This window comes from Verrucomicrobiia bacterium (assembly GCA_035495615.1).
Classification (GTDB): Bacteria; Omnitrophota; Omnitrophia; order Omnitrophales; family Aquincolibacteriaceae; genus DATJFP01.
The window spans coordinates 1-44,451 of record DATJFP010000038.1 but is presented as its reverse complement, the minus strand read 5'-3'; the positions used below and the strand labels follow the sequence as shown (position 1 = coordinate 44,451).

The window sequence follows — 44,451 nt, the reverse complement described above, 5'->3', positions numbered from 1 at the left end:
CGCGAATGACCTGGACGGCCTCCTCAAATTCGCCAAGAAGGAAAAAATCGATCTCACGGTGGTCGGCCCGGAAGTCCCGCTGGTCGCCGGCATCACGAACCGTTTCCAGGACGAAGGGCTCAAAGTCTTCGGCCCGTCGCGCGATGCGGCCAAGCTCGAAGGCAGCAAGGCCTTTTCCAAAGACCGCATGCACAAGTTCGGCATTCCCACCGCGAATTACGAAGTCTTCTCCAACGAAAATGAAGCCAAGCATTATGCTGTCGAAGCGGAGATGCCGGTGGTCGTGAAAGCGGACGGTCTCGCGGCGGGGAAGGGCGTCATCATCTGCCACTCGTCCCAGGAAGCGGTCGATGCCATCACGCAGATGATGTCACAGAACGTATTCGGCGACGCGGGCAAGAAAGTCGTGATCGAAGAGCTAATCGAAGGCGAAGAGCTTTCGGTGCTGGCCCTGACCGACGGCGACAAGATCATCCCGCTGGCCAGCGCGCAGGACCACAAGCGCGCCTATGACAACGACCGCGGCCCCAATACGGGCGGTATGGGCGCTTATTCGCCGTGTCCGCAGGTGAGTCAGGAGAAGTTGACCGAGATCCTCGAGCAGACGATCCGCCCGATGGTCCAGGGTATGGCGCGCGAAGGCACGCCTTACCGCGGCGTCATTTACGCGGGGCTCATGCTCACCGACAAAGGGCCGTATGTCCTGGAATACAATTGCCGCTTCGGCGATCCCGAAACCGAAGTCATTCTGCCGCGCATGAAGTCCGACCTTTTGCCGCTCATGCTGCAGATCGCGGACGGGAAGCTCGAGACCGAGTTCATCGAATGGCATGCGAAAGCCTGCATGACCATCGTCGTGGCTTCGGGCGGTTATCCAGGCCATTACGAGAAAGGCCTGAAGATCACGGGGCTGGAAGCCCTTCAGCAGATTCCGGACCTTCATGTTTTTCATGCGGGCACCACGCGCAATGCCGGCGGCGATATCGTCTCCGACGGCGGACGCGTGCTCGCGGTCACGGCGCTCGGCGAAACGCTCCGGGAAGCGCGCGACAAGGCGTATCAGTTCGTAGGCAAAATCCATTTCGATCATTCCTTTTACCGGCGTGACATCGGCCGCAGAGCCATGGAGGTTTTGAGATGAGTTCCAAAGTCGGCATTTTAATGGGCAGTGACAGCGATCTTGAAATCATGAACGAGGCCGGCGCGGCCTTGAAAGAGTTCGGCATTTCTTACGAAATGCACGTCCTTTCCGCGCACCGCACACCGCATCTGGTGGCGGAGTTTGCCACGCACGCGCGCGACAAGGGCTTCCGCGTTTTCATCTGCGGCGCCGGCGGCGCGGCGCACCTGGCCGGCGTGGTCGCGGCGCACACGACGCTTCCTGTCATCGGCGTTCCGGTCAATTCCACGCCTCTCAACGGCTTTGACGCGCTTCTTGCCACGGTCCAGATGCCCGCCGGAATTCCGGTGGCCACGGTGGCCGTCGGAAAAGCCGGCGCGCGCAATGCCGGAATTCTTGCGGCGCAGATCCTCGGTGTCGCGGACGAAGCCTTCAAAAAGAAACTGGACCAGTTCAAGAAAGACATGGCGGACAAGGTCCAGGCCAAGAACAAGAAGCTCCAAGAGCAGCTCGTAAAAGGATGACCACCACCGTTCTCCTCAAGATGGACCCCCGCGACCCCGACCTGGCGCGGCTGCGCGATGTGGCGCGTGCTTCCAGAGAAGGGAAGATCGTTGCGTTTCCCACGGAAACGGTCTACGGCATCGGCGCGCCCATGAGCATCGCCGGGCTGTCCCGGAAACTCTGCGCGATCAAGAAGCGCGACGACGCCAAACAGTTTTCCTTTCACATCGGCGAGTGGGACATGATCGACCAGCTGCGGATCAAACGCACGCCGGCCTTCCGGTATCTCACGCGTCTTTTCTGGCCCGGGCCCGTCACGCTGATCGTCGAGAGCCAGGAAGGCGCGAAAGTCGGCATCCGCTACCCGCGGCATCTTGTCGCCACGGCGCTGATCAATTCCACGGGCGAACCTTTCATTGCGACAAGCGCGAACATGAGCGGCAGCCCTTCGCCGCGCTCGGCTGACGATGTCATGAGCCAGCTCGGCGGGCAGATCGATTATGTGGTCGATGCGGGGGCCTGCGAATTGGGACAGGACTCGACGGTGGTGGACGTTTCCAACGACAAAGAGCCCGTGATCCTGCGTGAAGGCGCCCTCGGCGCGGAAGTGCGCGCGGCCGTCGACAAGATCAAGCGCGGTGCTTTTCCGCGCAAGCGCATCCTGATCGTGTGCACCGGCAATTCCTGCCGCTCGCCCATGGCCGAAGGCTGGCTCAAGGAAGAATTGAACCGCCGCGGCTTCGGAGAAGAGATCGAAGTCATGTCCTGCGGCGTGGGCACGCGCAACGGCATGCCGGCCACCTCCGAAGCCGTCTATGTCATGAAAAACCGCGAGGTCGACATTTCCGAGCACCGCTCGCGCATGTGCCGCCGCGAAGACGTCGTGAACGCGGACATGATCATCGTGATGGGCCAGCAGCACCACGTGTTCATCACGGGCATGGTGCCGTCATCGCGGGAAAAGACGCGCGTTCTCAATATCATGGACCCGATCGGCCTGAGCATGGGCGTCTATGAAGACGTCATGAACATGATCGAGAAAAAAATGGAAGCCTTGTGGGAAGACATCGTCGGCTGAGGACTTATGCCTAAAATCGCGTTTGCCTGTGATCACCGTGGATTTGATCTGAAGCAAGAGGTCTTTGCCCTTCTCAAGCGCCTGGGCTATGATGTGGCCGACTGCGGCACGAATTCGGCCGAGTCCTGCGATTATCCGGACCCCATGTTCTGCGCGGGGGAGAAGGTGGCGAGCGGGGAGTGTGTGAAGGCCATCGGCATCTGCCACAGCGGTATCGGCAGTACGATCGCGGCCAATAAAGTGAAAGGCGTGCGCGCGGCGCTCTGCCACACCGAAGAGCAGGCCCGGCTCTCGCGCCAGCACAACGACGCGAACATGCTGGTGCTCGGCTCGGGCATCGCGAAAAAAGAAGACATCGAAGGCATTATTACAACGTGGCTTAATACATCGTTCGAGGGAGGCAGACATGAGCGCCGTGTTCACAAAATCCGAGAATATGAAAACCGACACTAAGACCCATTCCTACCTGCGGGAGCAGGACCCGGAAATCTACAAGGCCGTGGCCGAAGAGGTTCGCCGGCAGAACGAGAATATCGAGCTGATCGCGAGCGAGAACTTCACGTCGCTGGCCGTCATGGAAGCCGCGGGCACGCTGCTGACCAATAAGTACGCCGAAGGATATCCGGCCAAGCGCTGGTACGGCGGCTGTGAGAACGTGGACACCGTGGAAACGCTGGCCATCGAGCGCGCCAAGAAACTCTTCGGCGCCGAGCACGCGAATGTCCAGCCGCATTCCGGCACCTCTGCCAACATCGCCGTCTTCATGGCCGTCCTCGAAACCGGCTCCAAAATCCTGGCCATGGACCTTTCGCACGGCGGACATTTGTCGCACGGCCACAAGATGAATTTTTCGGGCAAGTTCTACGACATCGTCTCCTATGGCGTCAGCGAAAAAGACGAGCGCATCGACTACGATAATCTCGAAAAGCTCGCGCTCGAGCACAAGCCCAAGATGATCCTGCTCGGCGCTTCGGCGTATCCGCGCATCATCGATTTCAAAAGGGGACGCGAGATTGCGGACAAATGCGGCGCGCTGCTCATGGCCGACATCGCGCATTTCGCGGGCCTTGTGGTCAGCGGCCATCATCCGAATCCCATGCCGTACTGCGACATCGTCACGACCACGACGCACAAAACGCTGCGCGGTCCGCGCTCGGGCCTGATCCTTTGCCGCGAGGCGTATGCCAAGGCCATCGACTCCGCCGTTTTTCCCGGCATTCAGGGCGGCCCGCTCATGCACATCATCGCGGCCAAGGCGGTTGCTTTTAAAGAAGCGCTGCAGCCCGAATACAAACAATACTGCGGCCAGATCGTGAAAAACGCGAAGGCGCTTGCCGAAGCCATGGCCGCGCGCGGCTACCGGCTTGTTTCCGGCGGCACGGACAATCACCTCATGCTCGTCGACGTCACGGTGAAGGGCATGAACGGCAAAGAAGTGCAGGACCTGCTCGACCGCGTGAAGATCACGGTCAACAAAAACATGATTCCCTTCGACAAGCAGTCGCCCTTCAAAGGCTCGGGCGTGCGCCTGGGAACGCCGGCCGTCACCACGCGCGGCATGAAGGAACCCGAAATGAAGGAAATCGCGGGCCTGATCGACGAGGCCATCACCGGCCGTGAAAGCGAAGCCAAGCTGGCCGATATCCGCACCCGCGTCGAAAAACTGACGGCGCGCTTTCCTTTGTATCCGGACCTTGGAGAGAAGTACCGCTAAATCATGCGCTGCCCCTTTTGCAAGCACGAGAACGATAAGGTTATCGATTCCCGCACCGCAGACGAGGGGCTTGCCATTCGCCGGCGCCGGGAATGCGTGAACTGCAACCGCCGGTATACGACCTACGAACGCCTGGAGGAAATCTCCCTCTACCTCATCAAGAAAGACCAGCGCCGCGAACCGTACGACCGGAAGAAGGCGCTCGACGGCGTCATGAAGGCCTGCGGCAAGCGTCCCGTATCCCTGGCTGACCAGGAAAAGATCATCGATGACATGGAGAAATTTCTTCACGAGAAGTACGAAAAGGAAGTCCCGTCTTCGGCCGTAGGGGAGTTCATCATGAAGCGGCTGGCCAAAGTGGACCAGGTCGCTTACGTGCGGTTTGCGAGCGTTTACCGCGAGTTTCAGGACGTCAGCCACTTCATGAAGGAATTGAAGTCGCTTCTGGCCAAAGGCGAGAGGCAGCCGGTCTGACGCCCGTAAGTCATGGTTTGCGATGAAGTTAAGGCAGCGTAGAGCCGCCCGCTGAAAAAAAAAGAAAAAAATCTTGTAGAAAAAGCAGGAAAAAGGCAGACTAACCCAACGTTTTACGAACTCAAACTATCAAGTTATTCAACTCAAAACTTCGCTCAACACCGAAGTCAACCATAGAAGGAGAAACATCCATGGCAAAAGGGTCAGCGCTTTCCAAGCCCCTGAGTCTCAGTCCCGAACTTGAAGCGGTTGTGGGGAAGGGCCCCATGGCTCGCAGCGAAGTGGTGAAGAAGCTTTGGGAATACATCAAGTCCAAGAAACTCCAGGATTCGAAGAACAAGCGGAACATCAACGCGGATGATAAGCTGAAGGTCGTCTTCGGCGGCAAGGGCGTTGTGAACATGTTCGAAATGACGAAGCTTGTCTCGAAGCACCTGAAGTAATCTCCGGATAATGATCCGGCTGAAAGACCTCAATTTGCCATCGGTGGTTGTCCAATCACCGATGGCAAATTGTACCGACCTCCCCTTCCGCCTCATCGCCCGCCGCCGCGGGATGAAACTCGCTTACCTCGAAATGGTTTCCGCGCACGCCCTCGTCAACGAAAGCCGTAAAACTTTTGAACTCATGAAAACGCTTCCGGAAGACCGTCCCGTGGGCTGCCAGCTTGTTGGGTGCGACCCTGAAATCATGGGAAGAGCCGCGCGCATGGTCGAGGACATGGGCTGCTATGACCTGGTCGACATCAACCTCGGTTGTCCCGTTCCCAAGATCACCGGCCACGGCGGGGGATCCGCGCTCCTCAAAGAGCCTGAAAAGGCCCGCCTTATTTTCCGCGAGATGGTGAAAAATCTCCGCCATCTGCCGCTCACCGTGAAGATGCGGCTCGGATTTTCGGATGAGACGGGCAAAGAAGCCTGCGAAATCGCGAAGATCGCGGAGCAGGAAGGGCTCGACGGCATTGCCGTGCACGGAAGGACGCGCGCGCAGCAGTATACCGGCAAGGCCAACTACGAGGCCGTGGGCCGCGTGCGCGACGCCGTGAAGATCCCCGTCTTCGGCAACGGCGACGTGTTCGACGGCGCAAGCGCTTTGCATCTCAAAAAAACCTCCGGTGTCGACGGCATCATGATCGGCCGCGGCGCGCTCGGTAATCCGTGGATTTACAGGGAAGTGGAAGCCGCGCTTGAGGGGCGTCCGCTTCCGCCGCCGCCCACGTTCGAAGAAAAAAAACAGACGCTCGTCGAACACATGGAGCTGGAGCTTGCCCATAATCCGCGCTCGGCCCACCTTCAGATGCGGCGCGTGGCGTGCTGGTATTTCAAGGACATGCCCGGCGCGGCCCGTTTCCGCGAACGGGTGAACCGCTGCACGTCGGTCGAGGAGCTGCGGGAAATCATCCAGGGCTTTGACCCTTCCCGCTCCGGAGAAGCTCCCAATCCCGAGAATTTGTTGCACTAAAGCGGCGGAAAAGCCGATCTATTTGATCAAGACGGATGGCCCGTTGCATTCCCCTAAGCGCTATGCTACGATAACGCATCCTGAACGAGAAGGAGCGCCCGATGTCCTCCATTTACGAGCATCTTGCCAAAGCGCATTTAAAGACGACCGAAAAAGAAAAGCCCGAACTCGATCTTCCCATTCCTCCGCGCAATTCTTCGCAGCTGCCTAAGCCGCCGCGTTTCATTCTGATCAAGGTGCTGGCCGTTCTCTCTCTTGCTGCCTCCGTGGCCGCGGCTGCGTCCAGCGCGTATCTCTTTCGCGCCTTGAAAGCGGAACAGTCCAAGCGCGCCGGCCTGGAAGGTTTCTACAATCAGCTTTTGGCAGGCAGCGAGGCCTTGAAGTCCCGCGACCAGGCTTTTCAGGACGAATTCGAGCGCGTCAAATACCAGATGAACACCGCCTCGCAGGAAACCCAAGGCGTGAAAAGCGAGCTGGAACGGGCCCGCATTGATTTTTCCAACGTCGAAAAAAAATTGCTGGAACTGGAAGACAAGAACGGAGAAGTGGCGCGCAAGCTCGAAGCTTTGAGCGCTCCGGCTCCGGCCGCGCCCGCGGAAGCGGCGGCATCGCCTGCAGCGGCCAATGGCGCCGAATCCCCGGAATCCGCCTCGAGCTCTTTTGCCGCCGGCCTCGACGCGCTGACGAGCGACATGGAAAACGTGGCGCCGTCTTCCGCGCCCGCTGCCGCGCCTGCCGCTACGGCTCCGGCCGAAGAGCCCAAAGCCAAAGCCGGCCCGCAGGTGATGACGGTCAACCGCAATTTTAATTTCGTGGTCCTGAATATCGGGATAAGGGATAGTGTAAAGCTCGGCGAGCGCATGGCCGTCCAGCAAAAAGGCAAGGACGTGGCCACGGTCGAGGTCGAGAAGCTCTACGATAATTTTTCCGCCGCGACCATCGTGGAAGAGCGCGCCAAGGCGCAGATCCAGGAAGGGGACGCCGTTGTCCGCTCGTGATTTTAAAATAACCGCGCTGCTTCTCGCGGTTCTCGCATTTCTCGCGCTGCCCGTTCTTCCCGCCTTTGCGGAAGAAAAAACGGCGACCGAAAGGCTGGGCGACATCGAGAAACGCCTCAAAGACCTCGAAGACGGCCAGAAAAAGATCCTGGAAAACCAGGAAAAAATGTTCGAAGACCTGAAGAATCTCCGCGTCTGGGTCCGGCGCACCTGAGCGCCATTTCCGCCATGCCTTCTCCACTCACGCTGCAAGCTCAACCGTCCTGCTTCAAGGGAATTTACACGCCGCCGGGCGATAAATCCGTTTCGCACCGCTGCGTCATGCTCGGCGCGCTTGCGTCCGGCCGCAGCTTTTTCACGCATTTTCTTCAGGCCGAAGACTGCCTGCATACGGCTCATGCTTTTCAGGCCATGGGCGTCGGCGTCAAGGTGGACGAGCGCAAGGGGACGGTGGAAGTCCAGGGCGCGGGCCTTCGCGGCTTGAAAGCCCCGGCCTCCGAACTTTATCTCGGCAATTCCGGCACGTCCATGCGCCTCATTATGGGCGTTCTGTCGGGCCAGCGCTTTGAGGCCGTGCTCAGTGGCGATCCGTCGCTTTCGTCACGCCCGATGAAACGCGTGACCGAACCCCTCAAAAAAATGGGCGCCCAGATCAAAGGCAAGGACAACGGCAATTACGCGCCGCTCACGATCCGCGGCGGCGCTTTGAAAGGCATCGAGTACGACAATCATCTGGGCAGCGCGCAGGTCAAATCCGCCCTGCTTCTCGCGGGGCTTTACGCCGACGGCAAGACGCGCATCCATGAAGCTGTGGCATCGCGCGATCACACCGAACGCTTTCTCGTTTCCATGGGCGCGCGCTTCTCCAAGTCCGGGGAATGGATGGAGGTGGAAAAGACCGACACGCTGAAGCCTCTGGAAGGCCAGGTCCCGGGCGACATTTCGTCCGCGGCTTTTTTCATTACCGGCGCGGCCATGACTCCGGGTTCCGAATTAACCGTGGAAGGCGTTTGCCTGAATCCCACGCGCACGGGCCTTCTGGACGTGCTGAAACGCATGGGCGCGGACCTGGAAATCCGGCAAACCCATCAAGAGCCGGAACCCCTTGGCATCCTCCACATTCGGGGAAAAAAGCTCAAAGGAACGCGCATTTCCAAGCCGGAAATCCCCAGCCTGATCGACGAACTGCCCATCCTCATGACCGCCATGGCGCTGGCCGAAGGGGAAAGCCTGGTCTCCGGCGCCGAAGAGCTGCGGGTCAAAGAAACCGACCGGATTGTGTCCATGACCGAAAACCTGAACCTGCTGGGCGCCCAAGTTCAGGAACTGCCGGACGGCTGCGTGATCAAAGGCGTCGAAAGCCTGAAGCCGGCGAAGGTTAGAAGCTTCGGGGACCACCGCACGGTCATGAGCATGTGCATCGCTTCCCTGGGCATGAAAGGGGCGTTGGAGGTGGACGACACGTCCAGTGTGGCCACGTCCTACCCGGGTTTTTTCAGCGATTTTCAGCGGCTCAAAACGGGAGCTTAGTGTAAGTATTGTAAGCCTTTCCGAACAGCCGGAAGGCCTTATTTTGTTTGACACCCCGGGGGGCTTTCGTTATACTGGCCGCACTTCGTTCCCGGATGCAGTACGAAGATTCATCCCGTTACACAGCCTCACGTAACAAGCAATGATGTCTTGTGTCAAAAACGTCTCAAGGGATGCATCATCTGCTTCGATAATTTGGGAAACGAAAATTTCCCTCACAAAGGACCTGGCCACCTATGGTATTGCTGGATCGCGCTCTCGGATTTTTTTCTAGTGACATTGGAATCGACCTCGGTACCGCAAATACCCTGGTTTACGTGAAAGGCCAGGGCGTCGTTCTCTGCGAACCTTCTGTCGTCGCAATCGATAAAACCACGCATACCGTTCTCGCCGTCGGCGAAGAGGCCAAGCGCATGCTGGGCCGCACGCCGGGCAACATCGTCGCGATCCGTCCCATGAAGGACGGCGTTATCGCGGACTTCGACATCACCGAAGCCATGCTTCGCTACTTCATCCGCAAAGTGCATCGTCCCAGCAATCTCGTGAGCCCCCGCGTCGTCATCGCGGTTCCGAGCGGCATCACGGAAGTTGAAAAGCGCGCCGTGAAAGATTCGGCCGAACGCGCGGGCGCGCGCAATCCCGTTTATCTCGTCGAAGAACCTATCGCGGCGGCGATCGGCGTCGGGCTTCCGATTCAGGAGCCGGCGGGCAACATGATCGTGGACATCGGCGGCGGCACCACGGAAATCGCAGTGATCTCGCTCTCAGGCATCGTCTTCTCGAAGTCGATCCGCATCGGCGGCGACGAATTCGATGAAGCCATCATGAGCCATCTCAAGAAGACTTACAACCTGATGATCGGCGAGCGCACGGCCGAAGAAATCAAGATCCGCATCGGGTCCGCTTACCCTCTGGAAGAAGAAACGACGCTCGACGTCAAAGGCCGCGACATCCTGGCGGGCCTTCCCAAAACCGTGACCATTACCAGCGAAGAAATCCGCGAGGCGCTTTCCGAGCCGCTGTCGTCCATTCTCGAGGCCATCCGTATTGCCCTTGAACGGACGCCGCCGGAACTTTCCGCCGACCTGATCGACCGCGGGCTGATCCTTGCCGGAGGCGGCGCTCTCCTGCGCGGCCTGGACAAGCTGATCAGCGAGGAAACTGGCCTCCCGGTCCACATTGCCGACGATCCGCTGACCGCCATCGCGCTGGGAACCGGGCGTTACTTGAACGAGTTCCATCTGCTCAAGCGCCTGGCCGTAAACAATAATCAGACCAAGGAATATTAACCCCTAGCTTCCTGCCGTCTCCGGGTGGACAGTAATCGCGGCGTGAGCGATAATGTGTCCCTAGTTGCTTCATCACCTTTAGAACACCCGGGCCCAGCAGTTCATGCAGATTAAAAGACGGTATTATTTTCTCGCGTTTTCTTTTTTGCCGCTGATCCTCTTCAGCCGCATCCCCGGCCTGACGCAAGACGTCCAAATGACCTCCCAAAGCCTCCTGCGCCCCTTTCTTTCCGTGGGAAGCTCCGTTTCCAACAATGTCTCCGGCTTTTTTAACTACTTCTTTCTTTTCTGGAAGACGATCGAAGAGCTCGAGCAGGACAGGGCGCAGATCGCCCAGCTCGAGTCGCATCTCGAGCAGTACAAAGAGGTGGAGCGTGAAAACGAAAGGCTGCGCAAGCTGCTGGAGTTCCGCGACCAGTTCAAGGGCAAGACCATTGCCGCGCGCGTGATCGGGTGGGACCTTTCTCCCTGGAAAAAGACGATCATCCTGGACAAGGGAAGTAAGCAGGGGCTGCGCAAAGACATGCCGGTCATCGTTTCCGAGGGCCTGGTGGGACGCATCCTCGAAGCCGGCCGTTCCACGGCGCAAGTCATTCTTCTGGTGGATCCGGAGGCGCGGGTGAGCGCGCTCGCAGCCGACAGCCGCAGCCAGGGCCTGGCTTCGGGCAACGGTTCTCAGACGCTGACCCTGGATTATTTGAGCCTGGATTCCCAAGCCGCGGTCGAAGAAACCGTGCTGACTTCCGGGGCTACCGGCCTTTTCCCCAAGGGACTTCGCATCGGAAAGATTACCGCCATCGAGAAGAGCAAAGACGGCCTGCATTTGTCCGCAACCGTGCAGCCGTTCGCGGCATTTACCAAAATCGAGGAGGTCCTGTGTATCGTGTCTTCTCAAGCCGGCTGATGGTCCTGCTTCTCGTGCTGCTGTGCCTGGACCTTACGGTGGCGCCTCTCATCCAGGTGCTGGGGGCCCAGCCTCTTTTCCTGTATCTGGTGATCCTGTACGTGGCGTTTTACTGGCCCGGCGCGAAACTTCTACCGCTGGCGGGACTGGTGGGCGCGCTGCGCGACCTCACGACGAGCCCGGTGGCCGGCATCGAGACCGCGGCAGTCGTGCTCATGACATTTTTCCTCCACTGGGCCGTCCAGAAAATGGATCGCCAGTCGCTTCTGGTCAAGGAGACCGCGGCGTTTCTTTTCGTGCTGGGCATCGAATCCATTATCGCGACGGGCGCCGCGCAGTTCGACGGCCACCCGGTTTTCACGATGACGTGGCGCTCGGTCCTTATTTCTTCGGTTTACACGGCGTTGATTTCACCTCTTTTCTTTTTCCTGATGTCGATCCTGTTCGACGACCGCGAGCGGAGCTACCGGCAGCAGTACGAGCTTTTCCGCTGAAGGCGAATTCATGCGTTTTCTGATTCTCAAAATTGCGATGTTCACCGGGCTTCTGGTCCTGGCGCTTGCGCTTTTTATCGTGCAGGTCTGGAACGGGAGCTATTACCGCACGCTCGGCGACAAGAACCGCATCCGTCTCATCCCCATGGAAGCGCCGCGCGGCCGGGTCTTTGACCGGAACCACCGGGCCCTTGCCACCAACCGCCCCTCCTATGACGTCGTGGCCACGCCCGAAGACGTCCACCGCGACGAATACCCGCGGCTTTCCAAGCTTCTCGGGCTGACCGAAGCCGCGATCAAGCAGCGCATGAGCGCTTCCCGGGAATACCCTTTTGCTCCGGCCGTCATCGAAGAGGACGTGAGCCAGGAAATTGCTTTTAAGATCGAAGAAAGACGTCCGGAACTTCCCGGCGTCAGCATCCGGGTCTCGGGCCGTCGCTTTTATCCCTATCAGCAGACGGCGTCGCATCTCATCGGTTTCATCGGAAAGATCAACAGCGCGGAATACGAAAAGCTCCACGAGAACCAGCTCCTTTACGGCATGAATTCCCTTGTCGGCCGCATGGGCCTCGAAAAGGTCTACGACGAAAAGCTGCGCGGCGAGCGGGGCGGGCGTCAGATCGAGGTGAATGCCCGCGGCAACATGGTCCGGCTCCTTTCCGAGAAGACGCCGGTGCCGGGCGAGGATCTGACCATGACCATCGACCTTGAATTCCAGAAAAAGATCATGGATCTGATCCAGGGCCAGCACGCGGCTGTGGCCGTCCTGGACCTCGACACGGACGAATTGCTGGCGCTGGCCAGTTCGCCTTCCTACGATCCGAACGTTTTCGTGTCGCCGGGCGCCAGCAAAGAGCGCCTGGCCTTTCTCAAAGACGAAGCTTCGCCGCTTGTGGACCGCGGCGTGAGCTCCGCGTACCCGCCGGGCTCGGTGTTCAAGCTCGTGACTGCGCTCGCGGGGCTCGAGACGGGCAAGATCACGCCCAGCACGACCTTTCACTGTACCGGGCTTTTCCACCTCACGCCCAATTCTGTTCCACGCAAATGCTGGTTTGCGCGCGGCCATGGCGACATGAACGTTTATGAGGCTCTGGAAAGGTCCTGCAACGTGTTCTTCTACTCCGTGGGGAAAAGGCTGTCGCCGGATGACATCGCCGAATACGCGCGCATGCTCGGGCTGGGGGAGGCCATGCGGCTCGAAACTTCCAATATCGCGCCGGGTCTCGTTCCTGATTCGGCCTGGAAGAAAAAGCGGCTGAAGGAAAAATGGTACCAGGGAGAAACGCTCAGTTTTGCCATTGGCCAGGGCTATTTGCTGACCTCCCCGGTCCAGATCCTGCGCATGACGTCCATCATCGCCAAGGACGGAGAGATCGTTGAGCCGCATCTCATCCGCTGGCCCGAAGGGGAGGGCGAAGCGCCGCATGAGCACAAACGCCTCTCGATCAAGAAAGCCAATTTCGAGATCGTCAAACAAGGCATGTTCCAGGTCGTGCAATCCGATTATGGCACGGGCCAGCTCGGGCGTGTGGATTTCGGCCACATGGCGGCCAAGACTGGAACGGCGCAGGCGCCGCCTCTGAATTCCCATGCCTGGATGACGGGCTTTTTTCCGTATGAACATCCGAAGCTCGCCTTTGCGGTCTTCGTCGAGCACGGCGGTTCCGGCGGCATCGCGGGCGCGCGGATCGTGAAGGGCATGCTGGAAACCTGGAGAGACATGTATGGTCAGAAAGTGGCTTAAGGACACGAACTGGTCGCTCGTTGTGGCCATGACCGCGCTCAGTATCATCGGCATCATCTTCATTCGCAGCGCTTCCTACCGCGACCCGGCCGAATACGATGTGAAGCAGATGGTATGGGCTTCCGCGGGCCTGGTGGTTTTCTTTCTCGTGCCTTTCGTGGGCTACCGCCGGCTGCTCAGCGTTTCCTATCTGCTTTATGTAATTTCTCTCGTCCTGCTGGTCTGGGTCATGGTGGCCGGGCACACGCGCTTAGGCGCGCAGCGCTGGATCGGAATCGGGCCGATTATCATCCAGCCTTCGGAGTTTGCCAAGATCGCCACGATCATGACGCTTGCCAATTTTCTAGGCTCGCATCATTCATGGGAAAAAAAGAACAGCATCATCCTCATCGCCCTTGTGCTGGCGTTCGTCCCGCAGATCCTCATCATGCGTCAGCCGGACCTGGGCAGCTCGCTCCTTTTTGTGCCCATGGTGATCGTGCTTCTTTTTCTGTGGGGGATTCCGTACCGCTACATGATTGGCGCCGCGGTGCTGGGGCTCTCCGCCGTGCCGATTTTGTGGAGCATCCTCAAGGAATATCAGAAAAAGCGCATCCTTGTTTTTTTGAATCCGAATCTGGACCCCCTTGGCGCGGGGTACACGGCACTACAGTCCAAGATCGCAGTCGGTTCGGGCGGACTTTTCGGCAAAGGGCTTTTGCACGGCACGCAAAGCCAGCTCCAATTCGTTCCCGAGCATCACACGGACTTTATTTTTTGCGTGCTGGGCGAAGAGTGGGGGTATTTGGGTGCGGCGCTCCTTCTTTTCTGCTATGCCGCGCTTTTTAATGCGATCTTCGAAGTGATCGGCCAAACAACAGACCAGCGCGCCAAGCTGCTGGCTGCGGGCATCCTGACCGTCCTGTTTTCCCAGGTTATGATCAACGTGGGCATGAGCATCGGCCTTCTCCCCATTACCGGATTGACGCTCCCGCTCATCAGTTACGGTGGTTCGTCCTTCATTATGACGGCACTTGCCCTGGGCCTGGTGCTCAGCATCCATAAGGAACGCTCGATTTTCTAGCGCCAAATTCCTGGATGCCAAATTCAATCTTTCGTGATAAATTATTGTCCTGTCCAGATTTACGGGGCGTAGCTCAGCTTGGCTAGAGCGCTAGCTTTGGGAGCTAGATGTCGCAGGTTCGAATCCTGCCGCCCCGAAAAAATCGAGGCGGCAGGATTCGAAGCAAGTGAGCGCCGCCCTCATGGGCGGAAAAGCCGTGAGCCGAAGGCCGGCGTCAGCGAAGGCGGGGAGGTTACGCAGCGAGGCTCCGTCCGAGCGTAGTAACCAAATCCTGGCGCAGTTGCAGTCGAAGACCAAGTATTGCCGCAATTATTTTTAGAACGTCAACGAAAGCGAAGGAGTCGTTATGAGCATGCCAGGTCCCCTGGAAATCGTCGTCATTCTGCTGGTTGTCCTGCTTCTGTTCGGTGCAAAACGCCTGCCTGAAATCGGGCGCGCGCTCGGCGAAGGCATCCGCGAATTCAAAAAGGCCATTAAAGGCGCGGACGACGACATTAACGGAAAAAAAAGCTAAGCCTCCAAGGCCTCTTAAGGATGGCCCATGAGGACCTCTTTGCCGCGCTCTGACCAGATCCGGCATAACATCAAGACCTTTTACGATACCTACGGCTGGCGGCGGGACCCTGCCACCGGCCGTTACTGCGCGGAAATCCTCCACGAAGATCTTTCCTCCGACGTCCAGCGCTATATGCGTGACAACGAATTGCGCTACCGGAAATACTTTCAAGACGGCGGCGCTTATTTCCTCGACGCGGGATGCGGCGGCGAGCCTCGGCTGGAAATGGGGAAAGCCTTCCGTACGCATGTGTGCGCGGACCTCTCTTTCCAGGGCCTTCACGAGGCGCGGAAGCTGATCGGCGCGCGCGGACGCTACGTCGTGGCCGACCTCGCGCACCTGCCATTTAAGGACGGCGTCTTTGGCGGCGTGCTGGCGTCTCACTCGCTTTATCACATGCCGCCGGAAGATCAGCCTGCCGCGATCGGAGAATTCCGGCGCACGGCCGTTGAGGACGCTCCCGTCGTCATTTTTTATACCTCCGCGCACAATTTCCTTTCCTGGATTCACCGCGTGGTGCTCAAGATTGCGCCCGCCGCACGCCGCCTGACGGAACGGGGCAGGCAGAATGCCACGGACGCGCCGGAACTGTTTTCCTTTTCATGGCCCCCGCAGGAATTGGCTTCCCGTTTTCCCGGCGCGGAAGTCACGTGCCTGAGGACGCTGACGCTGACGGAAACGCGCCTTTTTCATCGCTGCGGCCTTTTGAAACCCCTCTTGTGGTTTTTTTCGGGACTGGAAAAAAAATTTTCCCGTATCATGGTGCGGATCGGCAAGTACACGGCCATCCGCACCGCCGGGACCGCAAAGGAGGAGAAATGAAAGCGATTTTGGCCATGGACCTGGGAACCACGGGGAACCGCGTGGTCGCGTATTCCGCGGACGGCCGTATTCTCGCCAAAGCCTATTACGAATTCCCGCAGATTTTTCCCAAGCCGGGATGGGTCGAGCATGACCCCATGCAGATCTGGGAAACGGCGCTGAAGGCGCTGAAAGAAGTAGCTTCCCTGGTGGGGGTGGAGAACATTACGGCTCTCGGCATCACGAACCAGCGCGAGACCACGATTCTCTGGGACCGGAAAACCGGAAAGCCCGTTTTTAATGCCATTGTCTGGCAATGCCGCCGCACGACTCCAATGTGTGAGAAACTGCGCAGCGAGTCCGCCTCAATCAAAGAGAAGACCGGCCTTTTCCTCGACCCTTATTTTTCCGCGACCAAGATCCGCTGGATCCTGGACGAAGTTCCGGGAGTCCGGCAAAAAGCGGAAAAGGGAGAAATCGTTTTCGGCACGGTGGACACGTGGATCCTCTGGAACCTGACCTGCGGCAAGGTTCATGCGACTGAAGTCAGCAATGCTTCCCGAACACTCTGTTTCAACATCCTCACGCTGCAATACGACGCTTCACTGCTGAAACTTTTCGGTGTTCCCGAATCCCTGCTGCCGGAAGTCAAAGACAGCGGCACGGTCTTCGGCCAGGTCGATAAGAAAATTCTGGGAAAGGAAATTCCCATCACGGGAATCCTCGGCGACCAGCAGGCTTCGTTGTTCGCGCAGGGCGGGTGGAAGCCTGGGGTGATCAAGAATACTTACGGCACAGGACTTTTCGTCATGACGTGCACGGGAAAAGAGATCCCCAAATCCGGCCGCCTGGTTAATACCGTGGCTTGGAAAATCGGGAACGAGACCGAATATGCCTTGGAGGGCAGCATCTTCGTGGGCGGTTCGTGCATCCAATGGCTGCGCGACGGCCTCAAGATCATCCGGTCCGCGGATGAGACCGAAGCCCTGGCCAAGTCGCTTCCTTCCAACGAAGGCGTCTATCTGGTGCCGGCCTTTGTGGGGCTCGGCGCGCCGTTCTGGGACCCGGACGCCCGCGGGCTTTTGATCGGGATCACGCGCGGCACGCAGCCCGCACACTTGGTCCGCGCCGCGCTGGAATCGCTGTGCTACCAGACCCGCGACGTCGTCGAGGAAATGAAGCCGCTTGTGCCCGGCCATGTTTTTAAGACGCTGCGTGTGGACGGCGGTGCGGTGCGCAACGAATTCCTGATGCAATTCCAGGCCGACGTGCTGGGTTTCAGCGTGGAAAGGCCCGTGCATACGGAGACCACGGTTTTCGGCGCCGCGGGTCTTGCCGGCATCGTGGCAGGGTTCTGGAAGCGCTCGGATTTTGCCGGGCTTCAGGCACTGGAAAAAAGTTTTTCTCCCAAGATGCCGGACAAAGACCGGCAAGGTTTTTATGCCTCATGGAAAAAAGCCGCTGAAAAATCTCTCGGCTGGGCCAAAGACGCGCAAAGTCATTAAATTAAAACCGGCACGCGTCTGGGAAATTCATGCCTTCACCGGCGAGGGCATGTCCGGCAATCCGGCAGGGGTCTGCATTCTCGAAGAAAAACGCGACAGCACGTGGATGCAGGAGATTGCCCGGCGCCTAGGCCTGTCCGAAACCGCATTTCTCGTGCGGTCGGGAAATGTCTGGAATATCCGGTGGTTCACGCCGGTCTGCGAAGTCGACCTTTGCGGCCATGCGACGCTTGCAAGCGCGCATCTGTTGCGTGAGCAGGGGCTTTGCCGCCCCGAGTCTCTCCATTTCCGATCGCGCAGCGGTCCGCTGCCGGTCCGGTTCACCGCACGCGGTATCGAGCTGAATTTTCCCGCCGACCCTCCTCTTGAACTCACGCCTCCGCCGCTTTTGCTTCGCGCCCTTGGCCTGAAACAAAGCGCAGCCGCGGCCAAAGGTCTCACGGATTATCTCGTCCTGCTCGAAGACGAGCGGAGCGTCGCAGCCTTGCTTCCGGATTTCGAAGCTTTGGCGAAGATTGACATGCGCGGCGTCACGGTGACTGCTCCGGCCAGGCCTCCCTATGATTTTGTGTCGCGTTTCTTCGCGCCTCGCGCCGGCATTCCCGAGGATCCGGTTACGGGCTCGGCGCATTGCCTCTTGGGGCCCTTTTGGGGCAGGCGGCTCGGAAAAAGAAAATTAGAGGCCAGGCAGATTTCTTCGCGCGGAGGAAAGGTGAAGGTGACGCTGGCGGGCGAACGGGTCTACTTGGAAGGGCAGGCCTTGACGGTCAAATGGAATGACCTGGAATAAGACGGGGAAAAATTTCGAGAGAAGAAAATGAACGGAATAAGTTCTAGGCTTTGACGAACAGGAAATAAGCCAGGACCAGCATGAACGCGCCCGTAATATGCAGCAGCCAACCTTCGATATCCATGAAATCTCCTTTTTCGGATGTGCTGCATTTATCGGACGGACCGGAAAATTTCTTCAGCGGAAAGTTGCTCAAGCCGGGGGAAGAGGGGGCTCGGAGCCTGTTTCTAGGAGCTTGGCGCGACGGGACCAGGTGAAGATGAGCGCCCCGATGCCGGAAAGGACGGTTCCGGTAACGCCCAGGAGCAGCAGAATTCCCGCCTTGACTGCCTTGCTGGAAGGTGAGGAAGGGTCCCCGAAGCAGACGGCGCAGGCCATGGCAAAAGGGGCTTTTGCCAGCACTCCGAGGATACCGGTGAGAATAAAGACGGATTTCTTCATAGTCCCGCTTTCCTGAGTTTGTGCACGAACCAGAAGAGATAATAGATCAGCCCCGCCGAAGCCGCAAGGGACGCGCAGGCAAGCCCAAGGTTGATTCGGCTGCCGCTTCCGTGCAGGAAGTCCTGATAGCCCCAGGCGGCAAAGCTGAGCGTCAGGATCACAGACATCACCATGATCGCGATATGGATGATCTTAAGAGACATGCGCCACCAGGCCGCTTCCCACGGTCCAGAGCGGCAGGTAAAAGAGGAAAAGCGTGAAGACGACCGTGAGGATGAGGATCGCGTAAATGATCTTCTTTTCGGAAACAAGGTGCATGAAGTAAGCCGCGACAAGCGATCCTTTGATCGTGGCGACGAACAGCGCGACGGCAAGCGCCTGATGGAAAGGCAGATGGAGGTAAGAAACGGCGACCGTGACGACGGTCAGCGTGCCCAGGGCCGCGAACACGGCAATGTAGACTCGCACCTGTTTTTTGATTGCTTCCGCGCCATGTTCCATGAGTCGTTCTCCTAAACCAAGTATAAAAGGGGAAAGAGGAAAATCCAGACCAGGTCGACGAAGTGCCAGTAAAGGCCGGCGGCCTCGATCCGTCCCGTGAACTGTTCGGGATGCTCGTCCCACATGCGTTTACCGAACAAAAGGAAGTAGCTGTTCACCACAATCCCACCCAGCACGTGAAGGCCGTGAAGGCCGGTCATCGTGAAATAAATGGCGAAGAAGATGCTTTCCTTCGGAAAGTGATGATGTTCGAACTTGTGGCCGTACTCGATTCCCTTGATGACCAGGAACGCCAGCGCGAGCAGCACCGTGAGGCCGAGGTACATCCGGAACTTGTTGTAATCACGGAGCGCCGAAGACGCCCAGGCCATGACCATGGTAACGCTCGACGTGATGAGGATGAGGGTGTTCAAGGTGGCAAGAGGCACGTTCAGGACAGTCGCCGCGTGCGGCCAGGTCGTGCTGCCGGACCGGAGAAGCACGTAAGCGGAAAAGAGCCCGCCGAAGAGCATGATTTCCGAGGCGATGAAGCACCAGATGCCGAGCTTGGAATTAGTGACTCCTGTCACCGGATGAGGTTTGTCGATGTACTTGATCAAAGCGGACATGGTCAGTTCTCCCTCATGTTTTGAGGCAGGAAATCTTTTTTCTGGCCCGGGACGCTGTATTCATACGGACCGTGAAGGACGACAGGTTCATGCTCGAAATTTTCATGCGGCGGCGGCGACGTGGTCTGCCATTCGAGCGTCGTGGATTCCCACGGGTTGCTGTCCACTTTCTTTCCCGCGAACAGGCTGATCACGAAGTTCAGGATGAACGGGATCTGGGCAAGACCAAGCCCCCAGGCGCAGTAAGAAATGAACACGTTGAGGGGCTGCACGGCCTGCGCATGCGCGTATTCGGGCGAATAAAGGCGGCGGGAAACGCCGGCCAGGCCGAGGATGAACATCGGCATGAAGATGCCATTGATGAAAATGAAAGAGGGCCAGAAATGCAGCTTGCCGAGGAACTCCGAGAGCTTGCGGCCCGTGACTTTCGGGAACCAGAAGTAGATGCCCGCGAAAAGCGCGAAGATCGTTCCCGGCGCCACAACATAATGGAAGTGGCCGATGACGTAGTAAGTGTCATGCAGGTGGATGTCGCTTGCCGTCAGGCCGAGCGGCAGGCCCGTGAGCCCGCCGATGCCGAACATGGGCAGGAAGGCGACCGCGAAAAGCATGGGCGTGTTGAAGCGGATGGAGCCGCCCCACAGGCTCAAGATGAGCGCCGTCAGAATGACGACCGAGGGAATGGAAATGATCATGGTCGTGATTTGGAAAAACGAGCTCATGCTCGTGCCCATGTTCGTTAGGAACATATGATGGGCCCACACCACGAACGACATGAAGCCGAGAAAGATCGTGGCGAAGACCATGACTTTGTAGCCGTAGATGGGCTTGCGCGTATTGTTGGCGATGATTTCCGCCACGATGCCCAGCGCCGGCAGGATGAGGACGTACACTTCCGGATGCGCGAGAAACCAGAACAGGTGCTGCCACAGAAGCGGATTGCCGCCGCCCGTATGCGCAAGCGGCTGCCCGCCGACGACAAGTCCCGAAGGAAGAAAAAAGCTCGTGCCGGCAAGACGGTCCATCAGCTGCATGACGGAAGCGGCTTCCAGCGGAGGAAAGGCGAGCAGTAGCAGGAAGCTCGTCACGAACTGAGCCCACACGAAAAAGGGCATCTTGAAGAACGTGAGTCCCTGAGCGCGCAGCTGCACGATCGTCACGATGAAATTGACTGAGCCGAGAAGCGACGACGTGATCAGGAAAACCATGCCGATCAGCCACACCGTCTGCCCGAGCGGGGCCACGTCCGAAAGCGGAGGATAAGAAGTCCAGCCGGATTGCGCCGCGCCCGCGGGAACGAAGAAGCTGCACAGCATCACGATGCCGCCGATGAAATAAACCCAGTAGCTCATCATGTTCAGCTTGGGAAAGGCCATGTCCGGCGCGCCGACCTGCAGGGGTACGAGATAATTGCCGAAGCCGCCGACCGCCAGCGGAACCACGCCGAGGAACACCATGATAGTCCCGTGCATGGCTCCGAGCTGATTATAAAATTCTGGCAGCATGATACCGCCCACCATCTGGGTATCGTTGAAAAACTGGCCGATGAAGGGCACAGGCTGGCTCGGAAAGGCAAGCTGCCAGCGGAGCAGCGAGATCAGGCCGAAGCCGAAGAAAAGGAAGAGCAGACTGGTGACCGCGTACTGGACGCCGATAACCTTGTGGTCCATCGAGAAAATGTATTTCCGCCAGAAAGGCAGAGGATGGGCATGGGATGCATGGTTCATATAAAACGTCCTCACAGGTTAAGGAACTAAACTGCCGGGGCAACAGGCGCAGCCGCAGGAGCGGGCGCATTGTCTTTTAGCCACTTGTCAAAATCTTCCTGGGTATGGATCGAAAAAAAACCGCGCATGCGATAATGGCCCAGGCCGCAAAGCTGGGCGCAAGCGATCTCGAAGTCGCCGGTTTTATTGGCTTCCATCCACAGCGGGATCAGGTCGCCGGGAATCGCGTCCTGCTTGACGCGCATGACCGGAAGAAAAAAACTATGAATGACGTCTTTGGACGTCAAATTAATAATGATGGGCTTATTGACCGGGATGTGGAGCTGGTTGATCGTGACAATGTCGTCGGCCGCGTGCGGGTCAGAAGGGTCGAGTCCCACGGGATTGTCCGAGCCCATGAGGTCCTGGCGCGTCTTACCGAAGACGCCGTCGGCGCCGGGATAGTGGATATTCCACGCAAACTGCTCGGCCACGACGTGGATCTTCAGGGCACCAGCCTCGTTCGGGAACTGATTTTTGACGTGATTCATGATCGGAAACGAAAAACCCACGAGCAGGAGCACTTCGATGAGGGCCACCGAGACTTCGAGATAAGTCGGAGCTTTGAAATGATGGACCTTATAAGCGGCCTGGTGACCGGGACGCGCGCGGAAGCGGATCAGAGTATAGACAAGGAAGGTAAGCCAGCCAATGAAGAGGACAAACATGATGCCGTGGATGCCGTAGATCAGGCGATCGATCGCGGCGCCATTCGCGGATGCGTTAAACGGTAATCCCCAACCGTAATATTTGCTCATCAATCGCTACAGCTTCGGCCTCAAGGGGTTAGGTGGGATGGCTAAGCGAGGCGATTCTGGCAAAACTGCGTGCAAATGTCAAGACAAGATATGAAATCATTGTTTTTGCTGCAAAAAAGGAAAAATCCTGCTTAGGAAAACAGGGCCGTAGCCGATACAAAAAGCCCATGTCTTCCGCAGTCCAAGGACAAGGAGTGATGCATGGAAATCAAATTTTTCATCTGCGCCTTTTTGGGGATTACCATTTTTGCCATGTTCCTGGCGGCCCTCCTGGCTGAGCAGGATTCTGAGTCTCGGGACATGCGTCCCGGCGGGATTCGGAACGATGCCGATCAGGACCTCCTGCATACGCTTCCCTTTAAGTCGCGCGGTTAAAGCATCCCGATGATTCCACGAGGCGGCCGCGTCAGCCGGTTGGCGGTTGGAGCAGCCGGTTTTCTTCTTTTTTTGGGAATTTCCATGGCACGGTCTTCCGCCTCCACTTCTGCGTCCCGCTTGTGCATCCGCGAGCAGTGCTTTAAAGTCGAGAAAGCAGCGACCGACGAAGCACGCCACCGCGGCCTCATGTTTCACAAGCCTTTGGCCCCGGACGAAGGCATGCTCCTTCTATTCAAGGACGCGCAGAACTACCGCATCTGGATGAAAAACATGTCCTTTCCCCTCGATGTTTTTTGGCTCGACCAGCATTTGAAAATCCTTTCTTTTCGCTCCGATGTGCCGCCCTGCGAAATTTCTCCCTGCCCAACTTACGCCCCTTCAGAACCGGCTTATCATGTGCTGGAGCTCCCGGCCGGAACGGCCCAGCGTCTGCAGCTTGCGCCAGGGGATCAGTTCAGTTTCCGTAAGTCCCCTTCCTAAAATAGTTAAGGCCGCTTTGCAAAACTCCAGAATGTGTTATCTTTAAGGAGTGTGCCGAATTCATCACGCGGAGGGCCCGTGCAAGCATGTCCTGAAAGAAGCCAGGTAAAATCAACCCGCCATCGCATCTTCTGCATTTACGGCTTCAGCTTTCTGATCTTCGCGGCCGCTTCGGCCTTTGCTCAAGACAGTGCGTCCGGCATGGACTCCAATCAAGGCTCAAATTACCGCTTTCTCGAAGCGCTTCCCGGGCAGCGCCCCGGAGCGGTTGGGGTGCCGGGCGCTTCGAGCGAAGAAGATGATGAAGCCGCCCGCGTCGAAGTTTTTCCCAAAGAAACCGAAGAAGAACGCAAGACCCGGGATAGCATCCGCAACGTGCTCCGTCTCCTGGACGGCGACACTGTGGAAGTCACGCGGGACGTGCACATCCGCATGGTCGGCGTGCATCTGCCGCCGGAGATGAGCCCCCAGGAACGCGCTCATTTCGAGCGCTTCACGGAAGACTCCAAGGGCTGGCTGCAGAAATTTCTGGAAGATCCGGAAAAGGCCATCGAGCAGTACGACGGCATGAATTCCAAGATCAATTACCACGATAAAGAAGGCGGCGGTTTCACTTACTATTATCTGTACGTGCCGGACATGCTGCTGGACGACATGCGCAAGCAGCAGCTCTCGCGTTACGATGACTGGGTCAAAAACAAGAAGGGCGGGCTGCCGACCCAAGAGACGGTCAAGGACAAAGCGGATTTGGCCAAGGCCGACCTCAAGCTGCGGCCGGTGGAAAACGAAGAAGCTCACAAAGACGTGAAAGAATACGTCATCAGCGAGGCCAAGTACTATTACGACGACGGCACGCTCAAGCGCGAAGAGGTTTTCCGCGACGGGAAGATCATGCTCAAGCGCGTCTTCAGCCCCAAGGGCGAACTCCTGGACGAGGTATTTTTCGATGCCCGGGCCAGCGATCTCGTAAAGACCAAAAAAGCCGCCTCCTGACCTCGTCTCGAGTCTAAACCGTTTTAATTAAAAGGGTTAAGTCTTGTTTTAATCCTGGATGAAGAAAGCTTCAAACCTTACTTTTTATTGTCCCGCCCGTTGACCCTCTCGTGGCCGTATGGCATCCTCCTTACAAGGAAAAAAGAAGAGGGGACTGTGTACTTTTTTAACCATGAAACCAGGCCAAAAAAGGATTTTGGTTGTTGAAGACGAAGTGGATATCGTAGACCTGCTCCAGAGTCTTCTCAAAGCAGAAGGCTATCAGGTCATTTCCGCATTTAACGGCGAGGACGCCCTCAAGCTCGTCGACAAATACACCCCTGACCTCATCCTCCTCGACATGAACATGCCGCAAATGGGCGGCATCAGTTTTTACCACAAAATTTACGACCGCGCTCACGAACGCGCCAAATATCCCGTGCTGGTCCTGACCGGGCGCACGAACATGGAAAAATTGTTCGCGGAACTGAACGTGGACGGCTTCCTGACCAAACCCTTTGACATCGACCGGCTGCTGGCCGAGATCCGCACCATCATCGGCAAACGCCAGGCCCTTGTCGTCCCGGAATCAGCTGAAGCCTCGAAGGCCGCTGCGGACGATGCCCGGAAGCAGAAGCAGGTCTTGATCGTCGACAACGATCCCAAGGAATTCGAGCGCATTGCCATGTCCTTTCTGAGCGCGGGCTACATCGTGAACGCCGCGAGCTCCGGCATCACGGCTTTTGAACGCGCATGCGCGAGTGCGCCGGACATGATCCTGGTGCGCATGGACTTGCCCGACATGCCGGGCGACATCCTGGCGTACAAGCTTCGCCACGTGTCGAACACGTCGCACATCCCGGTCATTCTTTACACCTATTCCACGCAGGCGCTGGAGCGCAATGTCACCCAGGAAATCTGCAAACGCGTCGGGCTGCGAGAGCCTCTGGAATCGCCGCCTCCCGAAGCGCTGGTCAAGGAATCTGAACTCGTCCTCAACCGCCGCGCCGCTTAGGCATTCTCTTCCGCTTTTCGAAACTCACCTTGACGTCCTGTCCCCGGCAAAATAAGATGATTTCTTAATTAATAGAAGAGGGCAGGATGAACAAACAAGCAGCCACGGGAAAGCTGGAAAGTTTCCGGCAGCTTCTCGAACACAAAGGCCTGAAGTACACTTACGAGCGCAAAACTATTTGCGAAGAAGTCCTTCACCTGAAGGAGCACTTCGACGCGGACAGCCTTTACGACCGGTTCAAAAAAGCAGGCCTGCGGATTTCGCGCGACACGGTTTACAGGACGATTCCGCTGCTGCTCGAAGGTGGCGTGATCCAAAAATCCGTCGGCAGCGGGAAGCGGGAGTTCTTCGAGCGGACCAGCGAAAAAGGCCATCACGACCACATGATCTGCATTGTCTGCGGCAAGATCGTCGAATTCCAATGCCCGGAGATCGAAAAGCAGCAGGAAAGCGTGGCCGAGAAACACGGCTTCAAACTGACCTTCCACGACCATCGTCTTTTTGGCTATTGTTCCCAGTGCCAATAGAGGCCGCATGATTTTTCCCGGCCTTTTTCTTTTGCAGGCAATCCCTCGATGAAAACCCAAAGACTTGCCCTCGGGCAGACGAACCCCACGGCCGGCGATTATCCCGGCAATGCCCGTAAAATTATCCAATGGATCCGCAAGGCGGAAAAGGCCGGCGCCAGCCTCGCGGTTTTTCCGGAGATGGCGCTGTGCGGGTATCCGGTCTGGGATCTCGCGAATAAAAAAGCCTTTGTTGCAGAAGGCCTGAAGTGGCTTGACCGCGTGGCCCGCGCCACTTCCGGATTGAAGGTCGCTGTGGCGTTGGGCTTCATCGACCGTCCGGATCTTACGCCGGGCGTAAAGACCGAACCTAAAACCCGGGACAAGGTTTCGCATTTCATTCCCGCTTCTTTGCCCGCGACTTACAATGCCATGGCCTGGATCCAGGGCGGTAAAGTCCGGCAAAAACAATACAAGCGCCTGCTGCCGACCTACGACGTTTTTCTGGAAGAGATTTTTTTCGAGCCGGGGCCCGCAAGCCGTGTGATCCCGTGGCAGGGAAAGAAGGTCGGGCTCACGATCTGTGAAGACATTTGGGACGACCGCTACGCGGTGAAGCCGCTGGACGATCTCCAAAAAATGGGCGCGGACATGGCGCTCAACATTTCCGCGTCGCCCTATTACCGCGGCGTCTCCGAAGTGAGGGACGCTTTGATCAAGCGCCAGGCACTCCGCCACAAGATGCCGCTGCTTTACGTGAACCAGGTTGGTGCGCAGGATGATCTCATTTTCGACGGCCGCAGCCTTTTCGCGGACGAGGACGGAAGAATTCTTTTCCGTGCTCCTGCTTTTCAGGAAGGCCTTTTCTTCTACGACTGGAAACAAAGCGCCGAGGCGGCGGGTGCGCTGGGCGGGGATCCGCTGTCACGTCAGCCCAAAGAAATGTACGAAGCGCTTTGCCTGGGCGTCGCCGATTATTGCCGCAAAAACCGTTTCGAGCGCGTGATTATCGGGCTGAGCGGCGGCATTGATTCCGCGCTGGTGGCCGCGCTGGCTGTCGATGCCCTGGGGCCGGACGCCGTGCTCGGCGTGACCATGCCGGGCGTCTATTCTTCGCGCGGCAGCTGGGAAGACTCGGCCGCGCTGGCTGAAAATCTCGGCATCGAGCTGCGAAAGCATTCCATCCGGGAAAAATACGAATTTTTCATGAAGCGATATCAGGCGCACCGGAAAAAAGAAGGGCGCCGGCCCGTGCCGCGGGGCAAGATTACGCTGGCCATGGAAAACCTGCAAGCGCGCCTGCGGGGTCTGGGACTCATGTATCTTTCCAACGACGAGAGCCGGCTGCTTCTGACGACGGGAAACAAATCGGAACTCGCCATGGGCTACTGCACGCTGTACGGCGACATGGCGGGCGGGCTTGCCGTGATCGGCGACGTTTACAAGACCGACGTTTACCGGCTTGCGATGTACCGCAACAGCCTCAAAAAAGTCATCCCCGAGGCAATTCTGACGAAAGCGCCTTCCGCGGAACTGCGGCCGAACCAGAAAGACCAGGACTCGCTGCCGCCGTACGAAATCCTGGACGAAATCTTGTACCTTTACATTGAAAAGAACCTGAGCGCGGACGAAATCCTCCCGCTCCTGCGCAAGCGCGGCGTGCGGCCGCCGCTGGTCAACAGCGTCATCCGCAAAGTCGACCACAACGAGTACAAAAGGCGGCAGACGCCGCCCATCCTCCGGGTGACGGAAAAAGCGTGGTTCGGGCGCCGCATGCCCATCACCAACCGTTTTGACCCCTAGAGAGCAGCGGTGCCGTTCGCATGGACGGGGACAGGTCTTTAGACCTGTCCCCACCGGGTTGATGCTTAAGGTCTCTTGCGTTCATGCGAACGCTTGCAAACAAGCAAAAGGCTAAGCGATGCTGACCATCGGCATTCCCAGGGAAATCAAGTCCCGGGAAAAAAGAGTGGGCATGACTCCCGACGGCGTCCGGGCTTTGACGGCCCGTTCTGTGTCCGTTGTCGTGCAAACAAACGCGGGCGCCGGTTCGGGGTTTTCTGACGCGGACTACCGGGCCGTGGGCGCCGAAATCTTGCCCGACGCCAAGTCGGTTTATGCGCGCGCCGGACTCATTCAAAAAGTGAAGGAGCCGCTGCCGCCCGAATACCCGCTGCTGCGGCAAGATCTTTTGGTTTTTTGCTTTTTCCACTTGGCCGCGCCGGAACAAGCGCCGCTTCTCGACGCGCTGATCGCTTCCGGCGCAACCGCCATCGGCTACGAAAGCCTGGAAATCCAAAACCGCCGGCCTTTGCTCCAGCCCATGAGCGAGATCGCGGGCGGGCTTTCCGCGTCGTATGCCGCGTATTTTCTCAAGGCGCCGTGGGCTTTCAGAGATCCGATCGTTTATCCTGCTTCGCTGGACGCCGACCTCGGCGCCATTGCCTCCCGGTATCCGGAGCCCGCGGGCGACATGAAATCCCAATCGGCCGTGGTTTGGGGCGGGGGAATCGCGGGTGAAAAAGCGATGGAGTTTCTGCTGAAAATGGGAGCCGGTGTCACGCTCGTGGAAAAATACCCGCCGCGCGCCGCGGAGCTTCAGAAGAAATGGCAGCACGCCGGCAAGCTCCAGGTCTGTTTTCCGGAAGCGCTGGGGCGCGAAGTTTTGGGCGAAGCGTCAGTGTTCGTCGGCTGCGTGCATCAGACCGGGCGGCGCGCCCTGCAGGTGATCGACGAAAAAGTTCTGGAAGAGGCCAGCCGGGCGAAGAAAAAGATGATCATGGACGTTTCCATCGACCAGGGCGGCAATTTCCCAGGCGCGAAAGCCACGACCTATGAATCGCCGCTTGTCCGCGACCGGTTCGGGAACGTCCGGTTTTCCGTGGCCAACATTCCCTCGCTTTGCGGGCCGGGCGCTTCCGCGGCGCTGACGCGTGCCGCACTTCCTTACACGCATGCGCTGGCGGAGAATCCCGCGGGCGCCTTCGAAAAATTTCCGGAACTGGAAGGCGCGGTCAATGTGCGTTCCGGGCAAATCCTTTTACCCGCGGTGCGTGAGGCGCATCCAAGTGGAAACTCATGAGACGGTCCAAGCGCAAAAAACCGAAACGGGAACCGGAGCTTTTCGCCACACAGGTAGAAAATCCGCGGGGAACCTTCGTGCTTTGGGGAAGCCGGACCGGGCTGTACCGCCTGGATTTCCCTCAGACCGGATGGACCCGACCTTTCTCCTCTTCCGGCAAGGCTCCCGCTTATTTAAAACGCGCGGCCCGGCGCCTTGACGATTTCTTTCAGGGAAAATCCCGGGACTTGAAAGGTATTCCAGTGGATTTTTCAGGCTACACGCCGTTTCAGGAAAAAGTGCTGCGGACGCTCTGGAAATCCCGGTCCGGCACGGTCACGTCTTACGGCGCCCTGGCCGCAAGCTGCGGGCATGCCCGGGCAGGACGGGCGGTCGGCACCGTCATGAAACGCAACCGCCTCCCGATTTTTATTCCCTGTCACCGGGTTCTGTCATCCCAGGGAAAGATAGGCGGCTACTCGCTCGGACTTCCCTGGAAAGAGTGGCTTTTGGAGCTGGAAAGGACACGATAAAACCCGTTTCGGCCGTTAGGCTTGGATGCTATAATGCCTGCTTTCCCAACCCCGGAAGGAGCTTTTTTTTGCAAGCTAAGAAGATTGCTCAGTTAGCCAAAGAACTGATCGAAGACAAAAAGGGCGAAGAGCCGGTTGTCCTGGATATTTCCAAGCAAACCAGCATTGCCCATTACTTCGTGATCACGCACGGTAATTCCGCCCCCCACGTCAAAGCGCTGGGACACCACCTGATGGAATCTATGAAAAAGAAAAAGGTGCCGCTCTTCAACCGGGAGGGGTTGGAAGCCGGGGAGTGGGTCCTTTTGGACTTCGGCTCCGTGATCGTCCACATTTTTCATAGGGAAAAGCGGACCTTTTATCACCTCGAAAGCCTCTGGGGCGAGGAATAGCATGGCCAAGCAGGAGCTGAGCGGCATCATCGACAGGACGATCCAGGAATACTGCAAGCGCAAGGGGCTGAACCTCCCCGAAGCCTTCCAGTATGACTTGGTCGTTTCCCGGGACCCGGCCCATGGGGACTTTGCCTGCAATGCCGCGTTCAAATTGGCCCAGATTGCGCGCGCCAGGCCCAATCAGATCGCGGACGACTTGGTCCTCCTCCTGGAATCTGAAGGCTCGAAGCACGAAAAAGAGTCGACGGTGGAACGCATGGAGGTCGCGGGCGCGGGATTCATCAATTTCTACCTGAAAAAGTCCTCCCTCGGCCAGATCCTTATGGAGGTCTGCCGGAAAAATCGGGATTACGGCAAATCCGACTTCGGCAAGGGGCGAAAGGTGCTTCTTGAGTATGTGAGCGCCAATCCTACCGGACCGCTGACCATTGCCCACGGCCGGCAGGCCGCAGTGGGGGACGCGCTGGCGCGGATCTTGAGAGCCACCGGACACCATGTGGCCTCTGAATATTATCTGAACGATGCCGGAAGGCAGATGAACCTGCTCGGCAAAAGCCTTTGGTCCCGTTACAAGACCGAGTTGAAGCAGGCCACGCCGCTTCCGGAAGACGGTTACCAGGGCGAATACCTCATCGACATCGCCAAAAAGCTGGTCCAGGAGAAGCAGGATTCCCTGCTCAAGCGTCCGGAAGAGGAATCGCTCGCCTTTTGCACCCAGTATGCCGGGGCTGAGATCATGGCGGGGATCCGAAAGGACTTGGCGGAATTCCGGGTCAAATTCGACGAATATTTCAGCGAGCAGACCCTTTACCAGAAAAACGCCGTGGAAAAGACTCTCGACGCCCTGAAAAAGAAGAATTTCATCTACGAAAAGGACGGCGCCCTATGGTTTAAGTCCACGGATCTGGGGGATGACAAGGACCGGGTCGTGCGGAAGTCGACCGGAGAGTATACCTACCTGGCCCCGGACATTGCCTACCACCGCCAGAAGTTTGAAAGGGGCTATGAATGGCTGATCAACTTCTGGGGGCCCGATCACCACGGCTACATTCCCAGGCTCAAGGCCGCCTGCCAGGCTCTGGGGCATGACCCCCGCCAGGTCGAGATCCGGATTGCCCAGCTTTCCACCCTTTATCGCAACGGCCAGCCCGTACGCATGTCCACCCGGGCAGGGGAATTCGTCACGCTTCGGGAGCTCATGGATGAGGTCGGGGTGGATGCGGCCCGGTATTTCTTTATCATGAGGCGTCTGGAAAGCCATCTGGACTTTGACCTGGACCTGGCCAAGCAAAAGTCCCAGGACAATCCGGTTTATTACCTCCAGTACGCCTATGCCCGCATTGCCAGCGTGCTCCGGTTTGCCGAGCGCGAAGTCACGGTCAAGGTGAACGTGGATCTCTATGAAGCCGAAGATGAGCGGAATCTGATCAAGATCATTTCGGACTTTCCCAAGGCCCTGATCGGCGCGTCCGAGAGCCTGGAACCCTACCGCCTGGCAGATTATCTCCGGACGCTGGCCATGGCTTTCCACAAGTTTTATTCCGCCCATCGGGTCGTCACGGAAAACGAGGAGCTGACCCAGGCCCGTCTGCTGTTGTGCGAGACCTCCCGCATTGTGCTGTGGAACGGCCTCGAGCTTCTGGGGATTTCCCAGCCCGAATCCATGTGAAGCCGCGCGTGCTTTTTCTGGTCGGCCCTACGGCCGCCGGAAAATCCAAGATTGCCCTTCTCGTCGCGCGCCGCCTTGGCGGTGAAATCATTTCCGCTGACTCGATGCAGGTTTATCGCGGCATGGACATCGGAACCGCCAAACCTTCCGCGGCGGAGCGCAAAGAAATTCCTCATCACCTGATCGACCTGGTCGAGCCTTCCGAATCCTTTTCTGTTTACGAGTTCCGCCGCAGGGCCCTTGCCGCCATCCAGGACATTGTTTCCCGGAAAAAACTGCCGATTGTCGCCGGCGGCACCGGACTCTACGTGCGCTCGCTTTTGGAAGGATTGTCGCCGCAGCCTGGAGGAGATGCGTTGTTTCGTGAAAAGATGGAGCAAACCGTTTCCAGTGAAGGAATTGAAAGGCTCTATAAAGATCTTAAAAAATGCGATCCTGAATCCGCGGCCAGGATCAAGCCGACGGATAAGCGACGCATCATCCGCGCTCTCGAGATTCGCGCGGTTTCCGGGAAATCCGCGGGAGAGTGGTACGCGTCGAAGGAAGGTTTGACGGATCTGGGATTCGAGCCGCTTGTTCTCGGCATCACCCGGGAAAGAAGTTTTCTTTATCGGGAAATCGAAAAGCGGGTGGATGAGATGTTCGAAAAAGGACTCGTTCGGGAAGTTCGTCTGCTTGCGCGGCAAGAACTTTCCAAAACCGCGTTTCAGGCGGTGGGCTACAAGGAATTGCTGTTGTCCGGCCCGGAGCTTTCCGGAAGGGAAGCCGACGCCGCCAAAGATTTGATCAAGAAAAACACCCGCCATCTCGCCAAACGTCAGATGACGTGGTTCCGAAAAGAAAAAAACATCCAATGGCTGACGTGGGAACCTGAAGAAAAGCTGAAAGATTTTGTTGACCGTATCATTTGCATCGTGAGATAATTCCTGACACTTTCCCCCTCCTTATAGCACCCAAAATCACTTCCCCCCTCTAGTACCTGCATTTATAAAGTTATTCAAAATATTTTAATAATTACATCGCCCTGTCTTTAAATGACTTACGGTGAGCAGCCTAGGAGCGAAATTGGGAATGTTTGACAAGAAACAGGCAGGCAAGTACACTTTTGCTAGATCAGGCCATTAATTCGAGGATTTAATAAGTAATTAAATGTAGTTAATGCTTAAAGATTCGAAACTTTTGGCCGTATTTGTTTGGCAAGGCATATCAGGCGAAGTTCTAGAGATTTCTAGGCAAAATCTCTAATCGATTCAGGCGAAATCCGACAAAACTTCTTGGAAGTCATTTCAAGTTGGAGTGGTATTCACTTCTCATGAAATGGGCAAAGGACTGTGAAGCTGCATGAGTTTTAGCGATTGTCACAGAAGCACAAAACCTTTTTCCCTCCGCGCGGTCGCGGCTATTACTGTTTTCCTTTTCATTTTCACTTCCCTCGATACCCGCTTGGCCTTCAGCTCCGTTGCTCCCGCCGCTCTGCCTATGCCTGTCATGCCGAAGCCTGATGTTCAGAAAGATAAAGACCTGAGTGACGTCCATTTCCTCCAGGACATGGAACAAACCCAGCAGCCCATCACCAAAGAAAATGCCAAATCGCCTGATCAGATCGTCGAAAACACCCCCGATACACAGCCTCCCGCCAATGCCTATTTTTCGCCTGAGATTAACCCGCTCCAAAAGCGTCCCGGCGACCAGCTGCAAGTCCACGACATGGTCGACAGGATCAAGTTCGAATACAAGAAAGCCGGGACGTCGTTCACCGTCGACAAAGCGACGCGCCGCCTCTTGAACATGGTCGACATTGATCCGGCCACCAAGAAACCGGTGGCCCACATCATGACATACACGCTCAACGGCAAAGACGAGGTCGAAAAGATGAAAGTCCAGACCATCACGTCGCGCCGCAAGGGGTTCAGCCAGTTCAAAGAATATTTTGTCCAGCCCAACGGCGAAATCGACGGGATTTCGAACGAAGGGTTTGCCGTGAACGGACGCGAGTACAAAACCCGCGAATACGATTACGACAAGTGGACCATGACGGCCGTCAATCCGCTCCGTCCGGATGAGAAAACCGTCTTCGAGCTCGACGACAACGGCGAACCCGGGCAGATGATCCAGTACGAAGGCGTCCAGGACGGCAAGCGCCTTTTCCTCAAGTATCAATACGACAAGGCGCATAAGCGCGTCACGGTTCTGGATGCGCTGCAGGGAACGCGTCATGTTTATGCCATGACTGCGGACGGCAGCCTGGGAGACCTGGAGGGCGTGGCGTATACCGACCCGCAGAACCACAAGTACAATGTCGAGCTTTCCAGCTACAAGGACAGCAACGGCGCCGTTCACAACACTTACATCTTCCGCATGGCGGACAAGCCGGACCAGTACCGGGTCTTCGAGCGCGCTGCCAACGGGGGCATCGGGGATCTGCTCTTCATTAATATGGACGGAGAGAAGAAGGAATACATCCGCCAGAAGGCCGGGAAAGAAGGGGAAGGCGACCAGCTTCTGGTGCTGGATTTCAAGACCATGACCTACCTTCGCATGAAGCTTCTGAAGCCGGTCATCCGCTGGGACGGCGACTTGGAACCGCACCAGATCCAAGAGGCAGGTACCTTTATAATGAAGGCCGCCACGCTCAAGTTGACTTCCACCCTGGTTCGAAAAGGCACATCTTACGAAATCCATACCGAAGACGGATACGTCCTGACTTACGAGGCGCTTCCTAACCAGGAGGTCGGAAGAATCCAGATGTCCCGCGGACCTCCGGACGCGAATGGTGTGTCAAAGACTATCGAGTTCACTTACGAACTCGATCCCAAGACCGGGGGATATGCCCGGACGGCCTACTATTTCCCTGAGAATACCTACCGCACTACCGTTTACAATCCTAATACGCCTGATCTCCAAGGAGTCACAATAGAAGAAGGAAAAATCCGTCTTGCCCAAGACGGGTCCCGCATCAAAGAACCCTCCCAAAAATACCTCGCCAAGGAAGTAACGCCTTTTGCCTATGATGTGAAAGAAGCAACGACGTTTGATTACGTTTACAGCCTGCTCGAGAAAGGCCTGCCCCTGGCTTTCGTGATCGACGGGCTGACCTCGGAAGACCTCGAGAAACTGGCCGCCTTGGATTTCGAAGTCGGCGTGGTGGTCAAAGGGGGCAAGACGATCATCTTCACCTCCGGGACCGAAGAAGACGTCATGGTGCCGGCGCCGGTGAAGGAGCTGCTCGACGACAGTGACGTGACTTTCATCGCGCATAACCATCCGGACAAGTCGCAGCCCAGCAGTGTGGACTTCGCGAATGCCGGCAAATTGAAGGAATACGCCATTGCCGGGGACCAGGTCTGGGCCTACAACAAGGACGGCATGGACAAGCAGCCGCTCAGCCTCGCGGGGCTTGCTTCGCTGATCGAGAAGGCCCAGGACACGAAGCCGCTTTCCGGCCCGGCAGAAGTCCTGTTGCACGAAGCACTCAACCGATTCATCCGCGGCATGGACATGCTTCGGGATATGGAGCAGACGGAATTCAGGAAAGAATCGCCCGAAGAAGAAGAGGCTTACAACGAGGCCGAAGACGAATTGGAAACGCGGCTCGGTGTGAATGAATCCAATTTTACGCGCCAGGGGATTTTCAACCCGGCGACGAACATTTATGAGCTGCTGCTCAAGTACGGCCAGAAATATTACCGTTATTCCGTCAACATCCAGACCGACACCGCGACGTTCCTCCAGATGGAAGACCGCAGCGGGGCGGTGCCGTTCTTCAGCGGTTCCACGGACCTGACGGCCAATCCCAAGACCACCCTCCCCAACCTTCCTTCCGCGATCCACTCGCAAAACATCACGATGGACGGATCCTATTCGCCTGGGATCAAGTACGTCTACGACGTCCGGGCCAACGCCGAGGCCCAGGGCAAGATGAGACTCGAAAACATCGGCGGGAACATGAACATCGGCAATGCCCTTACGCTGCACGCCAAGGTCGCGCCTAACGGCCCGGCGCTCAGCATGCCGTTCAAGCAGCGGGTCGTCCTGGAAGATAAAAACGGCAGGACGGTCAGCGTGGACCTGGATCTCACCACCACGCTGAAGGCCTTCACGATCGACCCGAAGTCGATCGACCCGCTTTTCGACAAGGCCAATGTGAAACGCATTACCTTCGTTCACGATCAGTCGGTTTCCGGATCGAACAAACGCGCGGATGTTTTCGTGCTGGTGAACGGGCTGAATGAAGACCTGACCGCGGTGCCGGGCGGGACCAAAGGCGGCGCGCCTTCCACGCTGACCAACCGCCCGCGGGTTTCGCTCACCGGCTCCTTCATCACGGCCCGCTCCAAGACGAACGGCTTCTCGTACGTTTATGACGCGCGTTCCAGCAGCGCGTCGCAGCCCGTTGCCGTGATCGAAAATCCGGCTGGCACCATGGATGCGGGCTCGAGCTTCAAGCTTTGGCTGCAGGCCGTGCAGCCGACGGAAGATCCCGTGACGCTGACGTATCCGGTCAACGCGGTGATCCGCTTTACAGATAACTCGGGCAGCGTGATCGCGAAAAACGTCTCGATCACCGGCACGGAACAGGAATTCGTCTTCGACCTTTCGTCCGGCATCGATGCCTCGAAGATCAAGAAAATCGAAATCATCCACAATCAGGCGGTTTCGGGCGACAACCAGCGCGCGCAGATCAACGTCGGGCTGCTGGGCCTGGAAAAAGACGCGAGCGTGCTCGCGCCGCAGGCGACCGACAGCGCGCCCGACAATATCGGCAATTCGCCCATGACGTACCCGACCGGCCGTTACATCACGCTGCGTCCCATGACCGACGGCGTCGCTTACCAATACGATCTCCGCCGCCATCCCGGCGACGAGGCCGTCATGATCCTGAAAAACAAGACCGCGCCCATCTCGGTGGACGGCAGCTTCGAATTCTGGGCGCGTGCCGACAAAGCCGATACGGGCGACAGGCCCGCGATCACCGAGCCTCTCAGCGTGCAGGTGAAGGTGATCGATACGGACGGCAAGATCGCGGTCGGCGTGGTGCGTCTGACGTCCACGATGCAGAAATTCGAGCTGGATACTTCCGGTCTCAACGTCAATTCCATCCGCGAAATCCAGTTTATCTCCAATCCTTTCATCTCCGAAAACAACACCCGCGCGAAAATCGAAGTGCGCGTGGACGGCATCCAGGGGCGTACGCCTGCGCCTCTTGCCCCGGACTACAACCCGGCCAATCCCCAGGAAACCGAAGCCTTCGACCTTGCCATGGACGATCTCGAAACGAGGCTCGGCATTCCGAAGTCGAATTTCCACCGCGTCGCCCTCACCAACACGGCGGCCAACATCTACGAAGTGACGCTGCGCCACGATACCGATTATTTCAATTACCTCGTGGATATCAGCTCCAACATCGCCACCCTCCAGCAGAAGGAAGAAAAAGACGACCAGGATCTGACTCTCCGCCTGACGGACCTGGTCGAGAACAAGGTCTACAATTACGAATACGATTACGAAAACAACGAAGTGACGGTCGTCAACGAAACCGACAGCGATTACCGCGTCTTCGAATTCGACATCGACAAGAAGAAGAAAGGCAAGCTGATCGAATCCGGCGATATCAATGCCCAGGGCGAGTTCGACATGCCGACGCTTTACGATTACACCATTCCCGGCGAAGTCACCGCGATCAATGACGACGGCACATTCCAGGTTTACGCCTTCGATGCCGGCGACAATTCCATGGGCGACCTGCTGCGGGAAGGAACGCACGACGCGGGCGGGGACTTCGTGGTCACGGCCACGTACGATTACTCGATCGCCGACATCGTCACCGCCCTCCACAAGGACAACACCTACAGCAAGTACGAATACAACGCGGCGCAGAAAAAATTCGGCAAGCTGCTGGAAGACGGCACGCAGCAGAATGGGCTGAATTTTGTGAAGACGACCGACTACGACTACACGGTCACGGGAAAAGTCACCGCTTTCCACACGGACGGCACCTTCGAGACTTACGATTATAATGCCGGCCAGAACAAAATCGAGAAAGTACTCTTCGGCGGCACGCACGATCACGGCGCGAATCTGGTCACGGACCGCAATTACGATTACTCGGTCTCGGGGAAAGTCAAAGTCGTCTATACGAACAACACCTTCGAAGAGTACGACTACAATGCCGGACAGAACGTGATTGGCAAGGCCGTTGACGGCGGCACGCACACGAACGGCACCAATTTCGTGACCACGCACAACTACGACTACACGACGTACCCTGACCAGCAGCTGGTTGTCAGCAACGACAACACCTATGAACTCTATGATTACGACACGTCGAAGAACAAGCGCGGCAAGCTCCGCGAGTCCGGCGTGCACGACGCGGGCATCAACTTCGTCGCCAACAGGACCTACGATTACACGACTACCGGCCAGGTCAAAGCGGTCGCGACGGACAACACCTATACGACCTATGCCTTCAATGACGCCTCAAACCAGTTCGGCAACATCCTGGAAACCGGCACGCACACGAACGGCACGAACTTCGAGACCGCCAAGACCTACGATTACCGCGATGCCGGATTCGTCCGTATCGTCGACGCGACGAGCAAGGATTACGTGGAATACGAGTTCGATTCCGCGACGAGGGACATCAAGAATCCGGTCCGCGGCGGTTACATGAACTCGATCAATGTGGCGGTCGTGGAGCGCGACTTCGAAATCGACACGCCGACGACCATGCGTGTTACGGAGCGTGCGGACCAGTCCTTCGTGGTTCAGGAATACGATCCCGCGACGCACGCTCTAGGCAAGATCCTCTACGGCGGTCAGATGGACGGCGTGAATCCCGTCATCAAAACCGATTACAATTATGACATCGCGGGCCGCGTCCGCATCGTGAACCGCGACGACAACAGCTACATCGAGCGCGACTTTACGGGCGCGACGAACACGATCGGCAAGATCCGCTTCACCGGCACGTGGGACGGCATCGCCGCGCCGGTCGTTCTGGCCACCTATGACTACACGGATCCGACGAAAGTCGATATCCGCAACGCCGACGACACCTACAACATCTTCGAATACGACGATACGAAAGACAAACTCGGCAGGCTGCTTGAAAGCGGACACTGGGAAGGCCCTGCGCGCATCATCGAGAAGCAATTCTCGTATCCTGACTTTTTCACGCGCGTGGTGATCGACAAGGTGCGCGACACAGTCAGCACCTTCAACATCTTCGACGAGCTGGTGGAATTCACCAACAACAAGACCGGCGAAACGACGTTCCTTACCGGGGGCCTGATCGACCGCATCGAAGACAGCGGCGGCAATGTGATCCGCGATTACACCTACACCGGCAATCCGCCGTCTGACGCGGACTTCACGGGCAAGCCCGCGTCCACGGTCGTGACGCAGACGGTCGACGGACGGCTCTCCCGCGAAATCTATGAAGCCGGCGTCACGGAAAACAACATCACCACGTCGAAGGGCCCGGACTTTTTGGTCACGGACGGCCAGGGCCCGATCGAGATCGTCAACCAGGAAGACGGCAAGACGGCGATCTACTTCAACACGGGCACGATTTTCCGCTTCAAGGACGATCCGTCGGGCGGCGCCCGCGAAGTCATGGATGAAGTCATCAACATCAAAGGAAGAAGGACGCGCTCGATCTACACGGCCGACGATCTTCCCGTCGGGCATCCGTTCCGTGCCTATGCCGACGCCAATGCCGCCGACATGGACCTGTCGGTGATCCTCGGCCCTGAACCCGACAACGACATCATCGGCGCCATCGTCTACCAGCACGACGCGGCGGGCCTTTCGCAGGGCCCTCCGGGAAGCCCGTTCGTGGATTTCGTGCTCGAGCACGACGGCACGGTGCGCTACTATTATTATAATGAGAACGGCGATCCGACCGATGTGGACCACGTCGTGGAGAGACGCTCTCATGTCGAGCCCAACCGCGACGCGCCGATCATGAGCGAGATTTTCTACCAGGACGCGGGCGATCACATCGATTACATCCTGACCTACAGCGCGGACAGCAGCAAGGTGGTGCAGCGCAGCGAATACAAATACGACGACGCGGATCCGCCCGATCCGGACCGCGTGCTGCAGTACGACGTGAGCCGCGAATCCGACCCTCACACGGGCGGCGTGCTCGAAAGCACCCTGACTTACAAGATGTCGCCGTTCAACGATACCGAGGAGCTGCGAATCAAGGACATCACCGACAAGCACGGCAACAAGAGCACTTACTTTTACCGTCCCGACAACTTCATCGACCACGTCGTGCAGGAAAACGCGGCGGGCATCCAGACGGGCCGCATCGATTACGAGCAGGGCCAGTTCTACAACGACCGGGTCAAGCGCTCGGTCTCTTACGTCGACGATCCGGGCAGCGCCACGCCGACCGACGTGCTCGCGGACGAGCAGACGGTCTACACCTACGGCGACGACGGCAAGGTCAGCATGATCCAGAAGTTCAAAGTGGTCGGCACCCTCGATGATGCCACGTACGTGAACGGCGCGCCGGTGGTGACGGGCGGCAAGCTCACCGACGACCAGCAGATCGGGATCACGCTGTTCGAAAATGAAATCCCTCAGGCTGAATTCTCGTTCAAATGGGTAGACGACGACGGCACGCCCGCGACGCCTGACGTCCAGATCATGGCCGGTTTCACGGTCCTCAACTACGAATCGGACGGACGCACGGCCAATTACAGCGACCAGTACACGGTGACCGGCGCCGCGGACGTGACGCCCGCGCTGATCCAGGCCAAGATCGACGAGAACCCGGCGGACGCGATCGACACGATCAAGGAAGCCATCGACGCGCTGCTCGCGGACGCGGGAAGCGACGATCAGTTCCGGACGCGTGTCTACTTCAATGACGTGGGCACGCGCGCCATTTACTCCATTTCGATGAACAAAAACGAAGAGCCGGTTTCGCTGAGCGTCTTCAATTATGACGACGCGGGCGACGGCGATCTCGCCAGCATCGACCAGTGGGACATCAGCGAAGACGGTATCACGCTTCCGACGGACGCAAGCGGTGTGACGGTTCCGTCGGCGCTGAAGCAGAAGAAATCCACGGTTTATTTCAGCGAAGACGGCGACCGCACCGAATACGTGCACAATTACCGCTGGGACGGCGCGGCCCTGAAGGTCGCCAGCTACAACATCTTCAATTACGATGCGGACAATAAAAACCTGCTGAAGTTTACGGACAGCTACTTCGTGGACGGCGGCGCCCCCGACATCGACGCGGCCGCGATCCAAGCCAAGATCGACGAAAATCCCGCGGACTCGATCGACACGATCCACGAAGCCATCCAGGCCATCCTGGCGGGCACGATCGACGACGACATCACGGGTCGCACCTTCCTCGACAAAGACCAGAGCCCGGTGCTCGCGCTCTCGATCAACGCGGCCAAGGAAATCAGCGGATTTTCGACCTTCGAGAAAAATCTGGACGGTACTCTGAAGTACGTGAACGCGCACCGTCTTGTCGACCAGAACACGGGCACGCCGGGCCTGCAGCGCATCGACTGGAATGCGCGCGCCGCGGCCAACAAAGACGAGATCTCGGACTTCACCGCTTCCGATTATATGGCGAACCTGGATACGGGCCTGAACAGCCGGACCTACATGGACACGGACGGCAACCCGTCGGTGAGCGTGTCCATCAATGCGAACAACGAGGTCAGCGGGATCTCGACCTTCAGCACTTCCAAACGCGGCGACATCCAGTACGTCAACAGCCATCGCCTGATCGACCAGAGCACGACCGATTCCAGCATGACGCGCGGGACCTGGAGCAGCGCGGCTTTCGATTCGCTGGCCAAGATCACGGCTTCGGGCCTCTACGAAACCAGCCTCGCGACGGGCCTTACGGGCCGCACCTTCATGGATGCGAACGGCAGCCCGTCGGTCAGCATGGCCATCAATGCGCAGAACATGATCTCCGGTGTTTCCACCTTCAACGTGAATCCGCGCGGCGACATCAACTTCGTCAACAGCCACCGCCTGATCGACCAGTCGACGACCGATTCCGGCATGACGCGTATGGGCTGGAACCCGTCTTCCTTTGATACGCTCGCCGAAGCGCAGGCGCCCGGCCTTTATGAAACGAGCCTTGCCACGGGCCTCACGGGCCGCACGTTCCTGGACGCGAACGGCAATCCGTCGGTCAGCGTGGCCATCAACACGAACAACCAGATCGCGGGCATCTCGACGTTCAACGTCAAAGACAGCGGCGACATCAATTTCGTGAACAGCCACCGCCTCATCGACCAGTCCACGACCGATTCAGGCATGACGCGCGCCAACTGGAGCGACACGGCTTACGACACGCTCGCGGAAATCCAGGCGCCGGGCCTTTATGAAACGAGCCTGACGACGGGCCTCACGGGGCGCACGTTCCTGGACGCGAACGGCAATCCGGCGGTGAGCATGTCCATCAACGCGCAAAACCAGATCGCGGGCGTTTCGACTTTCAAAGTGAAGCCGACGGGCGACATTGATTACGTGAACAGCCACCGCCTGATCGATCAGAGCACGACCGACGCAGGCATGACGCGCCGCAGCTGGAGCGACACGGGTTTTGACACGCTCACCGAAGCTCAGGCCGCGGGACTTTATGAGACCGATCTTTCCACGGGCCTGACGGGCCGCACGTTCCTGGACGCGAACGGCAATCCTTCGGTCAGCATTGCGATCAATGCTCAGAACGAAATCACGGGCGCTTCCACCTTCGATGTCCGTCCGAGCGGGGACATTGCCTTTGTGAACAGCCACCGCCTCATCGATCAGAGCTCGACCGATTCCGGCATGACGCGCCGCTCGTGGACCGACGCGGCCTTTGACACGCTGGCCGAAGCTCAGGCGCCGGGCCTTTACGAAACCGATAAAGACACGGGGCTCACGGGCCGCACGTTCCTGGATGCGAACGGCAACCCGGCCCTCAGCCTGGCCATCAATTCCAATAACCAGATCTCCGGTGTTTCCACGTTCAGCGTGAAAGAAAACGGCGAGATCGAATACGTGAACAGCCATCGCATGATCGATCAGAGCACCACCGATTCCGGTATGACGCGCGCCGGCTGGTCGAGCGCGGCGTTCGACACGCTGGCCGAAGCGCAGGGCGCGGGGCTTTATGAAACAAGCCTGGCGACCGGCCTGACGGGCCGTACGTTCCTCGACGCGAACGGCAATCCGTCGGTCAGTCTCGCGATCAACGCGAACAACCAGATCTCCGGCGTTTCGACGTTCAGCGTGAAACAGAACGGCGACATCGAGTACGTGAACAGCCACCGCCTGATCGACCAGAGCACGACGGACTCAGGCATGACGCGCGTGAGCTGGAACCCGTCTTCCTTTGATACGCTGGCCGAAGCACAGGCGCCGGGCCTCTACGAAACCGACCTCGCCACGGGCCTGACGGGGCGCACGTTCCTGGATGCGAACGGCAATCCGGCGGTCAGCATTGCGATCAATTCGAACAACGAAATCTCGGGCGTTTCCACGTTCAGCGTGAAGCCGTCGGGCGACATCGATTACGTGAACAGCCACCGCCTGATCGACCAGTCGACGACCGATTCGGGCATGACGCGCATGAGCTGGAATCCGTCTTCCTTTGATACGCTGGCCGAAGCGCAGGCGCCGGGGCTTTATGATACCAACAAAGACACAGGGCTCACGGGACGCACGTTCCTGGATGCGAACGGCAATCCTTCGGTGAGCATCGCGATCAATTCAAACAATCAGATCAGCGGCGTGTCGACCTTCAGCGTCAAGCCGACGGGCGACATTGAATTCGTGAACAGCCACCGCCTGATTGATCAATCGACAACCGACAGCGGCATGACGCGCGCGGCGTGGTCCAGCAGCGCCTACGACACGCTGGGTGAAGCGCAGGCCGGCGGGCTCTATGAGACGAGCCTGACCACGGGCCTCACGGGGCGTACGTTTTTGGACGCAAACGGTAATCCTGCGGTCAGCGTTGCTATAAATTCCAATAATGAGATCTCGGGTGTATCGACGTTTCAGGTGAAGGCTTCCGGAGACATCGAATTTGTAAACAGCCACCGTTTGATCGACCAGAACACGACGGACACGGGCATGACGCGCAAGGCATGGAACCCGTCTTCGTATGATACGCTCGCCGAAGCGCAGGCCGCGGGCCTTTACGAAACGGACGTGGACACGGGCCTGACCGGCCGCACGTTCCTCGACGCGAACGGCAATCCCTCGCTCAGCTTTGCGATCAACGCGAACAACGAAATTTCCGGGGCGTCAAGCTTCAGCGTCCGTCCGAACGGCGACATTGCTTTCGTGAACAGCCACCGCCTGATCGACCAGACCACGACCGATTCCGGCATGACGCGCGTCTCCTGGTCGAGCGCCGCGTTTGATACGCTGGCCGAAGCGCAGGGCGCCGGCGTGTTCGAGACGAGCCTGGCGACGGGCCTGACGGGCCGCACGTTCCTGGATGCGAACGGCAATCCTTCGGTCAGCATCGCCATCAACTCCGCGAACCAGATCTCAGGCGTTTCGACGTTCAGCGTGAAACCGTCGGGCGACATCGAATTCGTGAACAGTCACCGTTTGATCGACCAGAGCACGACGGACGCGGGCATGACGCGCCTGAACTGGAACCCGTCTTCCTTTGATACGCTGGCCGAAGCGCAGGCCCCGGGCCTTTACGAAACCGACCTTGCGACCGGCCTGACCGGCCGCACGTTCCTGGACGCGAGCGGCAATCCGGCCGTCAGCCTCGCGATCAACACCAACAATCAGATCTCGGGCGTTTCGACGTTCAGCGTGAAGCCGTCCGGCGACATTGCCTTCGTGAACAGCCACCGCATGATCGATCAGTCGACGACCGATGCGGGCATGACGCGCATGAACTGGAGCCCGTCTTCCTTCGATACGCTGGCCGAAGCGCAGGCGGCCGGGCTTTATGAAACGGACGTGAACACGGGCCTGACGGGCCGCACGTTCCTGGATGCGAACGGCAATCCGGCGGTCAGCCTCGCGATCAACGCGAACAACCAGGTTTCGGGCGTGTCCACGTTCAGCACCAAGCCGTCGGGCGACATCGAATACGTGAACAGCCACCGCCTCGTGGACCAGACCACGACCGACTCGGGCATGACGCGCGCGGCGTGGTCGAGCGCGGCGTTCGACACGCTGGCCGAAGCGCAGTCGTCCTCGCTTTACGAGACGAGCGTGGCCACGGGCCTGACGGGCCGCACGTTCCTGGATGCGAACGGCAATCCCGCGCTGAGCGTGGCCATCAATTCGCTCAACCAGATTTCCGGAATCTCGACCTTCAGCGTGAAGGCGTCCGG

At 58.0% G+C, this 44,451-nt stretch carries 38 protein-coding genes and 1 tRNA gene; 33 read left to right on the top strand and 6 right to left on the bottom strand.

Annotated features, from left to right (window positions below):
* The 21 genes from purD to VL688_05135 form a co-directional block, all read left to right on the top strand.
* Window positions 1–1,141, top strand: a 1,141-nt coding sequence (gene purD, locus VL688_05235) for a phosphoribosylamine--glycine ligase (protein HTL47448.1), incomplete at its 5' end; no start/stop codon positions are given.
* The gene (purE, locus tag VL688_05230) at window positions 1,138–1,644 is read left to right on the top strand and encodes a 5-(carboxyamino)imidazole ribonucleotide mutase (protein ID HTL47447.1); all 507 of its coding nucleotides are present in this window, start codon (window positions 1,138–1,140) and stop codon (window positions 1,642–1,644) included. The genes purD and purE, both read left to right, overlap by 4 nt.
* A complete protein-coding gene (locus VL688_05225) occupies window positions 1,641–2,702 on the top strand; it encodes an L-threonylcarbamoyladenylate synthase (protein HTL47446.1) in 1,062 nt (353 codons plus the stop codon). The genes purE and VL688_05225 overlap by 4 nt, the downstream gene beginning before the upstream one ends.
* Window positions 2,703–2,708: 6 nt before the next feature.
* The gene (gene rpiB, locus VL688_05220; protein ID HTL47445.1) at window positions 2,709–3,155 is read left to right on the top strand and encodes a ribose 5-phosphate isomerase B; all 447 of its coding nucleotides are present in this window, start codon (window positions 2,709–2,711) and stop codon (window positions 3,153–3,155) included.
* Complete coding sequence (gene glyA, locus VL688_05215; protein HTL47444.1) at window positions 3,139–4,416, top strand: serine hydroxymethyltransferase; 1,278 nt, start codon at window positions 3,139–3,141, stop codon at window positions 4,414–4,416. The genes rpiB and glyA overlap by 17 nt, the downstream gene beginning before the upstream one ends.
* A 3-nt stretch (window positions 4,417–4,419) precedes the next feature.
* Window positions 4,420–4,890 carry a transcriptional regulator NrdR gene (gene nrdR / locus VL688_05210; GenBank protein ID HTL47443.1) on the top strand — a complete coding sequence of 157 codons (471 nt, stop codon included), beginning with the start codon at window positions 4,420–4,422 and terminating at the stop codon, window positions 4,888–4,890.
* 191 nt (window positions 4,891–5,081) lie between these two features.
* Window positions 5,082–5,333 carry an SWIB/MDM2 domain-containing protein gene (locus VL688_05205; GenBank protein ID HTL47442.1) on the top strand — a complete coding sequence of 84 codons (252 nt, stop codon included), beginning with the start codon at window positions 5,082–5,084 and terminating at the stop codon, window positions 5,331–5,333.
* A gap of 10 nt (window positions 5,334–5,343) precedes the next feature.
* Entirely contained in the window at window positions 5,344–6,351 is a 1,008-nt protein-coding gene (dusB, locus tag VL688_05200; protein ID HTL47441.1) for a tRNA dihydrouridine synthase DusB, read from the top strand.
* 101 nt (window positions 6,352–6,452) lie between these two features.
* On the top strand, window positions 6,453–7,349 hold the full coding sequence (locus VL688_05195) for a hypothetical protein (GenBank protein HTL47440.1): 897 nt from the start codon (window positions 6,453–6,455) through the stop codon (window positions 7,347–7,349).
* Window positions 7,336–7,563 carry a hypothetical protein gene (locus tag VL688_05190; GenBank protein ID HTL47439.1) on the top strand — a complete coding sequence of 76 codons (228 nt, stop codon included), beginning with the start codon at window positions 7,336–7,338 and terminating at the stop codon, window positions 7,561–7,563. The genes VL688_05195 and VL688_05190 overlap by 14 nt, the downstream gene beginning before the upstream one ends.
* Before the next feature lie 14 nt (window positions 7,564–7,577).
* Window positions 7,578–8,879, top strand: coding sequence for a 3-phosphoshikimate 1-carboxyvinyltransferase (aroA, locus tag VL688_05185; protein HTL47438.1), 1,302 nt, complete (start codon window positions 7,578–7,580; stop codon window positions 8,877–8,879).
* Window positions 8,880–9,115: 236 nt separating this feature from the next.
* Window positions 9,116–10,168: a rod shape-determining protein gene (locus VL688_05180; protein HTL47437.1), complete on the top strand. Its 1,053-nt coding sequence runs from the start codon at window positions 9,116–9,118 to the stop codon at window positions 10,166–10,168.
* 103 nt (window positions 10,169–10,271) lie between these two features.
* Window positions 10,272–11,072, top strand: a complete 801-nt coding sequence (mreC, locus tag VL688_05175) for a rod shape-determining protein MreC (GenBank protein HTL47436.1) — start codon at window positions 10,272–10,274, stop codon at window positions 11,070–11,072.
* Window positions 11,045–11,566: a rod shape-determining protein MreD gene (gene mreD, locus VL688_05170; GenBank protein HTL47435.1), complete on the top strand. Its 522-nt coding sequence runs from the start codon at window positions 11,045–11,047 to the stop codon at window positions 11,564–11,566. Before mreC ends, mreD begins: the two co-directional genes overlap by 28 nt.
* A gap of 10 nt (window positions 11,567–11,576) precedes the next feature.
* Entirely contained in the window at window positions 11,577–13,310 is a 1,734-nt protein-coding gene (gene mrdA, locus VL688_05165; protein HTL47434.1) for a penicillin-binding protein 2, read from the top strand.
* A complete protein-coding gene (gene rodA / locus VL688_05160; protein HTL47433.1) occupies window positions 13,291–14,373 on the top strand; it encodes a rod shape-determining protein RodA in 1,083 nt (360 codons plus the stop codon). The genes mrdA and rodA overlap by 20 nt, the downstream gene beginning before the upstream one ends.
* 62 nt (window positions 14,374–14,435) lie before the next feature.
* Window positions 14,436–14,510, top strand: a tRNA-Pro gene (locus VL688_05155).
* A gap of 215 nt (window positions 14,511–14,725) precedes the next feature.
* The gene (gene tatA, locus VL688_05150; protein HTL47432.1) at window positions 14,726–14,887 is read left to right on the top strand and encodes a twin-arginine translocase TatA/TatE family subunit; all 162 of its coding nucleotides are present in this window, start codon (window positions 14,726–14,728) and stop codon (window positions 14,885–14,887) included.
* A gap of 27 nt (window positions 14,888–14,914) precedes the next feature.
* Entirely contained in the window at window positions 14,915–15,751 is an 837-nt protein-coding gene (locus VL688_05145) for a class I SAM-dependent methyltransferase (protein HTL47431.1), read from the top strand.
* The gene (gene glpK, locus VL688_05140; GenBank protein HTL47430.1) at window positions 15,748–17,235 is read left to right on the top strand and encodes a glycerol kinase GlpK; all 1,488 of its coding nucleotides are present in this window, start codon (window positions 15,748–15,750) and stop codon (window positions 17,233–17,235) included. The genes VL688_05145 and glpK overlap by 4 nt, the downstream gene beginning before the upstream one ends.
* Complete coding sequence (locus tag VL688_05135) at window positions 17,171–18,025, top strand: PhzF family phenazine biosynthesis isomerase (GenBank protein HTL47429.1); 855 nt, start codon at window positions 17,171–17,173, stop codon at window positions 18,023–18,025. The genes glpK and VL688_05135 overlap by 65 nt, the downstream gene beginning before the upstream one ends.
* 192 nt (window positions 18,026–18,217) lie before the next feature.
* Here the strand turns inward: VL688_05135 and VL688_05130 are convergent, their stop codons facing one another.
* Genes VL688_05130 through VL688_05105 form a run of 6 tightly spaced genes read right to left on the bottom strand, consistent with a single transcriptional unit; the run spans window position 18,218 to window position 22,099 of the window.
* Window positions 18,218–18,466 (bottom strand): hypothetical protein, encoded by a 249-nt coding sequence (locus tag VL688_05130; protein HTL47428.1) that lies wholly within the window; start codon window positions 18,464–18,466, stop codon window positions 18,218–18,220.
* On the bottom strand, window positions 18,463–18,669 hold the full coding sequence (locus tag VL688_05125) for a hypothetical protein (GenBank protein HTL47427.1): 207 nt from the start codon (window positions 18,667–18,669) through the stop codon (window positions 18,463–18,465). Before VL688_05125 ends, VL688_05130 begins: the two co-directional genes overlap by 4 nt.
* Window positions 18,659–18,967: a cytochrome C oxidase subunit IV family protein gene (locus VL688_05120; GenBank protein ID HTL47426.1), complete on the bottom strand. Its 309-nt coding sequence runs from the start codon at window positions 18,965–18,967 to the stop codon at window positions 18,659–18,661. The genes VL688_05125 and VL688_05120 overlap by 11 nt, the downstream gene beginning before the upstream one ends.
* 11 nt (window positions 18,968–18,978) lie before the next feature.
* Window positions 18,979–19,575 carry a cytochrome c oxidase subunit 3 gene (locus tag VL688_05115; GenBank protein HTL47425.1) on the bottom strand — a complete coding sequence of 199 codons (597 nt, stop codon included), beginning with the start codon at window positions 19,573–19,575 and terminating at the stop codon, window positions 18,979–18,981.
* A gap of 2 nt (window positions 19,576–19,577) precedes the next feature.
* A complete protein-coding gene (locus VL688_05110) occupies window positions 19,578–21,302 on the bottom strand; it encodes a cbb3-type cytochrome c oxidase subunit I (GenBank protein HTL47424.1) in 1,725 nt (574 codons plus the stop codon).
* Between the two features lie 26 nt (window positions 21,303–21,328).
* Window positions 21,329–22,099: a cytochrome c oxidase subunit II gene (locus VL688_05105; GenBank protein HTL47423.1), complete on the bottom strand. Its 771-nt coding sequence runs from the start codon at window positions 22,097–22,099 to the stop codon at window positions 21,329–21,331.
* A gap of 201 nt (window positions 22,100–22,300) precedes the next feature.
* On the opposite strand from VL688_05105, the gene VL688_05100 reads away from it, so the two are divergent.
* The 12 genes from VL688_05100 to VL688_05045 form a co-directional block, all read left to right on the top strand.
* On the top strand, window positions 22,301–22,474 hold the full coding sequence (locus VL688_05100; GenBank protein HTL47422.1) for a hypothetical protein: 174 nt from the start codon (window positions 22,301–22,303) through the stop codon (window positions 22,472–22,474).
* 84 nt (window positions 22,475–22,558) lie between these two features.
* Window positions 22,559–22,957: a DUF192 domain-containing protein gene (locus tag VL688_05095; protein HTL47421.1), complete on the top strand. Its 399-nt coding sequence runs from the start codon at window positions 22,559–22,561 to the stop codon at window positions 22,955–22,957.
* A gap of 78 nt (window positions 22,958–23,035) precedes the next feature.
* Window positions 23,036–23,950, top strand: coding sequence for a hypothetical protein (locus VL688_05090; GenBank protein ID HTL47420.1), 915 nt, complete (start codon window positions 23,036–23,038; stop codon window positions 23,948–23,950).
* Window positions 23,951–24,068: 118 nt separating this feature from the next.
* On the top strand, window positions 24,069–24,944 hold the full coding sequence (locus tag VL688_05085) for a response regulator (GenBank protein HTL47419.1): 876 nt from the start codon (window positions 24,069–24,071) through the stop codon (window positions 24,942–24,944).
* Window positions 24,945–25,030: 86 nt separating this feature from the next.
* Window positions 25,031–25,471: a transcriptional repressor gene (locus VL688_05080; GenBank protein HTL47418.1), complete on the top strand. Its 441-nt coding sequence runs from the start codon at window positions 25,031–25,033 to the stop codon at window positions 25,469–25,471.
* A 48-nt stretch (window positions 25,472–25,519) separates the two neighbouring features.
* Window positions 25,520–27,253, top strand: a complete 1,734-nt coding sequence (locus VL688_05075; GenBank protein ID HTL47417.1) for an NAD+ synthase — start codon at window positions 25,520–25,522, stop codon at window positions 27,251–27,253.
* Between the two features lie 118 nt (window positions 27,254–27,371).
* The gene (locus VL688_05070; protein ID HTL47416.1) at window positions 27,372–28,532 is read left to right on the top strand and encodes an alanine dehydrogenase; all 1,161 of its coding nucleotides are present in this window, start codon (window positions 27,372–27,374) and stop codon (window positions 28,530–28,532) included.
* Window positions 28,529–29,044 (top strand): methylated-DNA--[protein]-cysteine S-methyltransferase, encoded by a 516-nt coding sequence (locus VL688_05065; protein ID HTL47415.1) that lies wholly within the window; start codon window positions 28,529–28,531, stop codon window positions 29,042–29,044. Before VL688_05070 ends, VL688_05065 begins: the two co-directional genes overlap by 4 nt.
* A 68-nt stretch (window positions 29,045–29,112) precedes the next feature.
* On the top strand, window positions 29,113–29,436 hold the full coding sequence (gene rsfS / locus VL688_05060) for a ribosome silencing factor (GenBank protein HTL47414.1): 324 nt from the start codon (window positions 29,113–29,115) through the stop codon (window positions 29,434–29,436).
* Between the two features lies 1 nt (window position 29,437).
* Entirely contained in the window at window positions 29,438–31,108 is a 1,671-nt protein-coding gene (argS, locus tag VL688_05055; GenBank protein HTL47413.1) for an arginine--tRNA ligase, read from the top strand.
* Window positions 31,109–31,116: 8 nt separating this feature from the next.
* Window positions 31,117–32,031: a tRNA (adenosine(37)-N6)-dimethylallyltransferase MiaA gene (gene miaA, locus VL688_05050; protein ID HTL47412.1), complete on the top strand. Its 915-nt coding sequence runs from the start codon at window positions 31,117–31,119 to the stop codon at window positions 32,029–32,031.
* Window positions 32,032–32,596: 565 nt separating this feature from the next.
* On the top strand, window positions 32,597–44,451 hold an 11,855-nt coding region (locus VL688_05045; GenBank protein ID HTL47411.1), incomplete at its 3' end, for a hypothetical protein.

Bases quoted from the DNA above. Each gene is read 5' to 3' on its own strand.
- VL688_05195 (HTL47440.1), top strand. From the start codon at position 6,453: ATGTCCTCCATTTACGAGCATCTTGCCAAAGCGCATTTAAAGACGACC.
- VL688_05120 (HTL47426.1), bottom strand. From the start codon at position 18,967: ATGGAACATGGCGCGGAAGCAATCAAAAAACAGGTGCGAGTCTACATT.
- VL688_05225 (HTL47446.1), top strand. From the start codon at position 1,641: ATGACCACCACCGTTCTCCTCAAGATGGACCCCCGCGACCCCGACCTG.
- mrdA (HTL47434.1), top strand. From the start codon at position 11,577: ATGCGTTTTCTGATTCTCAAAATTGCGATGTTCACCGGGCTTCTGGTC.
- VL688_05110 (HTL47424.1), bottom strand. From the start codon at position 21,302: ATGAACCATGCATCCCATGCCCATCCTCTGCCTTTCTGGCGGAAATAC.
- mreC (HTL47436.1), top strand. From the start codon at position 10,272: ATGCAGATTAAAAGACGGTATTATTTTCTCGCGTTTTCTTTTTTGCCG.
- VL688_05205 (HTL47442.1), top strand. From the start codon at position 5,082: ATGGCAAAAGGGTCAGCGCTTTCCAAGCCCCTGAGTCTCAGTCCCGAA.
- purE (HTL47447.1), top strand. From the start codon at position 1,138: ATGAGTTCCAAAGTCGGCATTTTAATGGGCAGTGACAGCGATCTTGAA.
- dusB (HTL47441.1), top strand. From the start codon at position 5,344: ATGATCCGGCTGAAAGACCTCAATTTGCCATCGGTGGTTGTCCAATCA.
- VL688_05080 (HTL47418.1), top strand. From the start codon at position 25,031: ATGAACAAACAAGCAGCCACGGGAAAGCTGGAAAGTTTCCGGCAGCTT.
- VL688_05125 (HTL47427.1), bottom strand. From the start codon at position 18,669: ATGTCTCTTAAGATCATCCATATCGCGATCATGGTGATGTCTGTGATC.
- VL688_05105 (HTL47423.1), bottom strand. From the start codon at position 22,099: ATGAGCAAATATTACGGTTGGGGATTACCGTTTAACGCATCCGCGAAT.
- glpK (HTL47430.1), top strand. From the start codon at position 15,748: ATGAAAGCGATTTTGGCCATGGACCTGGGAACCACGGGGAACCGCGTG.
- VL688_05145 (HTL47431.1), top strand. From the start codon at position 14,915: ATGAGGACCTCTTTGCCGCGCTCTGACCAGATCCGGCATAACATCAAG.
- VL688_05070 (HTL47416.1), top strand. From the start codon at position 27,372: ATGCTGACCATCGGCATTCCCAGGGAAATCAAGTCCCGGGAAAAAAGA.
- VL688_05180 (HTL47437.1), top strand. From the start codon at position 9,116: ATGGTATTGCTGGATCGCGCTCTCGGATTTTTTTCTAGTGACATTGGA.
- argS (HTL47413.1), top strand. From the start codon at position 29,438: ATGGCCAAGCAGGAGCTGAGCGGCATCATCGACAGGACGATCCAGGAA.
- nrdR (HTL47443.1), top strand. From the start codon at position 4,420: ATGCGCTGCCCCTTTTGCAAGCACGAGAACGATAAGGTTATCGATTCC.
- rodA (HTL47433.1), top strand. From the start codon at position 13,291: ATGGTCAGAAAGTGGCTTAAGGACACGAACTGGTCGCTCGTTGTGGCC.
- VL688_05065 (HTL47415.1), top strand. From the start codon at position 28,529: ATGAGACGGTCCAAGCGCAAAAAACCGAAACGGGAACCGGAGCTTTTC.
- VL688_05095 (HTL47421.1), top strand. From the start codon at position 22,559: ATGGCACGGTCTTCCGCCTCCACTTCTGCGTCCCGCTTGTGCATCCGC.
- glyA (HTL47444.1), top strand. From the start codon at position 3,139: ATGAAAACCGACACTAAGACCCATTCCTACCTGCGGGAGCAGGACCCG.
- VL688_05115 (HTL47425.1), bottom strand. From the start codon at position 19,575: ATGTCCGCTTTGATCAAGTACATCGACAAACCTCATCCGGTGACAGGA.
- VL688_05100 (HTL47422.1), top strand. From the start codon at position 22,301: ATGGAAATCAAATTTTTCATCTGCGCCTTTTTGGGGATTACCATTTTT.
- aroA (HTL47438.1), top strand. From the start codon at position 7,578: ATGCCTTCTCCACTCACGCTGCAAGCTCAACCGTCCTGCTTCAAGGGA.
- VL688_05130 (HTL47428.1), bottom strand. From the start codon at position 18,466: ATGAAGAAATCCGTCTTTATTCTCACCGGTATCCTCGGAGTGCTGGCA.
- tatA (HTL47432.1), top strand. From the start codon at position 14,726: ATGCCAGGTCCCCTGGAAATCGTCGTCATTCTGCTGGTTGTCCTGCTT.
- VL688_05075 (HTL47417.1), top strand. From the start codon at position 25,520: ATGAAAACCCAAAGACTTGCCCTCGGGCAGACGAACCCCACGGCCGGC.
- rpiB (HTL47445.1), top strand. From the start codon at position 2,709: ATGCCTAAAATCGCGTTTGCCTGTGATCACCGTGGATTTGATCTGAAG.
- VL688_05135 (HTL47429.1), top strand. From the start codon at position 17,171: ATGCCTCATGGAAAAAAGCCGCTGAAAAATCTCTCGGCTGGGCCAAAG.
- VL688_05085 (HTL47419.1), top strand. From the start codon at position 24,069: ATGGCATCCTCCTTACAAGGAAAAAAGAAGAGGGGACTGTGTACTTTT.